The organism is Variovorax sp. S12S4 (genome assembly GCF_023195515.1).
Lineage (GTDB): Bacteria > Pseudomonadota > Gammaproteobacteria > Burkholderiales > Burkholderiaceae_C > Variovorax.
The window spans coordinates 834896-888928 of the sequence record NZ_JALPKR020000002.1; the positions used below are offsets into that span (position 1 = coordinate 834896).

Here is a 54033-nt window from a genome sequence, read left to right on the forward strand (position 1 = left end):
GGTTGCGAAAGGCCTCGTCGCTGAGTGCAAGGATGCGGCGCGCATAGGCCAGCAGCCGCGTGCCCGCCTCGGTCGGCGCCACGCCGCTCTTGCTGCGCGTGAGCAAGGACTGCCCTGCCCGCTCCTCGAGCTTGCGGATCTGCTCGCTCACCGATGACTGCGAAAGAAAAACGCGCGGCGCGGCCGCCGTGAGGCTGCCGGCATCGATGACCGCGGCAAGGGTGCGAAGCTGTTCCAGGTCGAATGTCTGCATGGCTTATCCATTCGTAAATCCGATGATTACCATCGTATCTTCCCGCTTTTCCGATGGAACCGCAGTGACCAGAATAGCCCCATCGTTCACTCATTCACGGAGTTCCAAATGCCGCATATCGTTGTTCATCTCTCGGGCGAGCCCGATGCCGATCTCACCCGCAAGACCGTCGACACCGTTGCCGAGCTCACCCAGAGCGTGCTCGGCAAGCAGTTGCCGGTGATCGCCATCACGGTGCAGTACATCGCCGCCGATACGTGGTTCATCGGCGGGCAGTCGCTCGCCTCCCTTGGCAAATCGGCGTTTCACCTGGACATCAGCATCACCGACGAAACCAACACCAAGGCGGAAAAGGCGCGCTACCTGCGCGAGGTGCATGCCGCCATGGCGCGCCTGCGGCCCAACCTGCACGAGGTGTCGTACATCCACGTGATCGACGCTCGCGGCGCGGCCTATGGCTACGGCGGAAAGACGCAGGAGTACCGCCACCAGCAAGCGGGCGTTTGAAGCCCGCGGCGGGGCATGGCACCATCCGGCCATGCCCTCCGCAACCCTGCATGTCGACAGCTTCGGCAACCCGCTCACGCTCGACGACGCCGCCAGCCTGCCGCTTGTCGACGACTTCGTCATGGGCTTCGTGTCGACCGAGGCGCGTGCCGTCAACCTGCTGGCCTTGGCCGACAGCGACTCGAGCCCCCTCGTCCAGGCCTATTGCGCAACACTCCATCTCTTCGCCGAATCGCGCGATGCCGAGGCCAATGCGCGCCCCTATCTCGCCAAGGCCCGTGCCGCATCCTCGCGTGCGACCCCGCGCGAGCAACGCTACATCGCAGCGATCGAGGCCTGGGCCGACGGCGACATCGCCAGGGCCATTGCGCTGCATACGGAGCAGTCGCGCGAGTACCCGCGCGACCTCGTGTCGCTGAAGCTGGGGCAATATCACTGCTTCAATACCGGTGACTGTCCGGGCATGCTCCGGCTCGCGCTCGCCGCACTGCCGGCCGCGTCCGACGTGCCCTATGTGCACGGCATGGCCGCCTTCGGCTACGAGCAGTGCCACCTGATGCGCGAGGCCGAAGCCAGCGCTCGCCACGCCATCGGCATGTGCCGCAAGGAACCATGGGCCCACCACGCGCTGGCGCATGTGATGCTCACCGAAGGCCGGCTTTCCGAAGGCTTGGCGTTCATGCAGGCCGTGAGCGACACCTGGACCGGCCTCAATTCCTTCATGGTCACGCACAACTGGTGGCACGTGGCCCTGTTCCTCATCGAGCTCGGGCGCGATGCAGAAGCGCTCGCGGTATACGACCGCGAAGTGTGGGGCGTAGCCAAGGACTACTCGCAAGACCAGATCGGCGCGGTCTCGCTGCTGGCGCGCTTCGAGCTCGCGGGCATCGATGTCGGCTCGCGGTGGAGCGACGTAGGCCACTACCTCGTGCAGCGCCAGGCCGACCATGTACTGCCCTTTCTCGACCTGCAGTACCTCTATGGCATGGCCCGTGCGGGCCGACCCGAGGCGGATGCGCTGCTGTGCAACATCGAGGCCTACGCGCCGCGTGCACCCGTCTCGACCCGCGCCGCGTGGCAGCACATATGCGTGCCCGCCGCTCGCGGGCTTGTTGCCCATGCGCGAGGCGACTTCGCTTCGGCCATCGACGGGCTCGGCAGCGCCTTGCCTCGCCTCGTCGAAATCGGCGGCAGCCACGCGCAGCGCGACCTCTTCGAGCAGGTGTACCTCGACGCCCTCGTGCGCGCCGGCACCGAAGCCACGCTCAGGGGTGCGCAGGGCATCCTGCAGCAGCAGCTCAATGGCCAGCCCGAATCGCTGCGGCTGCGGCGCCAGGCAGGCGATGTCTATGCGCGGCTCGGGCTCGAGCAGCTGGCTTCTCGCCTTTGAGGGGCGAGCGAGGTCATGCCTTCCAGTCATGGGGCGTGTCGCAAAAGGAATTAGCGGGCACGCGGGAGCGACTTCTAAACTGGCCGCTCCACATCGATCCAGTTACGTTCCATGCAGAAATCAGTTGTCGTGCTTGCCGTGCTCGCGGCCCTGGCAGGCCTCTCTAGCGCGGCGCATGCCGCGACCGATGCCCCCGTCGAACTCGACCTGCTGCTGCGCGGCGGCACCGTCTACACGGGCGATTCGAATGAGCCCGTGGTGGGCGATGTCGGCATCGTGGGCGACCGCATCGTCTTCGCGGGCAGGAAGGCACCTGCACAGTTCGTTGCGCGGCGAACCATCGACGCGACCGGCATGGTCGTGGCACCAGGCTTCATCGACGCGCACACCCACGCCGATGCCGACCTCCATTCCACAGATCCGCGCAAGCGCCTGAACATTCCTTTCCTGACCCAAGGCGTGACCACGGCGGTGATCGGCAATGACGGTTTCGGCGGCTTCGACATTGCCGCACAGACCCAGCGCCTGCGGTCGGCACCCGTTGGAACCAACGTTGCCATGTACGTTGGCTTCGGCCCGGTGCGCATCGACCAGTTGGGCGAAGCCAATCGCGCGCCGACGCCCGAACAGCTCGACGCCATGCGCCGGCACGTGAGCCGGGCCATGTGCGATGGCGCGCTGGGGCTGTCGACCGGGCTTTTCTATCCGCCGCAGAATTTCTCGAAGACCGAGGAAGTCATCGAACTCGCGAAGGTCGCCGCCCGTCACGGCGGGCTCTACGACAGCCACATCCGCGATGAGTCGATGTACAACATCGGGCTCAAGGGCTCCATTGAAGAGGTGATTCGCATCGGCCATGAGGCACGCCTGCCGGTGCACGTGGCCCACATCAAGGCATTGGGCGTGGATGTGCAGGGCCAAAGCGGTGACATCATCCGCCGCATCGAGAAAGAGCGTGCCGCCGGTCTCGACATCACCGCCGACCACTATCCATGGACGGCGTCGAGCACACGCTTTTCGGCGGCGCTGGTGCCGCCCTGGGCAGTCGACGGCGGGCGCGAGGCAATGCTCAAGCGCTTCAACGATGCGGCCGTCCAGGAGCGCCTGCGAACCGGCATGCGCGAGAACCTGCGCCTGCGTGGCGGTCCGGAGACCATCCTGTTTTCAGCCGGCAGCACCAAGTACGTGGGCAAGACGCTGGCCGATGTGGCCACGGCCTCGAACGCTGACCCGGTGGATGCCGCCATTGCCGTGCTACGTGACGGCGACCTGAACATCGCCTCGTTCAACCAGAGCGACGACGACGTGCGCGCATTCATGAAGCGGCCGTGGGTCATGACGTCGTCCGACTCCTCGCTAGGCCATCCGCGCGCCTACGGCACCTTTGCACGCAAGTACGAGCAGTACGTGGTGAAGGAGCACACGATCTCGCTGGGGCAGTTCATTCGCAGCAGCTCGTCGCTGCCCGCCGACACGCTGGGGCTGAAACAACGCGGGCACCTGCGGCCCGGCTACTACGCCGACGTGGTCGTGTTCGATCCCGCGCGTTATGCCGCCAAGGCCACGTACACCCAACCGACACTGCTGTCCGAGGGCGTGATCACTGTGCTGGTGAACGGCCGCCTGGCGGTAGACGCCGGCAAGCCCACGGGCATTGGTGCCGGCCAGCCTCTGCTGCGCACGCCGAAAGCCGGCAGCTGCACCTGAGGGGACGCGCCCGCGCGGCCTGTTCAGCTCTTCTCGAGATGCCGCCGCTGGTCGTACACCGGCTGCGGCGGCAGGTCGACAAGGTGCCGCGTGTCGGCCCAGTCGACGATCTCTATCGCGTCCGGCATGGCGGGGTCGGCAATGCGGATGCGGTTGAAGCCCGCATTGGGAATGTCGCTCTGCCGCGGCCCGCTGAGGCTGAGGCCGCGCGCGGTGCGCCACACCATGTCGAGCACGCCGCCGTGCGTGACGACCACCAGGCGTTGGCCACGGTAGGTGGCTGCAAGATTGCCCAGCGCCGCGACGATGCGCGTGTGGAATTCGCGTGCCGACTCGCCCTCCGGCATGGCGTGGTCCTCGCGGAACTGCAGCCACTCTTCCCATGCCCTGGGGTGCAGGGCTTGTATTTCGTCGGCCCGCATGCCTTCGACCACGCCGAAGTGCTGCTCGCGCAAACTCGCCGACGTGACTACCGGGAGCGACAGCTGCACCGACGCCGGCGCCGCGGTTTGCTGCGCACGAAGAAGGTCGCTGCTGACGATGTGCTGCGCCGTTTCACCCGCCATCCGCAAGCCCAGTCGGCGCGCCTGCTCGTGCCCCATGTCGTTGAGCGGCACATCGGCGTGCCCCTGAAAGCGCAGTTCGCGGTTCCAGGCCGTTTCGCCGTGGCGGATCAGGATGAGTTCGGTCGCGGAGTCGGGTGTGGGCGTTGGCATGGAACGCCCATTCTCCACCGCATGCGCGGCGCTCAGAGCCTCGGCGGCACCATCTGTTGCATGGCCGCCACCTGCATTGCGAACGGTGCCGTGCTCACGCGCGTGGGCGAGGGTGTGAGAAGCGAGAGCACCCAGGCGATCACCACGCCGCCGATGATGGCGCAAACCACCACCACCGCCGTGTATGCCAGCGACTTGTCCGGCGGGCACTTCATGAGCACCGGCAGGCCCACGTAGATCAGGTAGATGCCGTAGAGCGCGGCGAGCGCACCCAGAATCGAGAGCGACGGAATCAGGCTGAACACCCCGCCCAGGAAGCTCGCCGTGCTGGCATAGGCCGACAGCTTGAGCGCGCCGATCTGGCTCTTCGAGCCTTCGAATGTCGGTGCCAGCGCATCGATGATCAACGCCAGCACAAACACCATGACAAGCGAGAGCACGTAGCCGACCACCATGTTCACGAGCCCCGTGACCACAGGCACACGAAAGTTGACACCGAAGGCGCCGAAGCCGATGACCGACAGGCCGATGAAGCCCGCCACCGCCGGTATCAGCGCGAGGATCATTACGTAGTTCTTGTAGAGCGACGCGGTGTCCGCGGGCTCGGCGTCGATGGCGGGCCAGGTGGCCTTGGGCTTGAGCAGGATGTCCTGCACGCGTTGAACCAGGTTCATTTTCTTGTCCTCGGTATGAAGCGGAAACGCGCGAACCGCAGATCGCGCAGCAACGGAAAGTATGTCGATTCCGCCGCCGAATGGCTTCTGGCCAAGCAGCCTATGCCGTTACGCCGGAGGGCGCGATGACGCAAAATCCGCCGATGCCACACCTTGTCTTGCTGCCCGGCCTCGCCTGCGACGAGCGCCTGTGGGAAGCCCAGCTTCCCGTTCTTCCGGCCATGTTCGACGCCCGCGTGAGCGATGCCCACATGCGGCACGACACCATCGAAGACATGGCTGCGGCCGTGCTGCGCGAGAACCCCGGACCGCTGATACTGTGCGGCGCATCGATGGGCGGCATGGTCGCCATGGAGGCCGCGCGGCAGGCGCCCGGGCGCATTGCGGGGCTTGCGCTGCTGGGCACCAATGCCCGGCCCGAGTCGCCCGACATGTACGAGCTGCGCGAAAGCGCGATCGAGCTGTTCGAACGCGGTGAATTGCGCGACGTGATCGAGCCGAACGCCGTGTTTGCGTTTCACCCCACGCAGGCGGCCGATCAGGCGCTGGTCGAGCGCTACGTCGAGATCGTGCTGGATGCCGGTACGCAGCAGCTCATCAGCCAGAACCGCGCGGTGATGCGGCGCCCCGATGCGCGGACCCACCTGCCTTCTCTGCGCGCGCCGGTGCTGCTGGTCTGCGGCGACACGGACCGGCTGACGCCGCCCGACTGCACGCGCGAAATTGCGGCGCTGGTGCCGCATGCGGAAGTGGTGTGGCTGCCGCAGTGCGGACACATGCTGACCATGGAAAAGCCCGCGCTCGTCAATGCGGCGCTGCTCTCCTGGCTGGCTCAGTGGAGCTGACCGCCGGTTTCGGCAATGTCCTTTTCAACCGCCAGCGCAGTGGCCACCGCAATGTGCAGCGCCTCGACCATGGTGGCCAGCGACATGCTGGGCAGCCCCGGAAAGCGCGCCGCCTGCTCGGGCAGGTAGGGGATGTGAATGAACCCGCCGCGCAGCCCCGGCACCGGGTGCGTGGCCAAGCGGTGCATCAGGCCGTAGAAGATGTGGTTGCAGACGAACGTGCCTGCCGTGTTCGACACCGAAGCGGGCACGCCGGCCGCGCGCAGGTCGCGCACGATGGCCTTGATCGGCAGTGTCGAGAAATATGCCGCGGGCGCACCGCGCACCACCGGCATGTCGATCGGCTGCCGGCCCGCGTTGTCTGCAATGCGGCCGTCGTCGATGTTGATGGCCACGCGCTCGGGCGTGATTTCCGCGCGGCCGCCGGCCTGGCCGATGCACAGCACCAGCTGCGGCTGCAGTTCGTCCATGGCGCCCGCAAGCGCCTCGATGGCATCGCCGAAGACGCAGGGCATCTGGCGCGCATGCACGGTGGCGCGGCCGCACTGCCAGCCGTCCAGCGCGCGCACGGCCTCCCATGAAGGGTTGAGGGCTTCGCGGTCGAACGGATCGAAACCGGTCAGCAGGACGTTGGTTCGCTGCACCACGGCTTGGCAGTGCGTTCAGGCCGTCGCGCGCACCGCGATGCCTTCTTGCTGCAGGCGGTCGCGAATGCGGCGGGCGAAGGCCAACGCATGGGCACCGTCGCCGTGCAGGCACACGGTCTGGGCGTTGACCGGCACCGTGCTGCCGTCGATGGCAGTTACCTTGCGGTCGCGCACCAGCGAGAGCGTCTGGGCGAGCGACTGCTCTTCGTCTTCGATGAGCGCGCCGGGCTGGCTGCGCGGCACCAGGCTGCCGTCAGGCATGTAGCCGCGGTCGGCAAACACTTCTTCCACGGGCGTGAGGCCGGCGCGCCGTGCGGCGTCGATCATGCCGCTGCCTGCAAGGCCGAAGAACCTGAGCGATGGATCGAAGCGCCGCACCGCCTCGCACAGCGCGTCGGCAAGCTCGGGCTCCTTCACGGCCTGGTTGTAGAGCTGCCCGTGCGGCTTCACGTGCGAGAGCTTGCCGCCTTCGGCCTTGACGATCGCAGCGAGCGCGCCGACCTGGTAGAGCACGTTGGCCACGATCTCGTCGGGCGGCAGGTGCATGGTGCTTCGGCCGAAGTTCTCGCGGTCGGGAAAGCTGGGGTGGGCGCCGATGGCCACGCCGTGTTCGATGGCCCAGCGCACGCATTGCCGCATGGTCTTGGCATCGCCCGCGTGCCAGCCGCAGGCAATATTGGCCGAGCTCACGAGGCTGAGCAGCGCTTCGTCGCTGCCGGCGCCTTCGCCGAGGTCGGCATTCAGGTCGATTTGCATTTGGGTTGATTCCTTCTTCAGGCCGCCGGCACATCGATGCCGTACGCGCGCCCGCTGCTCGCACAGTCTATGCCGGTCTGCTCCAGCCCGCAGCCGCCAGCCCTTGCGCCACCTGCGCAAGATAGCGCTGCTGCCCGGCCCACGCCTCGAGCGCCGCCGCCATGTCGACCTGCACCAGCCGCAGCCTGCCGTCGAGTGGCGCCTGTGCGAGCTTCCACAGGTCGGCGCGAATCACCACGCCGATTCGCGGATAGCCGCCGGTGGTCTGCGCGTCGCCCATCAGGATGATCGGCTGGCCCGAGGGCGGCACCTGGATGGTGCCGGGAATGACGCCTGACGAGAGCATGTCGATGCTGCGCTTGCGCTTGAGTTCGGCGCCCGCAAGCCGGATTCCCATGCGGTTGCTCTGCGCGGTGATGCGCCAGCGCTCGCTCCAGAGCAGCGCATGCGACGCCGCGGTGAATTGCTCGAACTCGGGCCCCGGCAGCACGCGCAATTCGATGGCCGAATCGTCCTGCTCCGGTCCCCATTCGGGGCCGCGCAGCCCGAAGGGCCGCCGCGTGAGTCGAGCCGCATCGAGCGACGTCGCACCCAGTGCAAGCCGGTCGCCCTTGCGCAGTGCCCGCCCCTGGTGGCCGCCGAAGCCTGCCTTCAAGTCTGTGCTGCGCGAACCGAGCACCAGCGGCACATCGATACCGCCCGCAACCGCAAGCCAGCTGCGCAAGCCGGCCTTCTTTGCGCCGGGTGCATTCGCACCTGCGAGCTTGAGCGTTTGCCCCGCCTTGACGGGCACGCTCCAGCACGGCCAGAGGGGTGTGCCGTCGAGCCGGGCGGCGAAATCGTCGCCGGCCAACGCAATGCGCGTGTCGGTTTCGAAGCGGATCTCGCAGCCGCCCATGGTGAGTTCGAGCCCGGCTGCGCCGTCGGCATTGCCGACCAGCCGGTTCGCCAGCGTGAGCGCCAGCACGTCGAGCGCACCGCCGGGGCAAATGCCGACCTGCCGGTGCCCGTGGCGCCCAAGGTCTTGCACAGAGGCCAGCATGCCGGGTTTCTGGACCAGCATCATGTCTCTACGCTTTCGACGATAAAGCGCACGCGGTCGCCCGGGCGCAGCAAGGTGGGCGGTTCGGCCGCTGGGTCGAAAAGCTCCAGCGAAGTCCGGCCGATCAGCTGCCAGCCGCCCGGCGACACCAGCGGATAGATGCCGGTCTGCTCCCCACCGATGCCCACGGAGCGCGCAGGCACCGCCGTGCGCGGTTCGGCCCGGCGCGGCGTGGCGAGTTCGGGTGGCAGCCCGCCCATGAACGCGAAGCCGGGCAGAAAGCCGAGCAGGTAGACCACGTATTCGCCGCCACTGTGGCGCCGCACCACCTCGGCCGGCGTGAGCCCGGTGTGAGCCGCGACATCGGCAAGGTCCGGCCCGTGCTCGCCACCATAGGCCACCGGAATCTCCACCAGCCGGCCTTCGATGGCGGTAGCCAAAAGCCGCGGCCAGACTTCGTTGACCTGCGCCATCAACGCATCGATATCGATCGCCGTCGGATCGAAAGTCAGCGTGAGATTGTTCATGCCCGGCAGCACCTCGCCCACGCCGGGCCACTGCTGCACCTCGGCACCCAGGGCCCAGATCTGCTGTTGCTGCGCCAGCGTGGCGGGCGGCGCCAGTTCGCAAAGCAACGCCGCATCGCCCAGCGGATGCAGGCGGGGGACGGAAGTTGGCTGCTCATCTCAGCCCTTGCCGTCTATGCGAATGACAGCGTTGCATCTTCGTGGAACACCGCGGAACCGGCTTTGCCGGGCCGCTGGTGTTGCCCCCGGCGAGGGGGTTGGCGAAGCGACACGAAGTGCGCGAAGACTGGGGGAGGACCTATTCACGACCGAGGCTGCGCACCTTGGCGGCCAGATGCGTCTCCACATCGGGCGAAACGAACTTGTGGACCTCGCCGCCGAGCATTGCGATCTCGCGCACGAAGGTGCTCGATATGAACTGGTACTTGTCGCTGGGCGTCAGGAACACGGTTTCCACATCGGGCATCAGCGAACGGTTCATGCCCGCCAGCTGAAACTCGTAGTCGAAGTCGGTCACGGCGCGCAGGCCGCGCACCATGGCCTTGCCGCCGCGCGCCACCACAAAGTCGCGCAGCAGGCCCGAAAAGCTCTCGACCGTGACCTGGTCGCTGTAGGGCTTCACGGCTTCGCGCGCCATTTCCATGCGTTCTTGCAAGGTGAACAGCGCTTTCTTGTGGTGACCCGCCGCAACCGCGACGATGACCTTCGAAAAAAGCTGGGTTGCACGCCGCACCACGTCCTCGTGGCCGAGGGTGATGGGATCGAAAGTGCCGGGATAAACCGCGATCACGTTGCTGGCCATGGTTGCTTCTTCCTCATGCAGCCGGTGCGGCTTGTCCGGCGGATTATGCAGTCCCGTTTGCAACGTGCCGCAGCAGATGTGCATGCACGGCGCCCGCCTTTAAGTAACGAAAACCAACAAGACCGACGGCGGCAAGCTCCTCATTGGTCCAATGCTTCGGCGCTTCCAGGTAGATGGCGCCTCCGGCTTTCACGGCTCGTGCCGCGGCGCGCAGCGAAGGCTCGTAGAGGGCGGTGCTTTCGAAAGGCGGGTCGAGAAAGACGGCGTCCAGGCTGCCCGCGGCAACACGCTCGAGCGCCGTAAGTCCATTGCCGCGCTCGATGCGAACGGCCTCGGCCGAAAGCTTGGTCTTCGCGGCCTGCAACTGCGCCACCAGCGCGGCGTCCTGTTCGCACAGCAGCACGCTCGCGGCGCCGCGCGAAACGGCCTCCAGGCCCAGGGCGCCGGTGCCCGCGAATGCGTCGACGCAATGCCAGCCCGGCAATTCGCCGCCACCCGCCCCCGCGATGCTCGCAAGCCAGTTGAACAGCGTCTCCCGCACGCGGTCGGGCGTGGGGCGCAGGCCTGGCTTGTCGGCCACGGAAAGGCGGGTGCGCTTCCACTGGCCTCCGATGATGCGCACTTCGCTCGGCGGCGATTTCGATCGGGAAGGCGACTGCGATGACGGCGAGGCGGGGCGCTTGGCGGCTGTGGCTTTCTTCTGGGGCATGCGGCAAGCTTAACGCCGCCGCATGCGGCGCTAGATGCCGAGAAAGGCGCGCCGCGCAAGCAACGCCGCAAGCACGAGCATCGTGCCGCCAATCAGCGCGTCGAGCATCTGCCAGGCACGCGGACGCGCAAACACCGGCGCCAGCCACCGCGCACCAAAGCCCAGCGCCGAGAACCACAGCGCGCTTGCAAGCGCCGCCCCCGCGACGAACCACACCTTGAGCACACCGCCGTACTGCGCGCCGGTGCTGCCCACAAGCAGCACGGTGTCGAGGTAGACATGCGGGTTCAGCAACGTGAAGCCTGCCGCCTGCGCCAGCACGGCGGCGCGCGAGAGCGATGCGCCCTGGGCCGCCGCCTGCAGCGCACCCGGCTGACGCGAACGCCACAGTGCGCGCAACCCATAGGCCCCCAGGAACAGCGCGCCGAGCCCCGCAAGTGCCGTGGCCACGGCAGGCCGCCCTTGCAGCGCCTGCGCCATGCCGGCCACGCCGGCCGTGATCAGGATCGCGTCGCTCGCTGCGCAGAACAGCACCACGGCGCTCACATGCTCGCGCCGCAAACCCTGGCGAAGCACGTAAGCGTTTTGCGCGCCGATGGCGACGATGAGCACCAGGCTCATGAAGAGCCCGTTGGCGAAAGCGGTGGTGATTTGTTCGGTAACCATGGCGCCAAGCTTGCCGCCGCGGACCGATTAATTCAAACTAAACTTCCTAAGCCATGTTCAGTTTTTCTAATTCACCCCGACCATGCTCGACTACGCCGCCCTGAATGCCCTGGCCGCCGTGGTGCGCGAAGGCAGTTTCGAGCGCGCGGCCCGCGCTCTGAACGTCACGCCGTCGGCGGTTTCGCAGCGCGTGAAGCTGCTCGAGGAGCGCACGGGCGGTGCATTGCTGGTGCGCGGACAGCCTTGCGTGCCCACCGAAGCGGGCCAGCAGCTCTGCCGCCACTTCGAGCGCGTCGGCATGCTGGAGCACGAACTGCGCGACGCGTTGCCCGCCCTCGGCATGGCCGGCGCTGGCGGCAACGAGCGCGAACGTGTCACGGTGCGCGTGGCGGTCAACGCCGACAGCCTGGCCACCTGGTTCATGGCGGCCGCCGCGGCCTTTGCGAAGCAGGAAGAATCCGCTTTGCTCGATCTGACCGTGGACGACCAGGACCACACCGCCGAGCGCCTGCGCAGCGGGGCGGTGCTGGCCGCGGTCACGGCCCTGGCGCAGCCGGTGGCGGGCTGCAACAGCGAAGCGCTGGGCACGATGCACTACGTGGCGGCCGCGAGCCCCGAATTCATGCACCGGCATTTCACCAAGGGCGTGGGTGCTCGCACATTGGGCGACGCACCCAGCCTGGTGTTCGACCGCAAAGACCGGCTGCAGGCGCGCTGGGTGCGGCGCATCTGCCATCGCAGCATCGAGACGCCGCGCCATTGGCTGCCCTCGGCGCACGGCTTCCTTGAAGCTGCGTGCGCCGGCATGGGCTGGGGCATGCTCCCCGTCAGCATGGCGGTCGATGCGATGCGCACGGGCGCGCTGGTGGAGCTGGTGCCCGGCTCGGGGCTGCAGGTGCCGCTCTACTGGCAGCAAGCGCGCGCGGCGCCGCAGCTCCTCGAGCGCCTCCGGACGACGGTGCGCGCGGCCGCCAGCAGCGGCGCACACGCCCTGCGCTGACGAGCCCGAGCCCTGTGTTTGCTTATTTGCCGCCGACCACCACCGTCACCATGCGTTCGGGCTGCAGCTTGCGCGCAAAGGCGGCGCGAACCTCGGCCGCGGTCACTGCGTTCATGCGCGCGGTCCAGGTATCGAGATAGTCGAGCGGCAGGTCGTGCCACGCAATGTTGGCCACGTTGCCGATGAGCTTGCGGTTGCTGTCCATCAGGAGCGGGAAGCCGCCGATCAGGTTGTCCTTGGCGGCCTTGAGCTCGGCGGCGGTCGGGCCTTCGGCCACGAACTTGGCGAGCACTTCGCGGGATATCTTCACTGCCTCTTCGGCCTGGTCGGGCCGCGTCTGAAAGCCGATGCGGAATGCCCCGGCGTCCAGCCCCGGCGAAAAGCCGCTGTAGACGCTGTAGGCCAGGCCGCGCTTCTCGCGCACTTCGTTGGTGAGCCGCGAAACGAAGCCGCCGCCACCCAGCACGTAGTTGCCGAGCGTGAGTGCGAAGTGGTCCGGGTCCTTGCGCGGATAGCCGGGCTGGCCGATGAAGACGTGGGCCTGCGCCGATGCGAACGGAATGCGCTCGTCCTTGGGCGCCGAAAGCGCGGTCACCGGTGCAATGGCCGGCAGCGGCGTGCAGGCCTCGGGGCCGGGCAAGCGCGAGAGCAGCGCGGTGGCCATGGCTTCTGCTTCGGCGCGCGTCACGGCACCGACGATGCTGAGCTTGGCGCGGCACGGCACGATGAGCTGCTGGTAGCGCTGCCGCATGGCCGCCGTGTCGATGCGTGCCAGCGTGGCTTCGGTCACTTCCTGGCCATACGGGTGGCTGCCGTAGACGCTCTGTGCAAAGGCACGGCCCGCGATGGTCGCCGGCTTGGTGTTGGCCTCCTTCAGCGATGCATTGATGCGTTCGCGCTCGCGCTGCCACACGTCGTCGGGAAAGGCCGGCTCGCCGATCTCGCGCGATGCCAGCGCCACCACCTTGGTCAGCAGCGCCGGGTCGGACAAGGTACGCAGCGAGTAGCTGGCGCGATCGGTTCCGGCGCTGGCGTTGAACTCGGCGCCCAGGCCGGCCCAGGCTTCGCCCAGCGCGTTTTCATCGAGCGCGGGCTCGCCGTTCTTGCCGGCGCGCACGCCCTTTTCGACCATGGTCGCGGTCACGCTTGCCAGGCCGGCTTGCGCCACCGGATCGCGCCGGCTGCCGGCGTCGAAGTCGATCTGCACATCGACGATGGGTAGCGCCTGGGTCGACACCAGGTAGATCCTGGCGCCGCTCGCGAGCGTCCAGTGCTCGATGGGAAGCGCGGCGTGTGCAGCGCCCGCCAGGGCGGCAGCAATGGCGACCAGCGCGGGACGGAGGATTTTTTTCATGGCAATCATGGCTATCCGGCCCTTCAACGCATCTCGCCCGCGGGCGCTGCAAAGCCACGGCCGCGGGGCTTGGCTTCCGGCGGCAGCGGGCGCAAGGTGGCCACCGTGAGCTGGTCGTCTCCGAAGTATTTGGCGGCGACCGCCTGCACCTGCGCCGGGGTCACGGCCTGCAGCTTGGCGATGATGCGGGCGCTGGAGTCCAGCGGCAGCCCCTGCACCCAGTTGCTTCCGAGTTCGCGGGCCTGCGCCATCACCGAGTCGCGCTTGTAGGTTTCGCTGGCCACCCATTGCGTCTTGACGCGCGCGAGTTCGGCCTCGCCCACGCCTTCCTTCGCGATGCGCGCCACCTGGGCCCGCAGCGCCGCCTCGACCGCCTCGGCGGTTTTTCCGTTCGCCGGCACGCCCACCAGCGTGAACAGCTGCGGTCCACGGCCGGCCAGGCCCGAATAGGCACCGGCGGAATCGGCCACGCGATCGGGGCCCTGGGTCAGCGCACGATCAAGCCGCGCGCCGGTGTAGCCGTCGAGCACGGCCGACAGCACTTCGAGCGCCCACACGTCGCTGTCCGCATCGTCGATTTTTTCCAGCTGCGGAATGCGGAACGCGAGCGACACATAGGCCTGCTCCGCGGGTGCCTTGAACTCGATGCGGCGGATGCCGCGCTGCGCGGGCTCGATGCGCGGCTTGCGCGGGGGCACGGCGCGCGCGGGAATGCTGCCGTAATACTTCTCGGCCAGCGCGCGCACCTTGGCCACGTCCACATCGCCGACCACCACCACGGCGGCGTTGGCGGGCACGTACCAGCGCCGGAAGAACTCGCGTGCGTCGTCGGGCGTCATCGCATCGAGGTCGCTCATCCAGCCGACCACGGGGCGCTGGTAGGGTGAGGCCGTGAACACCGCGGCGCTCTGCTGTTCGCCCAGCAATGCGCGCGGCTGGTCTTCGGTGCGCATGCGGCGCTCTTCCTTGACCACTTCGATCTCGCGCTTGAACTCGTCGTCGGACCACTGGTTATTGGCAAAGCGATCCGATTCGAGCTTCATGACCTGCTCGAGGCTGGCCACCGGAATCTGCTGGTAATAGCCGGTGAAGTCGCGCGAGGTGAACGCGTTTTCCTGGCCGCCCAGGGCCGCCACGCGGCGCGAGAACTCGCCCGGCTTGATGGTCTTGGTGCCCTTGAACATCATGTGCTCGAGCACGTGGGCCACGCCCGAGGTGCCGTCGACCTCGTCGACGGAGCCCACGCGCACCCAGACCATCTGCACCGCGGTGGGTGCGCGCCTGTCGGGCAGCACCAGCAGCGTCATGCCGTTGGCAAGGGTGAACTGCTGGGGCGCGGGTGCCGCGGCGGCAGCGGCCGGTGAAACGGGAGTGGAAGAACCGGCAGAGGCGGCAGAAGCCGGTGTGGGCTGGGCCGGTACAGGCGCGGCCCATAGCGCGGAAAGCGCCATTGCCAGCACCGCACCAGACGCAGCACGGCGTGGCGAGGGGTGTTTCATAGAATGGGTCGGATTGTAAAAAGCTCCCGATGTTCAGTTTCTTCAAGAAAAAACCACCCGCCGAAGCTCCGGCCGCACCGGCGCTCGCCCCGGCCGCTGAAGCGGCACCGGCACCCGAGCCCGCCCTCGCGCGCTCGGTGTTCTCGCCATCGAGCTGGTTCGGCTCCAAGCCTGCTGCAGAGGAGACCACGCCTGCACCGGCGATTGCACCCGCGCCATCGCCTTCGCCCGCTCCCTCCCCGCGCCTGCACCTGCCGCGCCGCCCGCCGTCGCACCTCCTCCTCCCTCGGTGCCCGTCGCCGCTCCACCCGCGGCGCCAATGCCTGCACCGGCGCCGGTTCCGGCGCCTGCCCCTGCCCCCGTCGAGCCTCCCGCGCCGCTGCCCGTGCCCGCCGCCGAAACGGCGATGGCCGCCGAGCGCAAGGGCTGGTTCGACAAGCTGAAAACCGGCCTGCGCAAGACCGGCACCGGCATCCAGGCGGTGTTCGTCAACGCGCAGATCGACGAGGCGCTTTACGAAGAGCTCGAATCGGCGCTGCTGATGGCCGACGCCGGCGTGAAGGCGACCGAGTTCCTGCTCGACGACCTGCGCGGGCGCGTCAAGCGCCAGATGGCCACCGACGCCACGCAGGTGAAGAAGCTGCTGGCCGATGCCATTGCCGACCTGCTCCGGCCGCTCGAGAAGCCGCTGGTCATCGGCCAGTTCTCGCCGACGGTCATCATGGTGGCCGGCGTCAACGGCGCGGGCAAGACCACATCCATCGGCAAGCTCACCAAGCACCTGGCCAACGAAGGCGCCTCGGTGCTGCTTGCAGCGGCCGACACCTTCCGGGCGGCGGCGCGCGAGCAGCTGCTGGTCTGGGCCGACCGCAACACGGTCGAGATCGTGAGCCAGGAAGGGGGCGACCCCTCCGCCGTGAGCTTCGACGCGGTGACGGCCGGCAAGGCCCGCGGCAAGGACGTGGTGCTGGTCGACACAGCGGGCCGGCTGCCGACGCAGCTGCACCTGATGGACGAGCTCAAGAAGATCAAGCGCGTGGTCGCCAAGGCCGACGCCACGGCCCCGCACGAAGTGCTGCTGGTGATCGACGGCAACACCGGGCAGAACGCCCTGGCGCAGGTCAGGGCCTTCGACGAGACCCTGGGCCTCACCGGCCTGGTGGTGACCAAGCTCGACGGCACTGCCAAGGGCGGCGTGCTCTGCGCCATTGCGCGCGAGCGGCCGATTCCGGTTTATTTCATCGGCGTGGGCGAGAAGCTGGAAGACCTCGAGACCTTCAACGCACGCGAGTTCGCGCAGGCGCTGCTGGGCTGAAGTGCGGCCAGCAGCGCCCGCTGCCGCTCAGAAGGCGCTTGGAAGCCGCTTAGAAGCCGAACAGCGAGCGGGTATCGCAGAGAAAACCGGTGCAGTTGGCCGGCCGGATGTAGAGCGTCCTGATCTGGCCGCTCGGCAGCCCGTAGTCGCCCACCAGCGCATTGCCCTTGGCGCCCTCGGCGTTCGCCTGCACGATGTAGTCCGCGCTGTTGCCCGCGGGTTGCAGGTTCAGGTAGCTGAACGTGGCCGACTGCGACAGGTCTTTCTCGTAAAGCAGCCTGATGCCATCCGAAAAGACATAGCCCGTCTTGAACCGGAAGCCGCGGGCGCCCTGGGACTCGAGCTGCGCCAGGAAATCGGCGTCGCTGCCGGGCTGGCCCAGCGCCTCGTAGCCATAGGTTGCACTGCCTTGCGAGTCCTTCTGGTACACCAGCACCGTGGTTCCGCCGACCATGTAGGCGCCGGCGACACTGAAGTAACCGTTGCCGCCCTGGGCGTTGACCTGTGCCAGATAGCCGGCACTGTCGCCCGGCGCCGTCAGCACGGCATAGGTGTAGGTCGACGAGGAGTTGTTGTCCTTGCGATAGAGCGTGCGCGTCTCGCCGCCTATCACGTAGGGACCGCCCCACTTGAAGCCTCGGGCACCCTGGGCATTGAGCTGGTCCTGCAAGTCGGCCGCGGAGCCTGCGACCGGCATCAACTCGAAGGCGTAGGAGGTTTCGGCGTCCTTCACATAGGCCTCGACAACCTCTGCGCTGTAGGGGCTCATCGAAATGGTGAAGGCGAAGCCGCCGAAAAAGCGGAACGACCTCGCGCCCTGTGCATTCAGCCGGGTGAGAAACGCCGATGGATCGGCGGCGGGGGCCAAGGCCTCGTACATGAAAGTGCGCGTGGCGGGAACCGGGGCTGGAGCGGGCGGCGGTGGGGCGGGCGGCGGCGGCGCGGGAGGAGCGGGTGCGGGCGCCGGTACCACCGGCAAGCCGGCGAAGCCACCGCCGCCGCCACCACCTCCTCCACCGCAGGCCGCCAGAGTTGCAGCGAGTGCCGATATCAATAGTTTTGCGTGCATGAAATCACTCCCTGAGAGCATTGATGTGTGAGACCGCGCAAAGGTAAAGCGCGCCTCACCCGCACACCAGTGCCAAAGGTCATGTCGCGCCGGTGGGCGCGAGTTCGCTCAGGGTTCGAAACAGCTTGCCGGCGTCGACCGGCTTGAACAGCACGGCCACGCCCGACGCCCGGACGCGCTGCAAGCGTTCGGGCGCGGTTTCGCCGGTGACCAGCAGCAGCGGCATGTCGGTACCCGGGCGCCGGCGAAGGCGCTGGCCGGCGTCGAGCCCGTCATTGCCCTCGGCCAGGCGGTAGTCGCACACCAGCAGATCGAAGGGCCGAGCCTCGCCTTCCGCCCGCGCAAGGGCTTTTTCCGCCTGCGCCTCGTCGGCCACGGCCTCCACCTCGATGGACCAGGAGCGCAGCAACTCGCCCATGGCCTCCCGGATTTCCGCCTCGTCGTCGACCAGCAGCACGCGCTCGGGCAGTGCCTGAGCCCCTGCGGCGCGCTGCCGGTGAGCCTCGGCGCCCTGAAGGGTGGAGGCCGCCAGCGGCGCGGCGGCGGGCAGCACCACGCGGAAGTGGGTGCCCCGCCCCGGGCGCGAGTGCACCTGCAGCGGATGGTCCAGCAGGCGCGACAGGCGCTGCACGATCGACAGGCCGATACCCAGCCCCTGCGACCGGTCCCGGCCCGGGTTGCCGACCTGGTAGAACTCTTCGAAGATGCGGCCGATCTGCTCGGGCGCGATGCCGACGCCGGTGTCGCGCACTTCGATCCATACGGCATCGCCGCGCGCCCGCGCCCTCACGGTCACGCCGCCGCTCACCGTGTACTTGAGCGCGTTGTCGATCAGGTTGGAGAGCATGCGGTGCAGCAGTTGCGGATCGCTGCGCACCCACAATCCGCTCGCGCGCACGCGCAGCTGCAGTTCCTTCTGTTCGGCCTGCGGCGAAAACATGTGGTTGAGCGGCAGGAACAAGGCGTCGAGCTGCACTGCCCGGATCTCCGGCGTGACCACACCCGCATCGAGCCGCGAAACATCGAGCATGGTGTCGAGCGAGGTGCCCAGTGCGTTCACCGCGCGCATCAGGCGCTCCGCATGAGCACCTTCGGGACGGCCGCGCAATTCGTTTTCGAGCGCGGCACCGAACAGCGCAATGGCATGCAGCGGCTGCCGCAGGTCATGGCTGGCGCTGGCAAGGAAGCGGGTCTTTTCTTCGCTGGCACGCTCGGTGGCGGCGATCTGCTCCTCCAACCGCACGGCCAGTGCCTCCTTTTCGAAGCGCAGGGCCAGCGAATCCGCCAGCAGCTGGTGTTCCTGCACGCCCACGCGCAGCATCAGGACGAGATAGATCGCGGCAAAGGCCGCGAGAAAGAGATGGATGGAATCCCCCTGCCATGCGAGCGCGACGATCAGCCCGCCCATCATCGGCAGCGTGTGGCCGAACAGCGCCGCCTTCAACGGCCGGAGCGACTGCACGGCGCGGGCGCAATTGCCCATCATCACGACCATCAGCGCGGCGGTGACAGGCAGGTTGCCGGCGGGCACGAAGATCCATGGCGCGAGCGCATCGGCAAACCCGAGCAGCGTCACGATGCGGGTGATCTTGCGGGCCCACCAGGCGCTTTCCGCCGCCGGCACCGACGGGTTCCATCGCGGCGTGAAATACATGCCCAGGTACAGCGCCAGGTGCAGCACGACGAACGGCAGCACCATGGGGTCGCCCAGCTGCAGGTACATGAACCCGCCGAGCACCAGAACGAAAACCAGGCGAGCCAGGAACGTCGCCTTGTAGTTGAAATACACCGACGCCACGTGCTCGCGCAGCACCCGCTGGCTCAGCGGTGTGTCGGCGGCCATGTGCGGCGGGCTCAACGCAGGCTGCTGATCAATTGCGCACGCGAACGCACGCCGAACAGCAGCAGGATGGTCGATACATGGTTTTTCACCGTGCCTTCGCTAAGGTTCGCTATCTGGGCGATTTCCTTGTTCGCCTTGCCTTCGAGCACCCACTGCAGCACCTGCATCTGGCGCGGGGTGAGCTCCTGCCAGGCGCTGGCCTGGGCCGTTTCGGCGTAGCCGCCGAGCGTCTTCATGGCGGGAGGAGGCGCTATTGGCCCTGCACCAGCGTCGAGCAGGCCGCAGGCGCGGATAAAGCCCACCACCTCTTTCAGATCCGCCGACTTGGGGAGGAAGGCGCTCGCACCCAGCGCCACCGCACCTTGGGCCAGGGAGGTGTTGCCCGTGCCAGAAAGCACGACGATGCGGGCCGCCGGGTAGCGCAGGCGAAATTCAGCCAGGCCGCTGAGGCCATGGGTGTCGGGCAGCGCCAGGTCCAGCAGCACCAGGCCAATGGCGTCCCGATGCTCTTCGTAGAGCGCCAGCGCATCGGCCACTTTGCCCGCCTCGAACACCTCGATGCTGGCGCCGGAAGAAGCGGCCTGTGCCTGAACCAGCGCGCGCACGCCGAGCCGCAGCAGATCGTGGTCGTCCACCACCAGGATGGCGGTGGGCGGGCGGGCGGGGACGGGTTCCGCGATCAAAGGCGTCGGAGGGGATGAAGATTCGAGCGGAAGAGCCACGCGGCCGATCTTAGCGACGGCCCGAACGCGCAACAGTGCCCTAAGTCATGGCCCACGGTTCAGGGCGTTGCGAAGGGTTCGCTACTTTTTTGATAGCACTTGCCATCGCTTGGCCGCGGAGGCACCATGGAGGTACCTCGCCGTACCGAGCGACGCTTTGGAGACAAACATGATGCACACCGCCGATGCCCCTGCCGCGGCGGGCGACCGCAAGGTCGACCGGCTGCTTGCCCACTATGGCGAAAGCCATCGCCACCCCACCAACGAGACGATTCACTTCGTCGCGATCCCGGCCATCATGCTGAGCATCGTCGGCCTGCTGTATGCGCTGCATCCCTGGGTGGCGTACGGCTTCGTGGCGGCGAGCCTGGTCTACTACGCCACCCTGCGGTCGGCCGCCTTCCTGATCACCATGCTGGCGGGAACGGCCCTGGTGCTGGCGGCGGTCCAGGCCATGGGCGTCCTTGTGCTGCCGATTTCCGCCGCCATCTTTGTAGTGGCATGGATCTTCCAGTTCGTCGGCCACAAGATCGAAGGCAGGAAACCTTCGTTCTTCGAAGACATCCAATACCTCTGGGTGGGGCCGCTGTTCGTACTCTCGAGGCTTTTTTTGCGCCTGGGTATCCGCTGGTAAGCCCCAGGTCGGACGCCACCTCGGACCGCACCGCCCTCCTGCCGACAGCTTTGGCTATCGCCCCGATAGAAACTTAGGGGGGAACCCTTGGCTTAGCACTCCCTCTAATCGAGTGCTAATATGCCCAATACAAAGGAGTTTCCCCTGATGACCACGCTGTCTGGAGCCTCTGCCAACCAGCTCGCCGTCGCCAATCCATGGTCGATGGTGCCGCCGCTGGGCAACCTGGATGCTTATATTTCGGCCGCCAACCGCCTGCCGATGCTCACGCTCGAAGAAGAGCAGGGCTTCGCACGCCGTTTGCGCGACCACAACGACCTCGAAGCGGCCGGTGCGCTGATCCTCTCGCACCTGCGCCTCGTGGTGTCCATTTCGCGCCAATACCTGGGTTACGGCCTGCCGCACGGCGACCTGATCCAAGAGGGCAACGTCGGCCTCATGAAGGCCGTGAAGCGTTTCGACCCCGACCAGGGCGTGCGGCTCGTGAGCTACGCCATGCACTGGATCAAGGCGGAGATTCACGAGTACATCCTGAAGAACTGGCGCATGGTCAAGGTCGCGACGACCAAGGCCCAGCGCAAGCTGTTCTTCAACCTGCGCTCGATGAAGCAGGGCTTCAAGGCCGACTCGGCCGCGGCCGACAACGGCACGCACCGCGACACGCTGAGCCCCGACGAGGTGTCGCAAATGGCGACCCGGCTCAACGTCAAGCCCGAAGAAGTGCTCGAAATGGAAACCCGCCTGTCGGGCGGCGACGTGCTGCTCGACCCGGGTCCGTCGGACGACGGCGATGAAGCCTTCGGCCCGATCGCCTACCTGGCCGACGCCACGCAGGAACCGACCGCCCTGCTCGAATCGCAGCAGCGCGACCGGCTCTCGAGCGACGGCATTGCCACCGCGCTCGAGGCGCTGGACGAACGCAGCCGCCGCATCGTGGAAGAGCGCTGGCTCAAGGTCAACGACGACGGTTCGGGCGGCATGACGCTGCACGACCTGGCAGCGGTGTACGGCGTGAGCGCCGAGCGCATTCGCCAGATCGAAGTCGCGGCGATGAAGAAGATGAAGAAGGCGCTGGCCGACTACGCGTAAGCCTCGTTCGGCTCTTCGCTACTAAAAAAAGCCCGGCCATGCCGGGCTTTTTCATTCACGCCTGCTTAGAAAGCGTTCGCAGCGCGCGCTTGGCGATGTACCGCGTTGCCGGCGTGTCCGACTCATCGATCCAGCGCATGCAAAGCCGGTCGACCCACTCCGGCTGGGTCTTGCTCGCGTCGTTGAGCCAGTTGGCCACCGAGTTCTGCACATAGCGGCTGGGGTCGACGCGCAGCGGCTCGATGAGCGGCAGCGCGCGCCAGGGCTCGGCCTTGAGCGCCTCGATCTGCGCGCACCACACGCCGCGCGGGCGCGTGAGCTCGCTGGCAAAGCGGCGGATGTTCGGGTCGGCATCGGCTGCCCAGGGCTGCAGCAGCGCCAGCGACTCGTCGAGCGAGGCAATGACCGCTTCGCGCACCGCCATCCAGGCGATTTCGCGCACGCCGAAGTGCGGATCGGCGGCAAACCGGCGCACCGCCTGCAACTGCGCCGCCAGCGGCAACCCGGAAAGCGCCACCCACTGCGCGGCCCAGCAGCGCGCCACGTCGCTGGCGTGCGTGGCCAGCCGGTGCGCGACGGCATCGCGCTCGGCATGCAGCGCCGCCAGGTCGTAGAGCGCACGCGCAATGTGGCCGTGCCGCTGCATCGGCTTGAAGGCGCCGAGCATGGCGAGCGTGTCGGCCAGCCGCTCGTTCGCCGGATCCAGGCCGATATGGCCCGCCACGCTGCGCGCCAACTGCGGCAGCTCCAACGCCAGGAATTCGTTGAGATTGACCGTCTCGAGCAACCCGTCGTTCAGTGCGCGCAGCACTTCGGGCGGAATGAGCGCGATGCGGAACGCGCCCTTGCGCGTCTTCAGGTGATCGACCGGGGCGTAGGCAACGGCAGCGTCCATCGGCCGATTCAATGCCTGGTCAGGCGTTGAGCAGCGCCTTCACGTCGGACACCATCGGCGCCACGCCGGTGCCGTAGCGTGCGTAGAGGCGCACGCGGCCTTCGGTGTCGTAGACGAAGCTGGCCGCCGAATGGTCCATCGAGTAGCTGGTCGGGGTCTTGCCCTCGACCTTCTTGTAGTAGACCTTGAAGTCCTTGGCGACCGCGGCGAGCTGCTCGGGCGTGGGAATCAGCGCGACGAAGGCCGGGTCGAACGCGCCCATGTAGGCCTTGAGCACTTCGGGCGTGTCGCGCGCCGGATCGACTGTGACGAACACCACCTGCAGCTTGTCGGCGTCGCTGCCGAGCTGCTGCTTGACCTGGGCCATTTCAGTCATGGTGGTCGGGCACACATCGGGGCACTGTGCGTAGCCGAAGAACAGAACCACCACCTTGCCCTTGAAGTCGGCCATGGTGCGGACCTTGCCGTCGGCGTCTTTCAGCGAAAAGTCCTTGGCGTAATCAGCGCCGGTGATGTCCACCGCGTTGAAGCTCGGCTTGGGTTCGCTGCAGGCCGAAAGCCCCAGGCCGAGGGTGGCGGCAGCACCCGCCCACCCTGCACTGCCGACGATCAACTTGAGAGCATTTCGCTTGTTCATGGATACGGACATTTCGATCAGCGGAGATAGTGGTCGACGAGCAATGCCGCGAACAGCACGCTCAGGTGAATGAGCGAAAACCGGAAGGTCTTGCGCGCCAGCGTGTCGGAGTAGTTGCGCCAGAGCGCAAAGGCATAGCCTGTGAAGCCGATGCTCACGCCCACCGCCACGGCCAGGTAGAGCCAGCCGCTCATGCCGTAGATGAAAGGCATGAGGCAGGCCGCGAACAATATGAAGGTGTACAGCAGCACCTGCAGCCGCGTGAACTCGTTGCCGTGCGTCACGGGCAGCATCGGCAGGCCGGCCTTGCGGTAGTCCTCGACACGGTAGAGCGCCAGCGCCCAGAAATGAGGCGGCGTCCACAGGAAGATGATGAGGAACAGGATGAGCGCCTCTGGGCCGACCTCGCCGGTCATGGCGGCCCAGCCCAGCACCGGCGGCATCGCGCCCGAGGCGCCGCCGATCACGATGTTCTGCGGCGTCAGCGGCTTGAGGATCACGGTGTAGATGACCGCGTAGCCGACGAAGGTCGCAAAGGTCAGCCACATGGTGAGCGGGTTGACCTTGAACCACAGCAGCGCCGAGCCGGCCACGCACAGCAGCGCGGAGAAAACCAGGGCCTGCAGGTCGCTGAGCTGTCCGCGCGCGGTGGGCCGCCACGCGGTGCGCTTCATCTTGGCGTCGATGCCCTTCTCGACCAGGCAGTTGAACGCCGCCGCCGCACCCGCGACGAGCCAGATGCCGGCGCAAGCCAGCAGGGCGCGCTGCACGTCGGGCCATGTCGGGGCACCGGGCACGGCCAGCACCATGCCGATGAGGGCGCAGAAAACGATCAGCTGCACCACGCGCGGCTTGGTCAGCGCATAGAACTGGCGCAGCACATTGGCGGTGCTCGCCTGTTCCACGGAAATCGGCGTGCTCACGCGGTAGCCCCCCTCTGGTTGTCTTGCAGGGCGCCGGGCGCCTTGTCCTTGTTGTGTACGGTGGCGGCCACGGTCCCGCGGCGGCTTTCGCAGATTGCCCAGGTCAGCACCACCGCCAGCGCAGCGGCGCCGCCCGTGTGCAGCACGGCGGCGGCGAGCGGCCAGCCGAGCAGCACGTTGCCCAGGCCGGTGGCAAGCTGCAGCAGGGCCAGGCCCGCGAGCCATCCGGCTTGCGGCCGCAGCGGCTCGATGCGGCGCAAGCGCCACGCGAGCACCCCCAGCGCGGCAAACACCGCGTAGGCCATCAGCCGGTGCGCATAGTGAATGGCCGTGAGCGCCGAGAAATCGAGCGGCGCGCCGCTGCCGGTCACGCCAAGGTGGCGCCAGATTTCGAAACCTTGCGCAAAGTTCATCGGCGGCCACCAGCTGCCCTGGCAGGTCGGAAACTGGGTACACGCCAGCACAGCGTAGTTGGTGCTGACCCAGCCGCCGAGCGCAATCTGCAGCAGGAGCAATGCAGAAGTGGCAAGCAACCCGTTGCGCAATGCGGGCGATACGGCAGTGGGCAGCCGGTCCGCAGCGGCCTGCCGGTAGCGCACGGCCTGGATGCACAGCAGCACCAGCAGCACCACGGCGCCCAGCAGGTGAAGCGTGACGATCGCGGGAAAGAGCTTCCAGGTCACGGTGAGGGCGCCGAATGCGCCCTGCAGGCAGACCCAGACCAACGTTACCGCCGGCCACCATGCGCTGAGGGTGGCGTGTTCGCCCTCCGCCGGCACGGGCAGGCGGCGCTGGCGCCGCCTCACGACCCAGGTGGCGCCTGCGAGCACGAGGATGAGCACGCCCACCCCGGTGGCGAGGTAGCGGTGGACCATTTCGACCCATGCCTTGCTGTGCGTGACCGGGCCGGTCGGCTGGGCCGACTGCGCCATTGCAATTTCGTGGCGCGCACCGACGGGGCTCGCGTTGCCGTAGCAGCCGGGCCAGTCAGGGCAGCCCAGGCCCGAATCGGTGAGCCGAGTGAAGGCGCCGAAGAGCGTGAGGTCGAAGGTGAGAAACAGCGTGAGCACGGTGAGCGCGTGCAGCCGGCGCGCCGGACCGGCGCCGGCATTGCGGCGCCACACCCACACCAGCGGGCCGAGCGCGATCAGCACGCCGGCCGCCATCAGCCAGGCGATCGGTGTGAGGTCGTAGAGCGAGCCGGTGTCCATGTGGTGTCAGCGGCCGGGCTCGTCCCAGGAGGCGGAAGCGCGCAGCAGGCGGTCGAGGTCGCGCTTGGCGCGGCTGGCACCCTTGGCATCCATGCCGGCCGGAAAACGCATCATCCAGTTGCCCATGGGATCGACCACGTACAGGTGCTCGGCCAGGGAATGGCCTTGAACCGGCGCAAACCACTGGGCAAGCTGCTCGGCAGGCACGCGCAGCACGGTGGCGCCGCGCAGGCCGTTCTCCAGGCGCGCGGGCACGGGGGCCGCGTCGCTCACGAGCCAGACGCGGTCGAGCCGGTCTTTTTCGCGGCCCAGGCTTTCGCGCAATTGGCGCTGCAGGTAGAGCTGTTGCTCGCACAGCGCATTGCAGGCCGCGTCGGCCACCGCAACCAGCAGCCACTGCCCCTTGAGCGTGGCAACGTCGACCGGCGCGCCGTTGCGGTCGGTGGCGGTGAGCGCCGGCAGCACGCGCTGCGGATCGATGAGCTCGCCATAGACGCTGCGGCCTTCGGGCCGGATCACGTAGTAGGTGAAGTAGGACGCGATGACGGGCGCGGCGCACATCAGCATCACGGCAATCATCTTCCAGCGCCCGACGACCGTGCGGCGGCCCTCGGCGCCGTCGAGTGCCTGGTTGGGCGACGGCATCGAGTGCACCGTCAGGCCCAGGGGTTCGTCAGAGGCTGCTTGCATCGTGTGTGCGGCGCCTGGAGCGGCGGAAGGGGGCAATGAATTGGAACCAGACATAGAGGATGACCACGAGGGCTGAGAGCCCGAACCACTGGAATGCATAGCCGTAGTGCTTCTCCAGACCCAGTGCGGGGGCCGGCCAGTCGCGCTGCAACCCCTCGGAAGCGGGGCCGACCTGCTGCAGCGACACGTCGGTGCGCAGCGGCAGCTTGGTTTCGGCGCGGAACGCTTCCAGGTCGAGATTCTGCCGGATGGGCGAAGACCCCTCGCCTTCCGGTGCCGAGGCGGCGGCCGCCGGCTTGCCGAGTTCGAACAAGTGGCCGGGCGGAGGCTCGATCAGGCCGGTGACTTCGACAATGCCCACCGGCGTCTCGACCGCGCCCAGTTGCGTGCGGTCATTGAAATTGCGCTGCACCCAGCCGCGCTGCACCATCACGGCCTGGTCGCTGCCTTCGAGGGCGAACGGGGTCAGCACATAGAAACCGGGCACGCCGTGCATCTGCCGGTTGTCCAGGTAGACCGTCTGCGGCGTCAGCCAAAGGCCGCGCAGCCGCACGGGCCTATGAAGCGCGCCGGCCGGCGCTTCCAGTGCGAGAAATTCGGCCTGGCTGAGCGGCGGCTTCTGCTTCTGGGCTTCGATCTCGGCCTGCAGCGCCTCCTTCTGCGCTGCGCGCGAGAGCTGCCACCGGCCCAGCGACACCGTCGCGGCCAAGGTCAGCACGGCAGCCAACGTAACCAGCAGGAAACGGCCTCGCCTCGGCACCCTGGCGGCGGGTTGCAGGGGTTCCGGCGTCACTGGAAGGGATGAGGCGCGCGGCCGATAATCGGGGTCATGAAATACTTCGTCGCCCTGGCTTTCGTGGGCATCTTCGCGAGCCTTGCCTTTGCGCTCTTCTACATGCTGAAAGACGGGCGCAACGGGCGCGCCAAAAGCGGCGGCATGGCGCGCGCGCTCACCTTTCGGATCGGCATCTCCGTGGTTTTGTTCCTCTGCATGCTGCTCGCCTGGAAACTCGGGTACATCCAGCCCACCGGGCTCCCGCTCGGCAAGTAGATGGTGCTCGTTCCACGAGAACCATGAAAAAGGCGCCTTTCGGCGCCTTTTTGTTTGTATGCCGCGGGTTTCGCTCAAAGCCAGTAGACCAGCACGTAAAGGCCAAGCCACACCACGTCGACGAAGTGCCAGTACCAGGCCGCGCCTTCGAAGCCGAAGTGACGCTCCGGCGTGAAGTGGCCCTTTTGCAGGCGCAGCGTAATGAACAGCAGCATCAGCATGCCGATGAACACGTGCAGGCCGTGGAAGCCGGTCAGCATGAAGAAGGTCGAGCCGTAGGCACCCGAGCTGAGCTTGAGGTTCAGGTCGGTGTACAGGTGGAAGTATTCGTAGCCCTGAACGCCCAGGAAGACCACGCCGAGCAGCACGGTGAGCCACATGAAGCGGATGCACTGGGCGCGATGGTCGGCGCGCAGCGCATGGTGCGCAATGGTGAGCGTGACGCCCGAGCTCAGCAGGAGCGCGGTGTTGATCGTGGGCAGCCAGAACGGGCCGACGGTCTGGAAGGGCTCGACGATGTCGGCCGGCGAACCGGTGGCACCAGCGGCAATGCTGGGCCACACGGCCTTGAAGTCGGGCCAGAGCAGCGCGTTGTCCAGGCTGCCGAGCGCCGGCAGCGCGTGGGTGCGGGCCCACCACAGCGCGGTGAAGAAGGCGCCGAAGAACATCACTTCGGAGAAGATGAACCAGCTCATGCTCCAGCGGTACGAGAGATCGATCTTGTGGCCGTACTGGCCGCTTTCGCTCTCGCCGATGGCGGCGCGGAACCACACGAACAACGTGGCAAGCCACACGACCATGCCGAGCAGCAGCGACCACGCGCCCCACTGGTGGCCGTTGATCCACTGGCCGGCGCCAAGAATCACGAAGAACAGGCCGATCGAGGCCATGACCGGGTAGGCCGATGGCCCGGGCACAAAGTAGTAGGGCGTGGTGCCGTGGGTGGTTGAACTCATATCAGCTCCTGGCTTTCTTTCTTCTCTCGATTCGATTCGATGGGGTCTGGATGTCGTGGGCCCAGCGGCGTGTGTTCAGGGCGCAACCACGTAGCGCACGAGCAGCACAAGGCCGACGATGAAAACAATGACCGCGGCAAATGCCACCGCGATGATGTGCAGCGGGTTCAGCTTGGCCAGGTCGTCCTGGTAGGCGCTTTTCTTTCGCACCCCGAAGAACGACCAGCAGACGGCCTTCACCGTGTCCCACAGCGTGGCCTTGCGCGGCGAATTCGGGTCGGCGGTCACGAGCGGGGCTCATGGGCGGCATTGGAAACAGCGGCGACCGGCGCCGCCGGCGTCTTGCCGCCGACTTCGAAGAAGGTGTACGACAGCGTGATCGTCTTCACGTCCTTGGAGATCTTCGGATCGATCACGAACGCGACCGGCCACTCCTTCTTCTCGCCGGGGTCGAGGGTGTACTGGTTGAAGCAGAAACACTCGAGCTTGTTGAAGTACGGCGCGGCCTGCTGCGGCGCATAGCTCGGGATGGCCTGCGCCGCCATGCGGCGGTTCTGCACGTTCTGGAACTCGTACACCACCGTGTTGAGCTGGCCGGGGTGCACCTGCATCGTCCGAGCAGCGGGCTTGAAGTCCCAGAGGCCGCCGCGAACGTTGGAGTCGAACTCGACCGTGATGGTGCGGCTGGTGTCGACCTGGGAGTTGTCGGGAACGCGCACGTTCTTGCCGCCGCTTGCGCCACCCGGCACTTCGAGCTCGTTGAGCGCGAGGATGTTGATGCCGGTCATTTCGCAGATGGCACGGTAGAGCGGCACCAGCGCATAGCCGAACGCGAACATGCCGCAGGCCACCACGGCCAGCTTGCCGACCATGCGGACATTGGCGCGCTTGATGCGTTGACCGAGGCTCATGCGTGCGGCTCCGTTCGCTTCAGCGTCCGCTGAACCAGATCATGCGGACCAGGAATCCGAGAAAGAACATCACGGCGATGGAGGCCAGCGTGAGCCCCATGCGTCGGTTGTTCTTTCTTTGTTCGGGCGTGGTCATTGTCGTCATGCGGGCCGGCGGCCGTGCAGCGTTCAGCCGATCACCTTGGTGGCGGTTGGGTCGAGCTTGGGCGGGTTCTCGAAGGTGTGGAAAGGCGCCGGCGAGGGCACTTCCCACTCGAGGCCTTCCGCGGCTTCCCATGGCTTTTGCGGCGCCTTCTCACCCTTGCCGAGCATGGTCGGCAGCACGATGAAGAAGAAGAAGTAAACCTGTGCAAGACCGAAGCCGAAGGCGCCAATGGACGCTACCGCGTTGAAGTCGGCAAACTGCATCGGGTAGTCGGCATAGCGGCGCGGCATGCCGGCCAGGCCCAGGAAGTGCATCGGGAAGAAGGTGATGTTGAACGAGATCAGCGACCACCAGAAGTGGATCTTGCCGCGCGTTTCGCTGTACATCACGCCCGTCCACTTGGGCGCCCAGTAGTAGTAGCCCGCGAACATCGCGTAGAGCGAGCCGGCCACCAGCACGTAGTGGAAGTGGGCCACCACGTAGTAGGTGTCCTGCAGCTGGATGTCGATGGGCGCAATGGCCAGGATGAGGCCCGTGAAGCCGCCCATCGTGAACACGAAGATGAAGCCCACGGCAAACAGCATCGGGGTCTCGAAGGTCATCGAGCCCTGCCACATGGTGGCGATCCAGTTGAAGATCTTCACGGCCGTCGGCACCGCGATCAGCATGGTCGCGTACATGAAGAACAGCTGGCCCGTGACCGGCATGCCGGTCGTGAACATGTGGTGCGCCCAGACGATGAACGACAGGATCGCGATCGACGAGGTGGCGTACACCATGGAGGCGTAGCCGAACAGCTTCTTGCGCGAGAACGCCGGCACGATCTGGCTGATGATGCCGAAGGCCGGCAAGATCATGATGTAGACCTCGGGGTGGCCGAAGAACCAGAAGATGTGCTGGTACATCACCGGGTCGCCGCCGCCGGCGGGGTTGAAGAAGCTGGTGCCGAAGTGGCGGTCGGTCAGCGTCATGGTGATGGCGCCTGCGAGCACGGGCATCACGGCAATCAGCAGGTAGGCGGTGATGAGCCAGGTCCAGCAGAACATCGGCATCTTCATCAGCGTCATGCCGGGCGCGCGCATGTTCAGGATGGTGACGATGATGTTGATCGAGCCCATGATCGACGAGGCGCCCATGATGTGCATCGCGAAGATGCCGGCGTCCATCGAGGGGCCCATCTGCAGCGTGAGCGGGGCGTAGAGCGTCCAGCCGGCAGCGGGGGCGCCGCCGGGCATGAAGAACGAACCCACGAGCATCAGCGCCGCGGGAATCAGCAGCCAGAAGCTGAAGTTGTTCATGCGCGCGAAAGCCATGTCGGATGCGCCGATCTGCAGCGGGATCATCCAGTTCGCAAAGCCCACGAACGCCGGCATGATGGCGCCGAACACCATGATCAGCCCGTGCATGGTGGTGAACTGGTTGAACAGCTCGGGGTTCACCAGTTGCAGGCCGGGCTGGAACAGCTCGGCGCGGATCAGGAGTGCGAGCACACCGCCCACCATCAGCATTGTGAAGCTGAACAGCAGGTAGAGCGTGCCGATGTCCTTGTGGTTGGTGGCGAACACCCAGCGGCGCCAGCCGGTGGGCGCTGCGTGGTGCTCGGATCGTGTGCGTGGCCGTCGTGGGCGTGACCGTGGGGGTCGAGGACTGCACTCATTTCATTGTTCCTTGCAATTTCTTCGTCGCGGGGCGCTTGGGCTCGATCTTCGCGATCACTTGCCGCGCAGGGCCAGAACTTCGGCCGGCTGCACCAGCTGGCCCGTCTTGTTCGACCAGCTGTTCTTGGTATAGGTGGCAACGGCGGCCAGGTCGGTGTCGCTCAGTTGCTTCCAGGACGGCATCGCGCCGTTGTTCTGGCCGTTGAGCAGCACCAGCAGCTGAACCTTGTGGTCGGCGTCGACCACCTTGGGGCTGGCATCCAGTGCCTTGATCGGGCCCGCGCCCTTGCCGTTGGCCTGGTGGCAGGCCGCGCAGTTGGCGGCGTAGACCTTTTCGCCGCGAGCCATGAGGTCGGGCAGCGTCCAGACCTTGCTCGGATCGTCGAGCTTGGCGGCGGCTTCCTTGCGCTTGGTGTCGACCCATGCCGTGTAGTCGGCGGCCGAAACCACCTTCACGTGGATGGGCATGTAGGCGTGTTCCTTGCCGCAGAGTTCCTGGCACTGGCCGTAGTAGTCGCCCACGGTTTCGGCGCGGAACCAGGTGTCGCGCACGAAGCCGGGAATCGCGTCCTGCTTGATGCCGAGTTGGGGCACGGCAAATGCGTGGATCACGTCGTTGGCGGTGGTGATGATGCGGACCTTCTTCTGCACCGGCACGACCATCGGGTTGTCGACCTTGAAGAGGTAGTCGGCGGGCATTTCGCCCTTGGCGCCGGCATCCGACATGGCGCGGTGCGAGCTGTCGAGCGTGGAGATGAAGGCCAGGCCCTCGCCTTCGCCCGTGAGGTAGTCGTAGCCCCACTTCCACTGGTAGCCGGTGGTCTTGATGGTGAGGTCGGCGTTGGTGGTGTCCTTCTGGGCCACCAGCACCTTGGTGGCGGGCAGCGCCATCACGATCACGATGATGAACGGCACGATGGTCCAGATGACCTCGACCACCACCGATTCATGGAAGTTGGCCGCCTTGTGGCCGACCGACTTGCGGTGCTTCCAGATCGAATAGAACATGACCGCGAACACGGCGACGAAGATGACCGTGCACAGGATCATCATCACCGTGTGCAGGAAGTGCTGTTCCTGCGCAATCTTGGTAACGCCAAGCGGAAGATTCAGCTGGCGCACCGAAGGGCCGCCGGGCAGATCGTTGACTGCGTGCGCCGCGCCGCTGAAAGCCGCGCCGGCCGCCAGCAACAGATTCGCCGGCCTGTACTTGTTGCGCCAAATGCTCTTCATCGTGTTCACGTTTCTTCAATTTTTTCAACAAACCCAACCGTGCAGTGCCGCGCGAGCCTTCAGGCGCCACGCAACGCCATGCGAATCTCGCGCGCCAGTGCGGCTCGCAACTCCGGGCGTACATAGCGCCCCACCCTGACCGATCGACCCTGACCCGAGACCTCGATCAGCGAGCGATCGCCGGCCTGCGGTTCGATCCGCACCTGGTGCGGCAGAAATTCCGTGCGCTCGTAGTCTCCACCGTTCTCGAGCTCCACCACCAGCCGTCCGCCCTGCAACGCGATCTTTTCTCCATCGGTCGCGTGCCGCGCGTACAGCATGAATACAAATCCCACCGCCGCCAGTTCCAGCCAGGCAAAAGGCAGCACCAGCGGCGCACCGAGCAGCCAGAACACCGTACCGATACCGAGCGACACCACGCACAGCGAGGCGTAGAGCCAGCCCAGCTGGCTCGGCGTCACCGAGCAATTGCGCTTCAGGAACCAGTGGATGTTCTGGCCTGAAACGGTGGCAAAACGAAACACGGAATTCGACACGGGCGAGTTCAGCAAATCGGTGCGTCGACGGCCGGCCAACCCCTTGTCTCCACAGGATCGGACAGACCTCGTTCGCGGAACAACACCCGCGAGTTTCACGCAACGGCGGATTGTAGCGGGTAGACACAGGTGCCCGCCCGCAAGATGCGCAGCTTGACGGGCCAGCCGCTCATCGATAGCCCGCGCGCTGCGCGCTACGGTCTTCGCCTTGGGAACGGCCCTGCGGCTCAGCCCCCGGCCGGCCGCGCTGCAGCATCGAGCGCATCTCGCGCAGCGACACCGCGCTCTCGGCCGAAAGCGCCACGCGCGGCGCCGGCTTGAAGGCGTGGCCATAGATGACTTCGAAGGTGAGCGCAATGCGCCCGCCGCCCTCTTCCGCCGGCGCCAGTTCGGGCAGCGCCTCTTTCAGCGACCGGTGCCACGCCTTGCCGCGCAGCGCCGGAAAGCGCGCCGGGTGCAGGTTGCGTCCGAGCGTGCGCAGCTCGGCAAGCGCCGCCTCGGGCGTGGCCCAGGTAAGCACGATGCGTTCCATGTCCATCACCGGCTCGGCAAAGCCGGCATGCACCAGCATGTCGCCCCAGTCGTGCATGTCGGTGTATTCGTGGCCCGCCGCCGGCCAGCCAAGCCGCGCATGCAGGGCCCGCAGCTCGCGGACCGTGTCGGGGCCAAGGCACGAGAACATCAGGAAGCCGTCGGTCGCCACCAGCCGGTGCCACTGTGCGATGAGCGCTTCGGGGTCGGCGGCCATGTGCAGCGACATGTTGGCCCAGAGCAGGTCGACGCCGTCCTCGGGCGGCGCATCGAAGCGCGCCTTGCCACCCTGCCAGCGGCGCGCGCTCCACCAGGGTGATGCCAGCGCCTGGCTGGTTGCGGCGGCAAGGGCCGGTTCGGTTTCGATCACGAAGCATGCGGCTTCGCGGTAGCGCCGGGCGACGAGTTCGTGCGCCTCAAGGCCGCCGCGAAGGGGCGACCAGTCGGCCCAGGTGCGCGGCTGCGCCTTGATCCATTGCAGCCGGTCTTCCATGCGGCGCCCGATTTCCTCGTGCAGCCACGGCGAACCGTCGGCAGGCGCGAGCCGCGTCCAGCGTGCGGCCGCCGTGGGATCGATGGTCGGCGGTCTTCTTGCGGGGTCGGTGGCCATGGGGCCGTGAGTATATTGAGCCCATGTTCAGCCGTTGGGCCCGTCGGCCTTTGACCTCTCTGCTTGCACGGCTGCCCAGCCAGTGCGAGGTGTGCCGCGCCTGGCCTTCCCGGCGCGTTTGCGATGCCTGCGTGGCCCGCTTTGCGCCCCCGGCCGACCGATGCGGCAGCTGCGCGCTGGCCGTGCCGCAGGGCGTGGTCCGGTGCGGCGAATGCATGGGCGATCCGCCACCGCTCGATACCTGCCTTGCGGCCTGCGACTATGCGTGGCCGTGGCCCGAATGCATCGCCCAGTTCAAGTTCCGCGGCGAGGCGGGCTGGGCCGGGCCCCTGTCGACGCTGATGCGCAGCGTGCCCTGGGTGGAACCGGCGCTGGAAAACTGCGACACCGTGCTGCCGATGCCCATGGCCCCCGCCCGGCTGCGCGAGCGCGGCTTCAACCAGGCGCTCGAACTGGCGCGCCGGCTGGCGCCCGCCAAGACCGACGCCACGCTGCTGCTGCGCACCCGCGACACGCCGGCGCAGATCGGCCTTGCGCGTGCCGAGCGCCTTCGCAACCTGCGCGGCGCCTTCGCGGTTGAGCCCCTGCGCGCGAACCAGCTGCAGGGCCGGCGTGTGGTGCTGGTCGACGATGTGATGACGACGGGTGCGTCGCTCTTTTCGGCGGCCGCGGCGCTGCGGCTGGCCGGCGCAGCGCACATCACGGCCGTGGTGCTGGCGCGGACCGCTGCGCCGCACTGAGCAGGCGCGCCGCCGCGACAATCGGCGCATGTTCCATATCGTCCTGGTCCAACCCGAAATCCCGCCGAATACAGGCAACGTGATCCGCCTGGCGGCCAACACAGGCTGCGCGCTGCATCTGGTCGAGCCGCTCGGCTTTTCGATGGACGACCGGCTGCTGCGCCGCGCCGGGCTCGACTACCACGAGTACGCCGAGGTCAAGCGCCATGCCAGCTGGCAGGCCCTGCTCGACACCGAAAAGCCCGCGGCCGAGCGCATGTTTGCGCTCACCACCCGCGGCACCCGCGCCGTGCACGACGTTCGCTTCCAACCCGGCGACTGGCTGGTGTTCGGATCAGAGACGAGCGGGCTGCCGCCGGCGGTGCGAGAGGGTTTTGCCGAGCCCCAGCGCCTGCGCCTGCCGATGCGCGAGGGGCAGCGCAGCCTCAATCTTTCGAACGCGGTGGCAGTGACCGTGTTCGAGGCCTGGCGGCAGAACGGATTCAGCTGAGCGGTTGTGTTCCTGCCGCCGGCCGAGGCGAACTCAGCGGTAGCGGCGCACCACCGACTCCGCCACGCAGGCCGGCTTGGCCGCGCCTTCGAGCTCGATCGTGGTTTCCCAGGTCATCTGGATGCCGTCGTCCGCAATCGGCTCGGCGGTCAGCAGCTTCATGCGCGCCCGCAGCCGCTTGCCGACCGGCACCGGCGACATGAAGCGCACCCGGTTCAGCCCGTAGTTCACGCCCATGCGCGACTCGACCACGTCCAGCGCCGTCTCGTAGAAGCGCGGCAGCAGCGACAGCGTCAGGAAGCCATGGGCAATCGGCCCACCGAAGGGGCCCGCCTTGGCCCGCTCGATATCGACATGAATCCACTGGTGGTCGCCCGTGGCTTCGGCGAACTGGTTCACCTGCTCCTGCGTGATGGTGATCCAGTCGCTCACGGCGACTTCCTGGCCAACGCAGGCGGCAAGATCCTGAAGGGTCTGGAATGTCTTTTTGGTCATGCGCGGCATTCTGGCGCCAAGGGTGCAGGGGCAGGTGTCGGCACCGCGACAGCCGAAAGCCTCAGCCCTCCAGCCACTCGCAGATCGGCTGCCACTGCTCCAGGTCGCGCTGCACACGCCCGGGCGCAATGTCGAACAGCGTGAGCCCGCGCGCCGCAAGCTGAACGTAGTTCTGCGTGTCGCGCAGCTCGCCCAGCACCGGCACGCCCAGGCTTGCGATGAACTCGTTCAGCCGGTCGGCGGCCAGGGTGCGGGCGTTCACGCGCATGCCCACGAGGCTGATCTTCGTTTTTTCGGCGCGGCGCTGCTCCATCAGCCGGTCCAGAAAATCGCGCGTGGCGTAGATGTCGAAGATGCTCGGCTGCAGCGGCACGATCACGCGGTCGGCCAGGGCCAGCACTTCCTTGAAGCGCCATCCGTGCAGGCCGGCCGGCGTGTCGAGCACCGCATGGGTGGTTCCGCGTGGCGGCCGCACCACGGCGCTGTCGCCCGTGGCCTCCCAGGTGGCGATGGGCCGCGCCTGCGGCGGCCGCAGGCCGAGCCAGAGGCGCGACGATTGCTGGCGGTCCACGTCGCCGAGCATCACGGCATGGCCGCGGCTCGCAAAATAGCCTGCGATGTTCGTCGCGAGCGTCGACTTGCCTACGCCACCCTTGGGGTTGGCGACCAGAACCACCGGCATGAGCATCTCCTCCAGAGCTGGAACAGCCCGCATCGTAGCGACACGAGGCGCGCCCGGCCGGCAGGAGCCGATCTTGAGCTATGTTCGCGGCATGACGACAACAACATCCGCGGCCGCCGCCAACGCCGACTCCGGCGGCATCTATGTGCTTGCGGCCCATCCGCACTGGCGCGATTCCCGCGTCAACCGCCGGCTCCTGGCCGCCGCCCGCTCGGTGCCCGGCGTCGAGGTGAACGACCTCTACGGCAGCTACCCCGACTTCTCCATCGACATCGAAACCGAGCAGGAGCGGCTTGCCAAGGCGAGCCTGGTGGTGCTGCTGCACCCGATCCAGTGGTATTCGATGCCCGCGCTGCAAAAACTCTGGCTCGACGACGTGCTCGGCTACGGCTGGGCCTACGGCCCTGGCGGCACCGCCTTGCAAGGCAAGGACTTGTGGCTGGCCGTCACCACAGGCAGCCCCGAGCAGAGCTACCACCCGCAGAGCTATCACCGCTATTTCTTCGACGCCTTCTTGCCGCCCTATGAGCAGACCGCGGCGCTGTGCGGCATGCGCTTCTTGCCGCCGCTGGTCTTTCACGGCGCGCGCAGCGCCAGCGAGGCCGAGGTGGCAGCCCATGTCGACGTGTTCGCCCAGCGGCTCGGCAGCTACCCCGACTGGCCCGAACTGGAAGAGCTGGATGTGTGCGTGGCCTGCCCCGTGCCCGAGACCGATCGCCCCGCCGAGCATGACGAACCGGGCGCGGCGGCCTCCGGCGCCTTCCAATCCGCAATGACCCATGGCCTGGCTTTCATGTCCGCCGCCAACGAAGAAGAAAACAGCGGCGAGAAAGGCTCGGCCTGAGCATGGAACACGCACCCGCCTGGCTGACCAGCAGCCTTATTTACCTGAGCGCCGCCGTGCTGGTGGTGCCGCTTTCCAAGGCCCTGGGCCTCGGCTCGATCATCGGCTACCTCGTGGCCGGCATCGCCATCGGCCCCTGGGGGCTGGGGCTCGTCTCCAGCGTGGAAGACGTGCTGCATTTCGCCGAATTCGGCGTGGTGCTGATGCTGTTTCTCGTGGGCCTGGAGCTTGAACCCAAGCGCCTGTGGAACCTGCGCCGCCCCATCTTCGGCTGGGGCGCCGCGCAGGTGCTGAGCTGCGCGGCGGTGCTGTTTGCCGCGGGTTGGGCGGCCGGTGCCGAATGGCGCGTGGCGCTGGTGGCGGCGCTCGGCCTGGCGCTCTCGTCCACGGCCATTGCGCTGCAGGTGTTCGGCGAACGCAACCTGCTCAAGACGCCGAGCGGCCAAGCCGGCTTTTCGATCCTGCTGTTCCAGGACGTGGCGGCCATTCCCATCCTCGCGCTGCTGCCCCTGCTGGCGGGCGCCACGGCGGCCGAACAGTCGCTCAGCGGGCTCGACCGCACGCTCGAGGGTCTGAAGATCGTCGGCGTGATCGCCGGCATCATCCTCGGCGGCCGTCTTGCCTTACGCCCGCTGCTGCGCTGGATCGCGCGCAGCGACACGCCCGAGATCTTCACCGCCGCGGCGCTGCTGCTGGTGGTGGCCATCGCGGCGCTGATGCAGTTCGTGGGCCTTTCGATGGCGCTGGGCGCCTTTCTTGCCGGCGTGCTGCTGGCCGAAAGCGAATACCGGCGCGAGCTCGAAACCGACATCGAGCCCTTCAAGGGCCTGCTGCTGGGCCTGTTCTTCATCGCCGTGGGCATGTCGATCAACTTCGGCGTGCTGATCGCAAGCCCCTGGCTCATGGCCGCGCTGGTGGTCGGCTTCATGGCCATCAAGCTGGTGGTGATCTATGCGCTGGCCAAGGCCATGGGCCTGGCCTACCAGGAGCGCCCCGTGTTCACGCTGCTGCTGGCGCAGGGCGGCGAGTTCGCGTTCGTGGTGTTCCAGGCCGCGGGGCCCGACGTGCTGCCGCCCGAAATCACCTCGCTCCTGATCGGCGCCGTGGCGCTGTCGATGCTGCTGTCGCCGCTCTTGCTGGTGCTGCTCGACAAGTTCGTGCTGCCGCGCTACAGCCGCAACAACGGCGCGCAGCTCGAAGAAATCTCGGAGCAGCAGGACGCCAAGGTGCTGATCTGCGGCTTCGGCCGCTACGGCCAGATCGTCGGCCGCATGCTGATGTCGCAGGGCCTGCGCGTGACGGTGCTCGACCATGACGCCGACACCGTCGAAGGCCTGCGGCAGTTCGGCTTTCGCGTGTTCTATGGCGACGCGACGCGACTCGATCTGCTGCGCACCGCGGGCGCCGGCACGGCCAAGGCCATTGTGGTGGCGGTGGACGACATCGAGCAGTCGCTCAATATCGTAGACCTGGTGAGAGAGCACTTTCCGCAGGCACGCATCATTGCGCGGGCCCGCAACGTGACGCACCTTTTCCAGCTGCGCGACCGCGGCGTGACCGATGTGGAACGCGAGGTGTTCGAATCGTCGCTGCGCAGCGCCCGCACCACGCTCGAGGCACTGGGCTGGCCCGCGCACGAGGCGCGCGAAACGGCCATGCGGTTCCGCCGCCGGAACATCCTGCTGAGCGAGGAGATCTACCCGCACTACAAGGACCGCGCCAAGCTCATTGCGGCCAACAAGGCAGGCCGCCAGCAGTTCGAGGAGCAGATGGCACGCGAGCGCGAGGAACGGCAGCGCCGCTCGGGCCGCGACTGGGACCGGTTCGACGAGACGGAAGAGGCGGACGGCTGAGCCCGCCCTTCGGCTGACCCCGGTCAGCCTTCCAGCTTGAGCAGCCGCACCGCGTTGCCCTTCAAGATGCCCGGCATCACCTCGGGCTTGAAGCCGGCGGTCTCGAAGTCCTTCATCCAGCGGTCGGGCGTGATCAGCGGGTAGTCGCTGCCGAACAGGATGCGGTCCTTCAGCAGCGTGTTGGCGTACTGCACCAGCTGCTTGGGAAAATACTTGGGGCTCCAGCCCGACAGGTCGATCCACACGTTGGGCTTGTGCGTGGCCACGCTCAGCGCTTCGTCCTGCCACGGAAAGCTGGGGTGCGCCATCACGATCTGCATGTCCGGAAAGTCGATGGCCACGTCGTCCAGGTGCATCGGGTTGCTGTACTCCAGCCTGAGGCCGCCGCCGCAGCGCATGCCCGAGCCGATGCCGCTGTGTCCCGTGTGGAAGATGGCCGGCAGGTTGTACTCGGCAATCACCTCGTAGATCGGCCAGGCCATCTTGTCGTAGGGATGGTAGCCCTGCACCGTGGGGTGGAACTTGAAGCCCTTCACACCGTGCTCCTCGATGAGCCGCCGCGCCTCGCGCGCACCCATCTTTCCCTTGTGCGGATCGATGCTGGCAAAGGCAATCATGATGTCGCTGTTCTTCTGCGCGGCCTCGGCAATTTCCTCGTTCGGAATGCGCCGGCGGCCCATGTTCGACTCGGCGTCGACCATGAACATCACCAGCCCGATCTTTCTTTCACGGTAGTACGCCACGCTCTCGGCAATGGTCGGACGGCCGCTCGAGCCGAAGTACTTGTCCGCGGCGCGGTCGTATTCCTCGCCGTAGTTGTCGAACGGGTTCCAGCAGCTCACTTCGGCGTGGGTGTGGATGTCGATCGCGATGAGGTTCTTGTGGTCCATCTCGTTGTCTCCAGTACGGGTAAGTCCCTAGGATTTGGGGCGCTCAAGTGCCTTGAATTGATTATTTATCATAACCATAATCCAACTCACACACGAATGCAATCATGACCAATCCCGACCTCCAACTCGACATTCGCGACGAAGTCGCCATCGTTCGCCTGACGCGCGGCGCCAAACGCAATGCCCTTTCGGACGGGTTGATCCTCGCGTTGCGCAATACCTTCGAGACCCTGCCCTCCACGGTGCGCGCGGCAGTGCTCGACGGCGAAGGCCCGCACTTCTGCGCCGGCCTCGACCTGAGCGAACTGAAAGAGCGCGACGCGGGTCAGGGCATGCAGCATTCGCGCCTGTGGCATGCCGCGCTCGACCTCATCCAGCACGGCCCGGTGCCGGTGGTTGCCGCGCTGCACGGCGCGGTGGTGGGCGGCGGCCTGGAGCTGGCCAGCGCCTGCCACATCCGCGTGGCCGACCGCTCCACCTTCTACGCGCTGCCCGAGGGCTCACGCGGCATCTTCGTGGGCGGCGGCGGCTCGGTGCGCATTCCCAAGCTGATTGGCGTGGCCCGCATGACCGACATGATGATGACCGGCCGCGTCTACAACGCGGAAGACGGCGAGCGCGCCAACTTTGCGCAATACCTGGTCGACGAAGGCGCGGCCTTCGACAAGGCCTTCGAACTCGCCAAGCGCATTGCCACCAACGCGCCGCTCACCAATTACGCGCTCATGCATGCGCTGCCGCGCATTGCCGAGCAGTCGGCCGACCACGGCTTCTTTACCGAGGCGCTGATGTCCGGCATCGTGCAGAACGCGCCGGAGGCCAAGGAGCGCGTGCGCGATTTCCTCGAAGGCCGCGGCGCCAAGGTGAGCAAGGGATGACCACGATCCGATACCGTCCGCTGGCGTTCGGCGTTACCCGCGCAGTGCTGCGCGAAGGCGCGCCGGGCACGCAGTACCTGCGCGCCGAAACAGAGCTCGGCCCTTATCGCGACCGCATGACCGACCGCCTGGCGCACTGGGCCGAAGCGGCGCCCGAGCGCACCTTCATCGCCCGCCGCGAGCGGCTGGCCGACGGCAGCACCGGCGATTGGCAGCGCGTGAGCTACGCCGAGGCGCTGCAGAAGGCCCGCAGCATCGGCCAGGCCCTGCTCGATCGCGGCCTGAGCCCGGACCGCCCGGTCGCGATCCTCAGCGAGAACAGCATCGAACACGCGCTGCTGGCCCTGGGCTGCCTCTATGCCGGCGTGCCGTATTGCCCCGTGTCGCCGCCCTACTCCCTGGTGAGCCAGGACTTCGAAAAGCTGCGCCACGTGCTGGAGACGCTCACGCCCGGCCTCGTGTTCGCCGCCGACGCCGCGCGCTATGCCCGCGCCATCCAGGCCGTGGTGCCGGCCGACACCGAAGTCGTCCTCGCCGAAGGCCAGCTCGAAGGCCGCGCCACCACCAGCCTGGACGCACTCGCCGCCACGCCCGCAACACCGGCCATCGACGCCGCGATGCGCGCCACCGGGCCGGACACCATCACCAAGTTTCTCTTCACCTCGGGCTCCACCAAGATGCCCAAGGCGGTGATCAACACGCACCGCATGTGGTGCGCCAACCAGCAGCAGCTGCGGCAATCGATTCCCGCGCTCGGCGAGGAGCCGCCGGTGCTGGTCGACTGGCTGCCGTGGAACCACACCTTCGGCGGCAACCACAACGTGGGCATCGTGCTGGACAACGGCGGCACGCTCTACATCGACGACGGCAAGCCCACTCCCGGCGGCATGGCCGAGACGCTGCGCAACCTGCGCGAGATCGCGCCCACCATCTACTTCAACGTGCCGACCGGCTTCGAGGCCATTGCGCACGCGATGGAAACCGATGCGGTGCTGCGCCGCAACCTGCTGTCGCGCGTGAAGATGTTCTTCTATTCCGGCGCGGCGCTCGCGCAGCCCATCTGGGACAGCCTGCACCGCACGCAAGAAGCCGAAGTGGGCGAGCGCATCGTCATGGGCACGGGCCTGGGCATGACCGAGTCGGGCCCATTCGCGCTGTATGTCACCGGCCCCGAGGTCAAGTCGGGCGACATCGGCCTGCCCGCGGCGGGCATCGAACTCAAGCTGATCCAGGTCGATGGCAAGACCGAGGTGCGCTACCGCGGCCCCAACATCACGCCCGGCTATTGGCGTGCGCCAGAGGCCACGGCGGAGGCGCTGGACGAAGAGGGCTTCTTCTGCACCGGCGACGCGGTGAAGTGGATCGACGAGAACAACATCCACCGCGGCTTGCGCTTCGACGGCCGCATTGCCGAGGATTTCAAGCTGGCCACCGGCACCTTCGTGAGCGTGGGCCCGCTGCGCGCAAAGATCATCGCGGCCGGTGCACCCTATGTGCAAGACGCGGTGCTGACCGGCATCAACCTCAAGGAAGTCGGTGCGCTGATTTTCCCCACGCAGAAGGTGCGCGAGCTCGCCGGCCTGCCGGCAGACGCAACGATGCAGCAGGTGCTCGAAAGCGCGCCGGTGCAGGCGCACTTCCAGCAGGTTGCCAACGAACTGGCGGCCATGGGCACCGGCAGCGCCAATCGCATTGCGCGGCTGCACCTGATGGCCGAGCCGCCTTCCATCGACAAGGGCGAAGTGACCGACAAGGGCTCCATCAACCAGCGTGCCGTACTCAAGCACCGCGCCCACCTGGTCGAGGCGCTGCATGCCGACACCCTGCCCTTCACCCTGAAGCCCCGCTGACCCACATCCAGGAGACACACACCATGAAGATCGAAGGACAAGCAGCACTCGTCACCGGCGGCGCATCGGGCCTCGGTGAAGCCACCGCGCGCGAACTCTCGCGGCTGGGCGCCAAGGTGGCCGTGCTCGACCGCAATGCGGAGCTCGCCGAAAAGGTGGCTTCGGAGATCGGTGGCGTGGCGTGTGTCTGCGACATCACCGACACCGAGAGCGTCAATGCCGCGCTCGACAAGGCCGCGGCGGCGCACGGCCCCGCGCGCATTCTCATGAACGTGGCCGGCATCGGCAGCGCGAAGCGCATCGTCGGCAAGGACGGCAACCCGGCGCCGCTCGAAGACTTCGTGCGCGTGGTCAATATCAACTTGATCGGCGGCTACAACATGGCGCGCCTGTTCGCAGCGCGCTGCGCCAAGCTCGATGCGCTCGACAACGGCGAAAAGGGTGTGATGCTCTTTACCGCGTCGGTGGCGGCCTTCGACGGCCAGGTGGGCCAGCAGGCCTACAGCGCATCGAAGGGCGGCCTGGTCGGCATGACGCTGCCGATGGCGCGCGACCTGGCGCAGCACGCCATTCGCGTGTGCACCGTGGCGCCGGGCCTCTTTGCCACGCCGCTCCTGATGGAGCTGCCCGAAGCCGTGCAGCAATCGCTGGCTGCATCTATTCCGTTTCCGCCGCGCCTGGGCAAGCCTTCGGAATTCGCCGAGCTGGCCTGCCACATCGTGACCAACGGGCATTTGAACGGCGAAGTGATTCGCCTCGACGGCGCCTTGCGCATGGCGCCGCGCTGATTCCAGCCCCTCGAAAAAATACAGGAGACAAGACCATGACCAATCGACGTCAGTTCGTGACAGCACTCGGCGGCGCAGCCGCATTCGGCGCCCTGCATCCGCTTGCCGCACTCGCCCAAGCCGTGCAGCAAGCAAAGATCTACTACGGCTTTCCGGCCGGCAGCGCGGGCGACAGCGTGGCCCGGCGCGTGGCCGAGAAGCTCGGCGATACGCCGTTCTCGAAGACCAATGCTGTGGTCGAGAACAAGCCCGGCGCCGGCGGTCGCATTGCGCTCGAAACGCTCAAGACTTCGGTAGCCGACGGCTCGGTGCTGTGCCTCGCGCAGGCCTCCGCGCTGTCGACCTACCCGCACATCTATACCAAGCTGAGCTACGGCCTTGCCGATTTCGCGCCCGTTTCCATCGGCGCCGTCATGACGCACGGCCTGGCGGTCGGACCGATGGTGCCGGCCACTGTGAAGACGCTGAAAGACTACATCGCCTGGGCCAAGGCCAACCCCGGCCAGGCCAGCTATGGCTCGCCGGGCGCGGGCTCGACGCCGCACTTCCTCGGTGCGCTGCTCGGCCTGAACAGCGGCACCGACCTGCGCCACATTCCCTACCGCGGCTCACTGCCCGCCATCAACGACGTGGTGGGCGGGCAGATCGCATCGAGCATGACGCCGGTGGGCGACTACCTGCCCTTCGCCAAGGCCGGCAAGCTGCGCGTGCTCGCCACCTCGGGTGCGCAGCGCGTGGCCTACCTGCCCGACGTGCCCACCTTCGTCGAGCAGGGCTTTCCGGAAATTGTGGCCGACGAATGGTTCGGCTTTTTCGTGCCCGCCAAGACGCCGGCCAGCGTCGTCGCCGCCGCCAGCACCGCGATCCAGGCTGCCCTCAAGGACAAGACCGTGGCCGATGGCCTGCTGTCGGTCGGCCTCATCGCGCACGGCTCCTCACCCGAAGACATGAAGAAATCGCTTCAGTCCGAATACGAACGCTGGGGCCCGCTGGTCAAGAAGATCGGCTTCACCGCCGAATCCTGATCCTCTGTTCCTGATATCTCGATGGATTACCGCCCCCGCCCCGAAGACAGCCGATTCATCCTGAACGCGGTGCTCGATGCGCCTGTGCGGCTGGGCGCGCTCGCGCCCTTTGCCGAAGTCGACGAGGCGCTGCAGGCCCAGGTGCTGGAGGAAGCCGCCCGCTTCGTGGCCGAGGCGGTGGCGCCATCGAACCGGGGTGGAGACGAGATCGGCTGCCGTTTCAGCCAAGGCGAAGTCACCACGCCGCCAGGCTTTCGCGAGGCCTACCGGGCACTGGTCGACGGCGGCTGGCCCAGCCTTTCGGCGGCGCCGGAAGACGGAGGCCAAGGTTTGCCGACCGTGCTCGAAGCCGTCCTCTTCGAATGGCTGAGCGCGGCAAACCACGGGTTCACCATGGCACCCGGGCTTCTGCACGGCGCCTATGCCTGCCTCAAGCACCACGGCAGCGACGAACTGAAGGCCCGCTACCTTTCGAAGATCGCCACCGGCGAATGGCTCGCCACCATGTGCCTGACCGAAGCCCACGCAGGCAGCGACCTGGGCCAGGTGCGCACGCGCGCCGTGCCGCAGGCCGACGGCAGCTTTCGCGTGAGCGGCGGCAAGATCTTCATTTCAGGCGGTGAGCACGACCTGACGCCGAACATCGTGCACCTGGTGCTCTGCCGCTTGCCCGATGCGCCCGCCGGGCCCAAGGGCCTGTCGCTGGTGTTGGTGCCCAAGCAGCTGGAAGACGGCACGCGCAACGCGGTGCACTGCGAACGGATCGAAGAAAAAATGGGCCTGCACGGCAGCCCGACCTGCGTCATGCGCTTCGACGGAGCCACGGGCTGGCTGGTCGGCGAGGCGGGCCGCGGCCTGGCCGCGATGTTCGTGATGATGAACGCGGCGCGCCTGCATGTGGCGCTGCAGGGCGTCGGCCTGCTCGATGCCGCCTGGCAGAAGGCCGACGCCTACGCCGCGGAGCGCCGCCAGATGCGCGCGCCCGGCACAGTGCCCGCAAGCCGAGGCAGCGAAGCCGCCGACCTGATCGCCGAACATCCAGCCATCCGGCGCATTCTGGATACGCAACGCGCCTGGGTCGAAGCCGGGCGCACGCTCGCCTACCGCACCGCGCTGATGCTCGACGTGGCCATGCACGATGCCAACGCCAAGGCGCGCGACCGCGCGCAGCGCTGGTGCTCGCTGGTCACCCCGGTCCTGAAGGCCGCCTGCACGCAGCAGGCATTCCATGGCGCGAGCGAATGCCTCCAGGTGTTCGGCGGCCACGGCTATGTGCGCGAATGGGGCATCGAGCAGATCGTGCGCGATGCACGCGTCACCATGATCTACGAGGGCACCAACGAGATCCAGGCGATCGACCTGCTGGTGCGCAAGGTGCTGCCCGACGCCGGCGCCGCCATGTCGGCCGTGCTGCTCGAACTGCGCGACACGCTCGACGCCTCTCGGGAGGCCGATGCCGACGTGCAGCGGCGGCTCGCGCAGCTGCGCTACCTGGGCACCACCATTGCCATGGCCGCGCATGCCAACCCCGTGCTGCCCTATGAAGTGGCCGACGACTACCTGCGCGTGGTGATGCTCACCCTGATGGCCTGGGCCTGGGCGCGCATCGATGCGGCCGAGACACCCGATGCGGAACGCGCCGCCAGGGCCGGCCCCGCCGCGGCATTCCGGCGCTGGGTGCTGCCCGAGTTCGAAATGCGGCTGGGCATCGTCAAGCGCGCCTGCGAAGGCGTTGCCATGTCGCACGACGCTGCAAAAACCTCCGGTACTTAAAGCTGACGGAACCCCGACTGGGCCGGCCGCGGGTTACGCTCGGGCCATGCCTCGTCCATCCAAAAACAGTTCCGCCAAGGCAGAGCCGGCAGCGCCTGGCAACGGCAAGTCCGACCGGCTCGACGCCCGCATGCTCGAAGCCCTGGTCGGCTATAACGCGCGCCGCGCCTGGCTGATCATCAGCGGCGTATTCGCCGAACGCATGGCGCCCTACGGACTCAAGCAGATCGACTTTTCGGTGCTCTCGCTGCTGGCGCACAACCCGGGCGCCACGTCGCGCCAGCTGTGCAACACGCTCGACATACTGCCGCCCAACCTGGTGAGCCTGGTGGCCACGCTGGACAGCCGCGGACTCATCGAGCGCAAGCCGCATCCGCACGACGGCCGCGCCGTCGGCCTGCATCTCACCGAAGCGGGCGACAAGCTGATCCGCGAGGCCGAGCAGACGGTGATGCAGCTCGAGGCCGATGCCAGCGCACGGCTCACAGCGCGCGAGCGCGAAACGCTGATCCGGCTGCTGCAGAAGATCTACCTGTAGCCCTCCGCCTCCGGGGAGCTGCAGCTAGAGGCCGCGCTCCACCATGTCGATCAGGCGCTGCCCGAGCGCGTGGGCCGCTTCGGCGCCAATGCCTTTCAGCGGCCCGTCGATGATCAGCAGTGCCAGCCCGTGCACGGCCGACCAGGCCAGGTACTCGGCATCAGGCCGGCGCGAAGCCTCGAGCGCGCCCGCCTCCACGAGCCGGTCGATCGCGGCGCCCAGCAGCTGAAACGGCCCCATCCCGCTGGCGCCCACGCTCGCCGGGCCCACCTCGCCTTCGGCATCTTCGGACGAGACCACGAAAGCCGTGCGAAAAAGCCCCGGCTCGGCCTGCGCGAAACGCAGGTAGGCCGTGCCGATGGCCCGCACCTGCGCCCGCGCGAAGTCCAGCGGCGGCTGTTCGCGGGGCAGCACCGCCAGTTCCTTTTCCATGGAGACGGCGGCCGCCGAGAGCGCGGCCGCCCGCACCGCCAGCAGCAGTTCCCGCCGGCTTGCAAAGTGCCTGTACGCCGCGTTGGGCACCACGCCCGCGCGCCGCGTCACCTCGCGCAGCGCCACCGCATCGGGGCCGCCGTCGCGCGCCAGCTCCACGCCCGCTTCGAGCAGCGCCCGTCGCAAGTCGCCATGCCGGTAGGTACTTCGGGCGGCAGGCGGAACGGGGGCGGGCGGAACGACGGGGGGGCTCATCGGAATCTCCATGTGGACAGTGTCCATTATGTCTGCTATTCTTTGTGGACGGTGTACACAAACTAGGTATTCCGTATTCGCGCAGGTCTTCTGCGCACCCTTTCTCCTCAGTCCAAAGGATCTGCCATGAAAGTCCAGTCTTATCTGTCGTTCGAAGGCCGCTGCGACGAAGCCATCGCGTTCTACAAGAAGGCGCTCGGCGCCGAAGTCGTGCAGCTCATGCGCTACAGCGATGCGCCCGAAATGCCGGCGGGCGAAGCCGAAGCAGGTTGCGCCGGCGGCATGCCCGCCGCCGACAAGGTGATGCATTCCGTCTTGCGCATCGGCGAAACCGAGCTGATGGCTTCCGACGGACGGTGTTCCGGTCAGGCGGAATTCAAGGGCATCATGCTCGCCCTCAGCGCCAGCACAGACGCCGAGGCGCGCCAATGGTTCGACGCGCTGGCCGATGGCGGCCAGGTGATGCAGCCGCTGACGCCGACGTTTTTCAGCTCCAGCTTCGGCATGCTCACCGACCGCTTCGGCATCGGCTGGATGCTGGTGGTGGACTCACAAAAGTAACCGCCGAAAGGAAACACCATGTCTCCCATCCACGCTTACCTCACGTTCGACGGCAATGCAGCCGAAGCCATGCGCTTCTACGAGAAGACGCTCGGCGGCACCATGCAGATGATGATGACCATCGGCGAAGCGCCCGATACCGGGCAGATGCCGGACGACGTCAAGAAGCGCATCATGCATGCGTCCCTTGCCTACGGCGACGGCATGCTCATGGCCTCCGACACCATGCCCGGACAGACCTACGAAGGCATGAAGGGCTTCGGCGTTGCGCTGACGCTCGAGACCGTTGCCGAAGCGCGCCGCGTGTTCGACGCCTTCGCCGAAGGTGGCACCGTCTCCATGCCTTTCGAGAAAACCTTCTGGGTCGAAGGCTTCGGCATGGTGACCGACCGCTTCGGCACGCCGTGGCTCATCAACGGCGGCAAGCCGCTGGTCTGAATCCGCGTCACTCGCAAGCTGCAGGGAATCACTCTTCATGACCGACACACTCGACAACAACCGCAAGCGCTGGCTCGCATTGATGGTGCTGTGCCTTGGCGTGCTGATGATCGTGCTCGACACCACGATCGTGAACGTGGCGCTGCCTTCGATCCGCACCGACCTGGGCTTTACCGAGACCTCGCTGGTCTGGGTGGTGAACGCCTACATGCTGACCTTCGGCGGCTTCCTGCTGCTGGGCGGGCGGCTCGGCGACCTGTATGGGCACCGCAGGCTCTTCCTCATCGGCCTTGTGCTCTTCACGCTTGCGTCGCTGGCCTGCGGCATTGCCAATTCGCAAGGCGTGCTGATTGCGGCGCGCGCGGTGCAGGGGCTGGGCGGCGCGGTGGTTTCGGCCGTCTCGCTCTCGCTGATCATGAACCTGTTCACCGAACCGGCCGACCGCGCGAAGGCGATGGGCGTGTACGGCTTCGTTTGCGCGGGCGGCGGCAGTATCGGCGTGCTGCTGGGCGGCCTGCTCACGAGCTCGCTGAGCTGGCACTGGATCTTTCTGGTGAACCTGCCGATCGGCGTGGCGGTGTATGCGCTGTGCGTGGCGCTGCTGCCCAACGCGCGCGGCCAGGCGCACGGCGAAAAGCTCGACGTGGCGGGCGCCGTCACCGTCACGCTGTCGCTCATGCTCGCGGTCTACGGCGTGGTCAACGGCAACGAAGCCGGCTGGGGCTCCACGCAAACGCTGGGCCTGCTCGGCGCTGCGGTGGTGCTGCTCGCGATCTTCATCACCATCGAGGCACGCGTGCAGCATCCGCTGATGCCGCTGGGCCTCTTTCGCCTGCGCAGCGTGTCGGTCGCCAACGTGGTGGGCGTGCTGTGGGCGGCGGCAATGTTCGCGTGGTTCTTCATTTCCGCGCTCTACATGCAGCTGGTGCTGAACTACACGCCGATGCAGATCGGCCTCGCCTTCCTGCCGGCCAACATCATCATGGCGGTGTTCTCGCTCGGCCTCTCGGCCAGGCTGGTGATGCGCTTCGGCATCCGCAAGCCGCTTGCGGCCGGGCTCTGGCTCGCGGCCATCGGTCTTGCGCTCTTCGCGCGTGCGCCGGTCAACGGCAGCTTCGTCGTGGACGTGCTGCCCGGGATGATGCTGCTCGGCCTGGGCGCGGGCATGGCATTCAACCCGGTGCTGCTCGCGGCCATGAGCGAGGTCGACCCGGCCGATTCGGGCCTGGCCTCGGGCGTGGTGAACACCGCCTTCATGATGGGCGGCGCACTCGGCCTTGCCGTGCTGGCCAGTGCCGCCGCGGCGCGCACCGGCTCCATGCAGGCAGCCGGGGCGCAGTTGCCTCTTGCCCTCACCGGCGGCTACAACCTTGCGTTTCTTGTCGGCGCCGTGTTTGCGGCGCTGGCGGGATTGCTCGGGGCATTGCTGCTTCGCACCGCATCTCCGGGGTCGACTCAGAACGACAAGAACAACAGCAACAACATCAACAACGAAGAGGCCGCGGCATCCGCAAGCACGGCAAACCGTGCGGCGGCATCTTGAGGGCACGCCCGTTCGGCGGCCCGCTTTTCTTTTCTACTTTCCTTTTCTTTCAAGGAGACTTCCAATGGCTCGCTATGTCGATGGCTTTCTCGTTCCCGTTCCCTCGAACAACGTCGAGGCTTACCGCAAGCTCGCGCGCAAGGCCGGCAAGATCTGGATGGAATACGGCGCGCTCGAATACGTGGAGTGCATTGCCGACGATGTGAAGCCCGGCAAGCTCACTTCGTTTCCGCAGAGCGTGAAGCAGAAGGCGGACGAAACGGTGGCGTTCTCGTGGATCGTCTACAAGTCGCGCAAGCACCGCGACACGGTCAACGCCAAGGTCATGGCCGACCCGCGCATTGCCGCGATGGACCCGAAGACCATGCCCTTCGATGCGAAGCGGATGATCTTCGGCGGGTTCAAGTCGATCGTCGAGTTCTGACCGGGCGCGCCGGGCTCAGGCAAGAAACCCGTCGTAGACGAGCTTGAGCCCGGTCAGCAGCATGCCGAGGTACAGGAAGCGGTAGAACCATGTGGCGCTGATACGCCGCGCAATGCGAATGCCGACCCACACGCCGAGCGGCGCAAGAGGCATCAGCACCGCCGATGTGGCCAGGGTGCGCAGGTCGATGAGGCCGAGCCAGGCGTACGGAATCCACTTGCTCAGGTTCACCACGAAGAAGAAGTAGGCCATGGTGGCCGTGAACACCACCGGCTTGAGCCGCAGCGGGATTACATAGGCGTTGATGGGCGGCCCGCCGGCGTGGGCAATGAAGCTCGTGAAACCCGAGACCGCGGTGAGCGCCGCGCCCACGGCGCGCGAAGGCAGCGGGTCGTCCGGCTTGGGCGGAAACACCAGCCGCTGCGCAAGAAACAGCAGCGTGAACACGCCGACGATGCCCGCCACGGTGGGGGCCGAAAGCGTTCGGAACAAGAGCGTGCCGATGACCGTGCCGAGCAGCCCGAACGGAACCAGGAACTTGAGCAGCGCCCGGTCGAAGTCGCGCCGGAAGGCGGCAATCCCGAGCAAGTCCATCAACAGCAGCAGCGGCATCAGGATGGCCGCGGCCTGCGGCACCGTGACCGCGAGCGCCATCAGCGGCACCGCGAGCGAACCGAAGCCGGCGCCGAACCCGCTCTTGCTGATGCCGAGCAACAGCACGGCCGGAACGGCAACCGCATAGAAGTGCGGATCGGTGATGACAGGAAAGAGCATGGGAAGGCTGCGCAGAAAAAGCCCGCCGTGTGGCGGCGCAGAAAAAAGCCCGCCGTGTGGCGGGCGGTGCAAGCGTAGCAGGACGGCGCCGGGCCTGCAGGATTCTTCGGGCACCTGTGCAAACGTGTGCGTAAACGCACAGCCGTGCCGGCCGCGGCTGCGCACACTGGAACTGCAACCGCCGCACTCCGCGGCGGGCTTCAACATTCCTCAAGGATCTGCCATGAACACCCAGGCCGTAGCCGCCGACTCCGCGCGTGCGCCGATCGCATCTTCGTTCGCTTCTCCCTCGCCCGCCACGCTGGACGATTCCGGCAAGCTGCTGCTGCGCGTGGCCATCGGCGTGCTGGTGCTGCTGCACGGTATTTTCAAGATTTCGGCCGGCGTGGGCTTCGTCAGCGCCATGCTGGTGAAGGCCGGCCTGCCGGGCGGGCTGGCCTACCTGGTATACGTGGGCGAGATCGTGGCGCCTCTGCTCATGATTGCCGGCTTCTGGACCCGCGCCGCCGCCGGCGTGGTCGTCATCAACATGCTCGCGGCCTTTGGCCTGGTGCACATGGCCGACCTGTTCGCCCTGACCAAGCAGGGTGGCTGGGCGCTGGAACTGCAGGGCCTGTACCTGTTCGGCGCGCTGGCCGTGGTGCTGCTGGGTGCGGGCCGCTTCAGCCTGGGCGGTTTGCGCGGCCGCTGGAACTGATCCGGCCAGGCCGCTGGCTCAACCCGCGTCGCCGCGCACTTGCGACACCATGCGCTCGAGCCGCGCGGCGTCGGCCACCAGCAGGGCCTTGCCGTCCTTGCGCAGCACGCCGCTGCGTACCAGCACATTGAGTTCGCGCGTCACCTGCTCGCGGTTGGTGCTGATCTGGCTGGCCAGGGCCGCGTGCTTGGGCGCCGGGTCGAGCCTCGACTGGTTGCCTTCCACGCCCGCGATTCGTGCGAGCCGCAGCAGCTCGGCATGCAGGCGGTTCTGCACACCCAGCGTGCTCAGGTCGATCACGCGTTCCGACAGCTGTCGCACCAGTGAAGCGAGCCGCTGCATCACGCGCTCGGCCACCACCGGCTCGTCGCGCAGCAGCGCCATGAAGGAAAGCCGGTCGAGGCTGGCGAGGACGCTGGGTTCGAGGGTGACCACGTCGGCGGAGCGCGGCCCGCCGTCAAGGGCGGCAATGTCGCCGAAGTGCTCGCCGGCTTCCGAATCCCTGAAAGTCACCTGCCGTCCGTTGGCCGAATAAGTGGTCACCCGCACCCGCCCCGAGACCAGCAGGAACACGTCGCCTTGCTGCTCGGCGCGCAGCAGCAGCGGCTTGCCGGCCTCCACGCTGTGCCACAGGCACTGCTGCGCGAGCAGGTCCAGGCGCTGGTCGGAAAGCCCCTCGAGCAGCGCGATGCGGCGCAGCGCAAGGCTGGAACGAAGAGTGGTCGAAGGAGTGGTTGGGGCCATGCCGGGTGAGAGGGGCGCGCGCATTATGCTCGGGTGCCCCTTCGAACCCGTTCATGGACAGACGTTCCCCCCAAGCCCTTTTTTTGCCGAGACTGCCGACCCGGCGCAATCTCCGCTGGGCGAGCGGGCTGGTGCTGATGGCCTATGTGACGGCGCATTTGCTCAACCATTCGCTGGGCATCGTCTCCTTTGCCGCGGCCGAGACGGTGCTGCGCGGCGTGCAGCACTTCTGGCACAGCCTGCCGGGCACGCTGCTGCTGTACGGTGCCGCCACCGTTCACCTGGCGCTTGCCGTGGCCGCGCTGTGGGAGCGCCGCACGCTGCGCATGCCGCCGCTGGAGGGCCTGCGCATTCTGCTGGGCTTCGCGCTGCCGCTGCTGCTGATCGCCCACGTGACGGCCATGCGCGGCGCCTACCAGGCTTACGGCATCGAAGGTTCCTATGCGCGCGTGGTTTGGGGCCGGTGGAACCTGCCGGGCGCCACGGCGCAGTTCACCATGATGTTCGCGGCCTGGATCCACGGCTGCATCGGCATGCACTTTGCGCTGCGGGCACGGCCGGGCTACCGCCGCTTCTCCCATCTGCTGCTTGCCTTGGCAGTCGTGCTGCCCCTTGCCGCGGCGATGGGTTTCGTCTCCATGGGACGCGAGTTCCAGTGGACCGGCGTGCCGCCCGCGGTGGTGCCGAACGCGGCCCAGGGCCGCACGCTCGACGCCGTGGAAACCGGCATCGAGGTCTTCTACGCACTTGGCCTGGCCGCCCTGCTGGCGGCGTTTGGAGCACGCCACTGGCTGGCGCGCCGGCCGCGCGGGCTTTCGGTTTCGCTGCGCTATCCGGGCCGCACGGTACAAGTGCCGCGCGGCTGGAGCGTGCTGGAAGCGAGCCGCTCGCACGGCATCGCCCATCTTTCGGTGTGCGGCGGGCGGGCGCGCTGCTCGACCTGCCGCGTGCGCGTGCTCGGCCCTGCCGAACACATCGGCGAGCCGGGCCGTGACGAGCAGCGAACGCTGGAGCGCGTGCGTGCGCCCGGCGACGTGCGGCTGGCCTGCCAGCTGCGGCCCCGCGGCGACATCGAGGTCACTCCGCTGTTTGCGCCACCGCCCAACGGCGGCCGGCCCGCGCCGGTCAGCAGCTTCGGACGCGAGCGCGACGTGGCCATCCTGTTCGTGGACCTGCGGCGCTGGTCGGGCTTGTCGGAGCGGCAATGGCCATTCGACCTGGCCTATGTGCTCGACCGCTACTTTGCGACGGTGGGTGCCGCCGTGCGCGAAAGCGGCGGCGTGCCTAACCAGTTCATCGGCGACAGCGTGATGGCGATCTTCGGACTCGAGACCGACCTGCCCACCGCATGCCGCCAGGCGCTACGCGCGACCGAGCTCATCGGCGAGCGCATGGACGCCTGGAGCGAAGGCTTCGAGGCCCAGTTCGGCCAGCGGCTGGACTTTGGCATGGGCCTGCACGCCGGGCGCGCGGCAGTGGGCGAAGTGGGCTACCTCGACACGACCACCTTCACCGCCATCGGCGAAGTGGTCAACACGGCAAGCCGGCTGCAGGACCATTCCAAGG

Annotated in this window: 59 protein-coding genes and 1 pseudogene (2 of these 60 only partly in view); 25 read left to right on the forward strand and 35 right to left on the reverse strand. The window is 67.2% G+C overall.

The window, feature by feature from the left end; genetic code table 11:
- Nucleotides 1-253, reverse strand: partial view of a LysR family transcriptional regulator gene (locus M0765_RS04410; protein WP_258502232.1) — the start only. The gene continues 617 nt to the left of window position 1, outside the view; 253 of the gene's 870 nt are visible here — the first part of the coding sequence; the start codon lies at nucleotides 251-253; its stop codon lies off the left edge, out of view.
- A gap of 108 nt (nucleotides 254-361) precedes the next feature.
- Here M0765_RS04410 and M0765_RS04415 point away from each other — a divergent pair, with 108 nt between their 5' ends.
- The 3 genes from M0765_RS04415 (at nucleotide 362) to M0765_RS04425 (ending at nucleotide 3857) form a co-directional block, all read left to right on the forward strand.
- Nucleotides 362-760 (forward strand): tautomerase family protein, encoded by a 399-nt coding sequence (locus M0765_RS04415; protein WP_258502234.1) that lies wholly within the window; start codon nucleotides 362-364, stop codon nucleotides 758-760.
- A gap of 31 nt (nucleotides 761-791) precedes the next feature.
- Nucleotides 792-2150 (forward strand): tetratricopeptide repeat protein, encoded by a 1359-nt coding sequence (locus M0765_RS04420; RefSeq protein WP_258502236.1) that lies wholly within the window; start codon nucleotides 792-794, stop codon nucleotides 2148-2150.
- Nucleotides 2151-2261: 111 nt separating this feature from the next.
- Nucleotides 2262-3857 (forward strand): N-acyl-D-amino-acid deacylase family protein, encoded by a 1596-nt coding sequence (locus M0765_RS04425; RefSeq protein ID WP_258502237.1) that lies wholly within the window; start codon nucleotides 2262-2264, stop codon nucleotides 3855-3857.
- Between the two features lie 23 nt (nucleotides 3858-3880).
- Here the strand turns inward: M0765_RS04425 and M0765_RS04430 are convergent, their stop codons facing one another.
- Together M0765_RS04430 and M0765_RS04435 are read right to left on the reverse strand one after the other, a co-directional pair.
- Nucleotides 3881-4573, reverse strand: coding sequence for a histidine phosphatase family protein (locus M0765_RS04430; protein WP_258502238.1), 693 nt, complete (start codon nucleotides 4571-4573; stop codon nucleotides 3881-3883).
- Between the two features lie 32 nt (nucleotides 4574-4605).
- A complete protein-coding gene (locus tag M0765_RS04435; protein ID WP_258502239.1) occupies nucleotides 4606-5247 on the reverse strand; it encodes a Yip1 family protein in 642 nt (213 codons plus the stop codon).
- Nucleotides 5248-5390: 143 nt separating this feature from the next.
- On the opposite strand from M0765_RS04435, the gene M0765_RS04440 reads away from it, so the two are divergent.
- Nucleotides 5391-6092: an alpha/beta fold hydrolase gene (locus tag M0765_RS04440; RefSeq protein ID WP_258502240.1), complete on the forward strand. Its 702-nt coding sequence runs from the start codon at nucleotides 5391-5393 to the stop codon at nucleotides 6090-6092.
- Here the strand turns inward: M0765_RS04440 and pcp are convergent.
- The 7 genes from pcp to M0765_RS04475 form a co-directional block, all read right to left on the reverse strand.
- Nucleotides 6080-6739: a pyroglutamyl-peptidase I gene (gene pcp / locus M0765_RS04445; RefSeq protein ID WP_258502241.1), complete on the reverse strand. Its 660-nt coding sequence runs from the start codon at nucleotides 6737-6739 to the stop codon at nucleotides 6080-6082. The genes M0765_RS04440 and pcp overlap by 13 nt on opposite strands.
- Before the next feature lie 15 nt (nucleotides 6740-6754).
- Complete coding sequence (pxpA, locus tag M0765_RS04450; protein ID WP_258502242.1) at nucleotides 6755-7495, reverse strand: 5-oxoprolinase subunit PxpA; 741 nt, start codon at nucleotides 7493-7495, stop codon at nucleotides 6755-6757.
- Nucleotides 7496-7562: 67 nt separating this feature from the next.
- Nucleotides 7563-8561 carry a 5-oxoprolinase subunit C family protein gene (locus M0765_RS04455; protein ID WP_258502243.1) on the reverse strand — a complete coding sequence of 333 codons (999 nt, stop codon included), beginning with the start codon at nucleotides 8559-8561 and terminating at the stop codon, nucleotides 7563-7565.
- Nucleotides 8558-9172 (reverse strand): 5-oxoprolinase subunit PxpB, encoded by a 615-nt coding sequence (gene pxpB / locus M0765_RS04460; RefSeq protein WP_446751536.1) that lies wholly within the window; start codon nucleotides 9170-9172, stop codon nucleotides 8558-8560. Before pxpB ends, M0765_RS04455 begins: the two co-directional genes overlap by 4 nt.
- A 190-nt stretch (nucleotides 9173-9362) precedes the next feature.
- Nucleotides 9363-9866, reverse strand: coding sequence for a pantetheine-phosphate adenylyltransferase (gene coaD, locus M0765_RS04465; RefSeq protein ID WP_258502244.1), 504 nt, complete (start codon nucleotides 9864-9866; stop codon nucleotides 9363-9365).
- A 43-nt stretch (nucleotides 9867-9909) separates the two neighbouring features.
- Nucleotides 9910-10575, reverse strand: coding sequence for an RsmD family RNA methyltransferase (locus M0765_RS04470; protein WP_258502245.1), 666 nt, complete (start codon nucleotides 10573-10575; stop codon nucleotides 9910-9912).
- Nucleotides 10576-10605: 30 nt separating this feature from the next.
- The gene (locus M0765_RS04475; RefSeq protein ID WP_258502246.1) at nucleotides 10606-11241 is read right to left on the reverse strand and encodes a LysE/ArgO family amino acid transporter; all 636 of its coding nucleotides are present in this window, start codon (nucleotides 11239-11241) and stop codon (nucleotides 10606-10608) included.
- 82 nt (nucleotides 11242-11323) lie between these two features.
- Between M0765_RS04475 and M0765_RS04480 the strand changes: the two genes are divergently transcribed.
- Nucleotides 11324-12241 carry a LysR family transcriptional regulator ArgP gene (locus M0765_RS04480; RefSeq protein WP_258502248.1) on the forward strand — a complete coding sequence of 306 codons (918 nt, stop codon included), beginning with the start codon at nucleotides 11324-11326 and terminating at the stop codon, nucleotides 12239-12241.
- A 22-nt stretch (nucleotides 12242-12263) separates the two neighbouring features.
- Here the strand turns inward: M0765_RS04480 and M0765_RS04485 are convergent, their stop codons facing one another.
- A complete protein-coding gene (locus M0765_RS04485; RefSeq protein WP_258502250.1) occupies nucleotides 12264-13604 on the reverse strand; it encodes a M16 family metallopeptidase in 1341 nt (446 codons plus the stop codon).
- A gap of 14 nt (nucleotides 13605-13618) precedes the next feature.
- Complete coding sequence (locus M0765_RS04490; RefSeq protein ID WP_258502252.1) at nucleotides 13619-15094, reverse strand: M16 family metallopeptidase; 1476 nt, start codon at nucleotides 15092-15094, stop codon at nucleotides 13619-13621.
- A 406-nt stretch (nucleotides 15095-15500) separates the two neighbouring features.
- On the opposite strand from M0765_RS04490, the gene ftsY reads away from it, so the two are divergent.
- The gene (gene ftsY / locus M0765_RS04500; RefSeq protein ID WP_446751591.1) at nucleotides 15501-16409 is read left to right on the forward strand and encodes a signal recognition particle-docking protein FtsY; all 909 of its coding nucleotides are present in this window, start codon (nucleotides 15501-15503) and stop codon (nucleotides 16407-16409) included.
- 49 nt (nucleotides 16410-16458) lie between these two features.
- On the opposite strand, the gene M0765_RS04505 is transcribed toward ftsY, so the two are convergent.
- The 3 genes from M0765_RS04505 to M0765_RS04515 form a co-directional block, all read right to left on the reverse strand.
- Nucleotides 16459-17478, reverse strand: a complete 1020-nt coding sequence (locus M0765_RS04505) for a hypothetical protein (protein WP_258502255.1) — start codon at nucleotides 17476-17478, stop codon at nucleotides 16459-16461.
- Between the two features lie 79 nt (nucleotides 17479-17557).
- Nucleotides 17558-19321 (reverse strand): ATP-binding response regulator, encoded by a 1764-nt coding sequence (locus tag M0765_RS04510; RefSeq protein ID WP_258502256.1) that lies wholly within the window; start codon nucleotides 19319-19321, stop codon nucleotides 17558-17560.
- 11 nt (nucleotides 19322-19332) lie between these two features.
- Nucleotides 19333-20004, reverse strand: a complete 672-nt coding sequence (locus M0765_RS04515; protein WP_258502258.1) for a LuxR C-terminal-related transcriptional regulator — start codon at nucleotides 20002-20004, stop codon at nucleotides 19333-19335.
- A gap of 208 nt (nucleotides 20005-20212) precedes the next feature.
- Between M0765_RS04515 and M0765_RS04520 the strand changes: the two genes are divergently transcribed.
- Nucleotides 20213-20677 carry an Mpo1 family 2-hydroxy fatty acid dioxygenase gene (locus tag M0765_RS04520; protein ID WP_258502259.1) on the forward strand — a complete coding sequence of 155 codons (465 nt, stop codon included), beginning with the start codon at nucleotides 20213-20215 and terminating at the stop codon, nucleotides 20675-20677.
- A gap of 147 nt (nucleotides 20678-20824) precedes the next feature.
- Nucleotides 20825-21766, forward strand: a complete 942-nt coding sequence (gene rpoH, locus M0765_RS04525) for an RNA polymerase sigma factor RpoH (protein ID WP_018906715.1) — start codon at nucleotides 20825-20827, stop codon at nucleotides 21764-21766.
- A gap of 55 nt (nucleotides 21767-21821) precedes the next feature.
- Here the strand turns inward: rpoH and M0765_RS04530 are convergent, their stop codons facing one another.
- Genes M0765_RS04530 through M0765_RS04555 form a run of 6 tightly spaced genes read right to left on the reverse strand, consistent with a single transcriptional unit; the run spans nucleotide 21822 to nucleotide 26915 of the window.
- Nucleotides 21822-22661 (reverse strand): DNA alkylation repair protein, encoded by an 840-nt coding sequence (locus M0765_RS04530; protein ID WP_258502260.1) that lies wholly within the window; start codon nucleotides 22659-22661, stop codon nucleotides 21822-21824.
- 19 nt (nucleotides 22662-22680) lie between these two features.
- Nucleotides 22681-23298 carry an SCO family protein gene (locus tag M0765_RS04535; RefSeq protein ID WP_258502262.1) on the reverse strand — a complete coding sequence of 206 codons (618 nt, stop codon included), beginning with the start codon at nucleotides 23296-23298 and terminating at the stop codon, nucleotides 22681-22683.
- 17 nt (nucleotides 23299-23315) lie between these two features.
- The gene (gene cyoE, locus M0765_RS04540) at nucleotides 23316-24221 is read right to left on the reverse strand and encodes a heme o synthase (protein ID WP_258502264.1); all 906 of its coding nucleotides are present in this window, start codon (nucleotides 24219-24221) and stop codon (nucleotides 23316-23318) included.
- A complete protein-coding gene (locus M0765_RS04545; protein ID WP_258502266.1) occupies nucleotides 24218-25432 on the reverse strand; it encodes a COX15/CtaA family protein in 1215 nt (404 codons plus the stop codon). The genes cyoE and M0765_RS04545 overlap by 4 nt, the downstream gene beginning before the upstream one ends.
- Nucleotides 25433-25438: 6 nt before the next feature.
- Complete coding sequence (locus M0765_RS04550) at nucleotides 25439-26122, reverse strand: SCO family protein (RefSeq protein WP_126747065.1); 684 nt, start codon at nucleotides 26120-26122, stop codon at nucleotides 25439-25441.
- Nucleotides 26106-26915: an SURF1 family protein gene (locus tag M0765_RS04555; protein WP_258502268.1), complete on the reverse strand. Its 810-nt coding sequence runs from the start codon at nucleotides 26913-26915 to the stop codon at nucleotides 26106-26108. The genes M0765_RS04550 and M0765_RS04555 overlap by 17 nt, the downstream gene beginning before the upstream one ends.
- A gap of 36 nt (nucleotides 26916-26951) precedes the next feature.
- Between M0765_RS04555 and M0765_RS04560 the strand changes: the two genes are divergently transcribed.
- Nucleotides 26952-27173, forward strand: a complete 222-nt coding sequence (locus tag M0765_RS04560) for a twin transmembrane helix small protein (RefSeq protein WP_258502269.1) — start codon at nucleotides 26952-26954, stop codon at nucleotides 27171-27173.
- 74 nt (nucleotides 27174-27247) lie between these two features.
- On the opposite strand, the gene M0765_RS04565 is transcribed toward M0765_RS04560, so the two are convergent.
- The 8 genes and pseudogenes from M0765_RS04565 to M0765_RS04600 all read right to left on the reverse strand — a co-directional run bounded on the left by M0765_RS04565 (nucleotide 27248) and on the right by M0765_RS04600 (nucleotide 33753).
- A complete protein-coding gene (locus M0765_RS04565; RefSeq protein ID WP_126747068.1) occupies nucleotides 27248-28129 on the reverse strand; it encodes a cytochrome c oxidase subunit 3 in 882 nt (293 codons plus the stop codon).
- A gap of 75 nt (nucleotides 28130-28204) precedes the next feature.
- The gene (locus M0765_RS04570; RefSeq protein ID WP_157615735.1) at nucleotides 28205-28417 is read right to left on the reverse strand and encodes a DUF2970 domain-containing protein; all 213 of its coding nucleotides are present in this window, start codon (nucleotides 28415-28417) and stop codon (nucleotides 28205-28207) included.
- Complete coding sequence (locus tag M0765_RS04575) at nucleotides 28414-29040, reverse strand: cytochrome c oxidase assembly protein (protein WP_258502270.1); 627 nt, start codon at nucleotides 29038-29040, stop codon at nucleotides 28414-28416. Before M0765_RS04575 ends, M0765_RS04570 begins: the two co-directional genes overlap by 4 nt.
- Before the next feature lie 19 nt (nucleotides 29041-29059).
- A complete protein-coding gene (locus tag M0765_RS04580) occupies nucleotides 29060-29185 on the reverse strand; it encodes a cytochrome oxidase small assembly protein (protein WP_431769288.1) in 126 nt (41 codons plus the stop codon).
- 23 nt (nucleotides 29186-29208) lie between these two features.
- Nucleotides 29209-30842 (reverse strand): annotated as a pseudogene (ctaD, locus tag M0765_RS04585) (cytochrome c oxidase subunit I).
- A 55-nt stretch (nucleotides 30843-30897) separates the two neighbouring features.
- On the reverse strand, nucleotides 30898-32076 hold the full coding sequence (coxB, locus tag M0765_RS04590; RefSeq protein ID WP_258502271.1) for a cytochrome c oxidase subunit II: 1179 nt from the start codon (nucleotides 32074-32076) through the stop codon (nucleotides 30898-30900).
- 59 nt (nucleotides 32077-32135) lie between these two features.
- Nucleotides 32136-32612, reverse strand: coding sequence for a DUF2244 domain-containing protein (locus tag M0765_RS04595; RefSeq protein WP_126747164.1), 477 nt, complete (start codon nucleotides 32610-32612; stop codon nucleotides 32136-32138).
- A 169-nt stretch (nucleotides 32613-32781) separates the two neighbouring features.
- On the reverse strand, nucleotides 32782-33753 hold the full coding sequence (locus tag M0765_RS04600; protein ID WP_258502272.1) for a class I SAM-dependent methyltransferase: 972 nt from the start codon (nucleotides 33751-33753) through the stop codon (nucleotides 32782-32784).
- A gap of 23 nt (nucleotides 33754-33776) precedes the next feature.
- On the opposite strand from M0765_RS04600, the gene M0765_RS04605 reads away from it, so the two are divergent.
- Complete coding sequence (locus M0765_RS04605) at nucleotides 33777-34493, forward strand: ComF family protein (protein WP_258502273.1); 717 nt, start codon at nucleotides 33777-33779, stop codon at nucleotides 34491-34493.
- Between the two features lie 28 nt (nucleotides 34494-34521).
- Nucleotides 34522-34983: a tRNA (uridine(34)/cytosine(34)/5-carboxymethylaminomethyluridine(34)-2'-O)-methyltransferase TrmL gene (trmL, locus tag M0765_RS04610; protein WP_258502275.1), complete on the forward strand. Its 462-nt coding sequence runs from the start codon at nucleotides 34522-34524 to the stop codon at nucleotides 34981-34983.
- 33 nt (nucleotides 34984-35016) lie between these two features.
- Here the strand turns inward: trmL and M0765_RS04615 are convergent, their stop codons facing one another.
- Nucleotides 35017-35487, reverse strand: a complete 471-nt coding sequence (locus M0765_RS04615; protein WP_126747075.1) for a MaoC family dehydratase — start codon at nucleotides 35485-35487, stop codon at nucleotides 35017-35019.
- A 52-nt stretch (nucleotides 35488-35539) separates the two neighbouring features.
- Nucleotides 35540-36160, reverse strand: coding sequence for a ParA family protein (locus tag M0765_RS04620; RefSeq protein ID WP_126747076.1), 621 nt, complete (start codon nucleotides 36158-36160; stop codon nucleotides 35540-35542).
- A 91-nt stretch (nucleotides 36161-36251) separates the two neighbouring features.
- Between M0765_RS04620 and kefF the strand changes: the two genes are divergently transcribed.
- On the forward strand, nucleotides 36252-37004 hold the full coding sequence (gene kefF / locus M0765_RS04625) for a glutathione-regulated potassium-efflux system oxidoreductase KefF (RefSeq protein WP_258508122.1): 753 nt from the start codon (nucleotides 36252-36254) through the stop codon (nucleotides 37002-37004).
- A 2-nt stretch (nucleotides 37005-37006) separates the two neighbouring features.
- Complete coding sequence (gene kefC, locus M0765_RS04630; RefSeq protein ID WP_258502278.1) at nucleotides 37007-38857, forward strand: glutathione-regulated potassium-efflux system protein KefC; 1851 nt, start codon at nucleotides 37007-37009, stop codon at nucleotides 38855-38857.
- Between the two features lie 23 nt (nucleotides 38858-38880).
- Here kefC and M0765_RS04635 read toward each other — a convergent pair whose 3' ends face one another.
- Nucleotides 38881-39747 (reverse strand): amidohydrolase family protein, encoded by an 867-nt coding sequence (locus M0765_RS04635; RefSeq protein WP_258502279.1) that lies wholly within the window; start codon nucleotides 39745-39747, stop codon nucleotides 38881-38883.
- Nucleotides 39748-39851: 104 nt separating this feature from the next.
- Between M0765_RS04635 and M0765_RS04640 the strand changes: the two genes are divergently transcribed.
- The 6 genes from M0765_RS04640 to M0765_RS04665 are packed head-to-tail and all read left to right on the forward strand — an operon-like array spanning nucleotide 39852 to nucleotide 46599.
- On the forward strand, nucleotides 39852-40625 hold the full coding sequence (locus M0765_RS04640) for a crotonase/enoyl-CoA hydratase family protein (RefSeq protein ID WP_157615762.1): 774 nt from the start codon (nucleotides 39852-39854) through the stop codon (nucleotides 40623-40625).
- On the forward strand, nucleotides 40622-42475 hold the full coding sequence (locus M0765_RS04645; RefSeq protein ID WP_258502281.1) for a feruloyl-CoA synthase: 1854 nt from the start codon (nucleotides 40622-40624) through the stop codon (nucleotides 42473-42475). The genes M0765_RS04640 and M0765_RS04645 overlap by 4 nt, the downstream gene beginning before the upstream one ends.
- A gap of 23 nt (nucleotides 42476-42498) precedes the next feature.
- Nucleotides 42499-43263 carry an SDR family NAD(P)-dependent oxidoreductase gene (locus M0765_RS04650; protein ID WP_126747082.1) on the forward strand — a complete coding sequence of 255 codons (765 nt, stop codon included), beginning with the start codon at nucleotides 42499-42501 and terminating at the stop codon, nucleotides 43261-43263.
- Between the two features lie 35 nt (nucleotides 43264-43298).
- On the forward strand, nucleotides 43299-44288 hold the full coding sequence (locus tag M0765_RS04655) for a Bug family tripartite tricarboxylate transporter substrate binding protein (protein ID WP_258502282.1): 990 nt from the start codon (nucleotides 43299-43301) through the stop codon (nucleotides 44286-44288).
- A gap of 21 nt (nucleotides 44289-44309) precedes the next feature.
- Nucleotides 44310-46061, forward strand: coding sequence for an acyl-CoA dehydrogenase family protein (locus M0765_RS04660; RefSeq protein WP_258502283.1), 1752 nt, complete (start codon nucleotides 44310-44312; stop codon nucleotides 46059-46061).
- Nucleotides 46062-46107: 46 nt separating this feature from the next.
- Complete coding sequence (locus M0765_RS04665; RefSeq protein WP_258502284.1) at nucleotides 46108-46599, forward strand: MarR family winged helix-turn-helix transcriptional regulator; 492 nt, start codon at nucleotides 46108-46110, stop codon at nucleotides 46597-46599.
- 24 nt (nucleotides 46600-46623) lie between these two features.
- On the opposite strand, the gene M0765_RS04670 is transcribed toward M0765_RS04665, so the two are convergent.
- Entirely contained in the window at nucleotides 46624-47286 is a 663-nt protein-coding gene (locus M0765_RS04670; protein ID WP_258502285.1) for a TetR/AcrR family transcriptional regulator, read from the reverse strand.
- Nucleotides 47287-47412: 126 nt separating this feature from the next.
- On the opposite strand from M0765_RS04670, the gene M0765_RS04675 reads away from it, so the two are divergent.
- The 4 genes from M0765_RS04675 (at nucleotide 47413) to M0765_RS04690 (ending at nucleotide 50252) form a co-directional block, all read left to right on the forward strand.
- Nucleotides 47413-47847, forward strand: coding sequence for a VOC family protein (locus M0765_RS04675; protein ID WP_126747087.1), 435 nt, complete (start codon nucleotides 47413-47415; stop codon nucleotides 47845-47847).
- Between the two features lie 18 nt (nucleotides 47848-47865).
- Nucleotides 47866-48285, forward strand: coding sequence for a VOC family protein (locus M0765_RS04680; protein WP_258502286.1), 420 nt, complete (start codon nucleotides 47866-47868; stop codon nucleotides 48283-48285).
- 37 nt (nucleotides 48286-48322) lie between these two features.
- The gene (locus M0765_RS04685) at nucleotides 48323-49828 is read left to right on the forward strand and encodes a DHA2 family efflux MFS transporter permease subunit (protein ID WP_258502287.1); all 1506 of its coding nucleotides are present in this window, start codon (nucleotides 48323-48325) and stop codon (nucleotides 49826-49828) included.
- 64 nt (nucleotides 49829-49892) lie between these two features.
- Complete coding sequence (locus M0765_RS04690) at nucleotides 49893-50252, forward strand: DUF1428 domain-containing protein (RefSeq protein WP_157615781.1); 360 nt, start codon at nucleotides 49893-49895, stop codon at nucleotides 50250-50252.
- Between the two features lie 15 nt (nucleotides 50253-50267).
- On the opposite strand, the gene M0765_RS04695 is transcribed toward M0765_RS04690, so the two are convergent.
- Nucleotides 50268-51026, reverse strand: coding sequence for a sulfite exporter TauE/SafE family protein (locus M0765_RS04695; RefSeq protein WP_258502288.1), 759 nt, complete (start codon nucleotides 51024-51026; stop codon nucleotides 50268-50270).
- A gap of 223 nt (nucleotides 51027-51249) precedes the next feature.
- Here M0765_RS04695 and M0765_RS04700 point away from each other — a divergent pair, with 223 nt between their 5' ends.
- Entirely contained in the window at nucleotides 51250-51723 is a 474-nt protein-coding gene (locus M0765_RS04700) for a DoxX family protein (RefSeq protein WP_258502289.1), read from the forward strand.
- Between the two features lie 18 nt (nucleotides 51724-51741).
- Here the strand turns inward: M0765_RS04700 and M0765_RS04705 are convergent, their stop codons facing one another.
- Nucleotides 51742-52491: a Crp/Fnr family transcriptional regulator gene (locus M0765_RS04705; protein ID WP_258502292.1), complete on the reverse strand. Its 750-nt coding sequence runs from the start codon at nucleotides 52489-52491 to the stop codon at nucleotides 51742-51744.
- A 29-nt stretch (nucleotides 52492-52520) separates the two neighbouring features.
- Here M0765_RS04705 and M0765_RS04710 point away from each other — a divergent pair, with 29 nt between their 5' ends.
- Nucleotides 52521-54033: the 5' portion of an adenylate/guanylate cyclase domain-containing protein gene (locus M0765_RS04710; protein ID WP_258502293.1), read on the forward strand. It continues 155 nt past the right edge of the window; only the first 1513 of its 1668 coding nucleotides appear in the window; it begins with the start codon at nucleotides 52521-52523; its stop codon lies beyond the right edge, outside the window.

Coding starts and splice junctions, on each gene's coding strand:
- ftsY (WP_446751591.1), top strand. CDS start 15,501: ATGGCCGCCGAGCGCAAGGGCTGGTTCGACAAGCTGAAAACCGGCCTG.
- M0765_RS04620 (WP_126747076.1), bottom strand. CDS start 36,160: ATGCCGGTGGTTCTGGTCGCCAACCCCAAGGGTGGCGTAGGCAAGTCG.
- M0765_RS04695 (WP_258502288.1), bottom strand. CDS start 51,026: ATGCTCTTTCCTGTCATCACCGATCCGCACTTCTATGCGGTTGCCGTT.
- M0765_RS04705 (WP_258502292.1), bottom strand. CDS start 52,491: ATGCGCGCGCCCCTCTCACCCGGCATGGCCCCAACCACTCCTTCGACC.
- M0765_RS04490 (WP_258502252.1), bottom strand. CDS start 15,094: ATGAAACACCCCTCGCCACGCCGTGCTGCGTCTGGTGCGGTGCTGGCA.
- kefF (WP_258508122.1), top strand. CDS start 36,252: ATGACGACAACAACATCCGCGGCCGCCGCCAACGCCGACTCCGGCGGC.
- coaD (WP_258502244.1), bottom strand. CDS start 9,866: ATGGCCAGCAACGTGATCGCGGTTTATCCCGGCACTTTCGATCCCATC.
- M0765_RS04440 (WP_258502240.1), top strand. CDS start 5,391: ATGCCACACCTTGTCTTGCTGCCCGGCCTCGCCTGCGACGAGCGCCTG.
- M0765_RS04580 (WP_431769288.1), bottom strand. CDS start 29,185: ATGACGACAATGACCACGCCCGAACAAAGAAAGAACAACCGACGCATG.
- M0765_RS04470 (WP_258502245.1), bottom strand. CDS start 10,575: ATGCCCCAGAAGAAAGCCACAGCCGCCAAGCGCCCCGCCTCGCCGTCA.
- M0765_RS04575 (WP_258502270.1), bottom strand. CDS start 29,040: ATGAGCCTCGGTCAACGCATCAAGCGCGCCAATGTCCGCATGGTCGGC.
- M0765_RS04565 (WP_126747068.1), bottom strand. CDS start 28,129: ATGAGTTCAACCACCCACGGCACCACGCCCTACTACTTTGTGCCCGGG.
- M0765_RS04510 (WP_258502256.1), bottom strand. CDS start 19,321: ATGGCCGCCGACACACCGCTGAGCCAGCGGGTGCTGCGCGAGCACGTG.
- M0765_RS04700 (WP_258502289.1), top strand. CDS start 51,250: ATGAACACCCAGGCCGTAGCCGCCGACTCCGCGCGTGCGCCGATCGCA.
- M0765_RS04665 (WP_258502284.1), top strand. CDS start 46,108: ATGCCTCGTCCATCCAAAAACAGTTCCGCCAAGGCAGAGCCGGCAGCG.
- M0765_RS04560 (WP_258502269.1), top strand. CDS start 26,952: ATGAAATACTTCGTCGCCCTGGCTTTCGTGGGCATCTTCGCGAGCCTT.
- rpoH (WP_018906715.1), top strand. CDS start 20,825: ATGACCACGCTGTCTGGAGCCTCTGCCAACCAGCTCGCCGTCGCCAAT.
- M0765_RS04530 (WP_258502260.1), bottom strand. CDS start 22,661: ATGGACGCTGCCGTTGCCTACGCCCCGGTCGATCACCTGAAGACGCGC.
- M0765_RS04535 (WP_258502262.1), bottom strand. CDS start 23,298: ATGAACAAGCGAAATGCTCTCAAGTTGATCGTCGGCAGTGCAGGGTGG.
- M0765_RS04485 (WP_258502250.1), bottom strand. CDS start 13,604: ATGATTGCCATGAAAAAAATCCTCCGTCCCGCGCTGGTCGCCATTGCT.
- kefC (WP_258502278.1), top strand. CDS start 37,007: ATGGAACACGCACCCGCCTGGCTGACCAGCAGCCTTATTTACCTGAGC.
- M0765_RS04670 (WP_258502285.1), bottom strand. CDS start 47,286: ATGAGCCCCCCCGTCGTTCCGCCCGCCCCCGTTCCGCCTGCCGCCCGA.
- M0765_RS04690 (WP_157615781.1), top strand. CDS start 49,893: ATGGCTCGCTATGTCGATGGCTTTCTCGTTCCCGTTCCCTCGAACAAC.
- M0765_RS04480 (WP_258502248.1), top strand. CDS start 11,324: ATGCTCGACTACGCCGCCCTGAATGCCCTGGCCGCCGTGGTGCGCGAA.
- M0765_RS04550 (WP_126747065.1), bottom strand. CDS start 26,122: ATGCAAGCAGCCTCTGACGAACCCCTGGGCCTGACGGTGCACTCGATG.
- M0765_RS04430 (WP_258502238.1), bottom strand. CDS start 4,573: ATGCCAACGCCCACACCCGACTCCGCGACCGAACTCATCCTGATCCGC.
- M0765_RS04675 (WP_126747087.1), top strand. CDS start 47,413: ATGAAAGTCCAGTCTTATCTGTCGTTCGAAGGCCGCTGCGACGAAGCC.
- M0765_RS04545 (WP_258502266.1), bottom strand. CDS start 25,432: ATGGACACCGGCTCGCTCTACGACCTCACACCGATCGCCTGGCTGATG.
- M0765_RS04520 (WP_258502259.1), top strand. CDS start 20,213: ATGATGCACACCGCCGATGCCCCTGCCGCGGCGGGCGACCGCAAGGTC.
- M0765_RS04645 (WP_258502281.1), top strand. CDS start 40,622: ATGACCACGATCCGATACCGTCCGCTGGCGTTCGGCGTTACCCGCGCA.
- M0765_RS04615 (WP_126747075.1), bottom strand. CDS start 35,487: ATGCCGCGCATGACCAAAAAGACATTCCAGACCCTTCAGGATCTTGCC.
- trmL (WP_258502275.1), top strand. CDS start 34,522: ATGTTCCATATCGTCCTGGTCCAACCCGAAATCCCGCCGAATACAGGC.
- M0765_RS04425 (WP_258502237.1), top strand. CDS start 2,262: ATGCAGAAATCAGTTGTCGTGCTTGCCGTGCTCGCGGCCCTGGCAGGC.
- M0765_RS04635 (WP_258502279.1), bottom strand. CDS start 39,747: ATGGACCACAAGAACCTCATCGCGATCGACATCCACACCCACGCCGAA.
- M0765_RS04415 (WP_258502234.1), top strand. CDS start 362: ATGCCGCATATCGTTGTTCATCTCTCGGGCGAGCCCGATGCCGATCTC.
- M0765_RS04640 (WP_157615762.1), top strand. CDS start 39,852: ATGACCAATCCCGACCTCCAACTCGACATTCGCGACGAAGTCGCCATC.
- M0765_RS04435 (WP_258502239.1), bottom strand. CDS start 5,247: ATGAACCTGGTTCAACGCGTGCAGGACATCCTGCTCAAGCCCAAGGCC.
- M0765_RS04685 (WP_258502287.1), top strand. CDS start 48,323: ATGACCGACACACTCGACAACAACCGCAAGCGCTGGCTCGCATTGATG.
- M0765_RS04680 (WP_258502286.1), top strand. CDS start 47,866: ATGTCTCCCATCCACGCTTACCTCACGTTCGACGGCAATGCAGCCGAA.
- M0765_RS04605 (WP_258502273.1), top strand. CDS start 33,777: ATGTTCAGCCGTTGGGCCCGTCGGCCTTTGACCTCTCTGCTTGCACGG.
- M0765_RS04600 (WP_258502272.1), bottom strand. CDS start 33,753: ATGGCCACCGACCCCGCAAGAAGACCGCCGACCATCGATCCCACGGCG.
- M0765_RS04505 (WP_258502255.1), bottom strand. CDS start 17,478: ATGCACGCAAAACTATTGATATCGGCACTCGCTGCAACTCTGGCGGCC.
- coxB (WP_258502271.1), bottom strand. CDS start 32,076: ATGAAGAGCATTTGGCGCAACAAGTACAGGCCGGCGAATCTGTTGCTG.
- M0765_RS04475 (WP_258502246.1), bottom strand. CDS start 11,241: ATGGTTACCGAACAAATCACCACCGCTTTCGCCAACGGGCTCTTCATG.
- pxpA (WP_258502242.1), bottom strand. CDS start 7,495: ATGCAAATCGACCTGAATGCCGACCTCGGCGAAGGCGCCGGCAGCGAC.
- M0765_RS04455 (WP_258502243.1), bottom strand. CDS start 8,561: ATGATGCTGGTCCAGAAACCCGGCATGCTGGCCTCTGTGCAAGACCTT.
- M0765_RS04660 (WP_258502283.1), top strand. CDS start 44,310: ATGGATTACCGCCCCCGCCCCGAAGACAGCCGATTCATCCTGAACGCG.
- M0765_RS04650 (WP_126747082.1), top strand. CDS start 42,499: ATGAAGATCGAAGGACAAGCAGCACTCGTCACCGGCGGCGCATCGGGC.
- M0765_RS04655 (WP_258502282.1), top strand. CDS start 43,299: ATGACCAATCGACGTCAGTTCGTGACAGCACTCGGCGGCGCAGCCGCA.
- M0765_RS04420 (WP_258502236.1), top strand. CDS start 792: ATGCCCTCCGCAACCCTGCATGTCGACAGCTTCGGCAACCCGCTCACG.